A 57,671-nucleotide genomic window follows, 5' to 3' on the forward strand; every position below is an offset into this window, starting at 1 on the left:
GCTCACGCTAAAAGAAAGCTTGGGTTCCACAAAAAATAAATCAAAACTTAGCACACTCAAAAGCGCGGCAAATATTCCTGGGGCGCGGCCAAAGCGCACGGAGATAAACACGATAACTAATAAATAGAGCATCACCACATTGGCCAAATCAAACCAACGCGTCAGGGCGACTAGGCTAACGGTGACAAGCGTACAGCCCAACATCGCTATCAGATAGCCCGTACGATTGTCTGTAGAAGATAAGTCGGAGAGGTTCCAAAAAGGGGGTTGGCGCTCGGCTGTCAGCTTATTTTTCTGTTTGGTTTGATTGACCAGTATCAAGTCTAAATTCAAATCTTGCTCTGAGATTTGCTTAACCAATGAGCCGTTAAAATAAGAAGCACCTTGGTTTTGTCCGATAATAATACGTCCAATATTAAATTGATGCGCATAACTGACCAAGCCCTCAGCCACGGTAATGGCACTGATAATCTCTGTCTTTGCGCCCAATTCATCTGCTAAGCGTAGGGCATTTAATACGTTTTGTTTATTTTTGGCGCGTTTATAAGGGCTTCTAGGCGTCTCCACATAAATAACATACCACTGAGAATGTAAGCTGCTGGCAAGTCTTGCAGCATGACGGATAAGGCGTTCGCTATGCTCGCGAGTACTGATGCCGACCAAGAGCTGATCTGCCGTATTCCAAATAGAAGATATGCGAGATTGATTGCGATAATCGCGCATATCAGCATCGACCAGATCCGCCGTTCGACGTAAGGCAAGCTCACGAAGGGCGATTAGATTGCCTTTTCTAAAGAAGTTTTTTATGGCGTGTTTTGCTTGGCTGGGAATGTAGACCTTGCCTTCATGCAGTCGTGCTAGTAGCTCATCGGCTGGCAAGTCGACCAATACCACTTCGTTTGCTTGATCAAAGAACCAGTCGGGGATGGTTTCTTGTACCACGACGCCTGTGATTTGATTCACCACATCGTTTAGGCTCTCTAAATGTTGGACATTAACCGTGGTATAAACACTGATACCCGCTTTTAAGAGCTCATTGACATCATGCCAACGTTTTGGGTGCCGAGATCCTGGCACATTGCTATGGGCCAGCTCATCCACCAACAAGATATCAGGAGCACGCGCCAACGCCTCATCAATGTCGAACTCTAATAAGGTTTGCGCCCGATACTCAATCTGATGTAATGGCAGTATTGGTAGTCCCTTTAGCAGCGCCGCTGTCTCACTACGGCCATGCGTTTCTACGATACCGACTAAGACATCGAGTCCATGCGCTTGATCTCTTTGAGCGGCCGAGAGCATATCGTAAGTTTTTCCCACGCCTGCCGAAGATCCAAAGAAGATTTTTAGTTTGCCTCTACTCAGCGTGTCTTCTTGCTGCTTTATTTGCTGCAATAAATCTTCTGGATTGGGTCGCTGATCACTCATGTCTATGTTCGTCATTAAGGCACTCACTTATCATGGCGCTCGTCTATTATGGTACTCACTTATTATGGCGCTCATTTATTATCGCACCTACTTATCACTGTGCGCACTGCTTGTTGCTTAGTGTAAATCAATTGACACGAGACATCTCATCTAATGCTAAGTTGACAGCCAATACGTTCACGCGAGGCTCGCCCAGCCAATGAAGCTGGCGACCTTCTGTATGAGCATCAATCATTTTTTGTACTTGCTCGCTACTGATGCCTCGTATGCGTGCCACTCTATTTACTTGCCACTCGGCAGCAGCAGGGGAGATATGTGGATCTAATCCACTACCTGACATGGTGACCAAGTCAAGAGGAATGGGCGTGGTGTTTTGTGGATCGGCTGCTTTAAGTTTTTGTACTTGCGTCTCTACATTGGTGACCAACTCAGGGTTTAGTGGACCTAAGTTGCTGCCCGATGATTGCGCTGCATCGTAGCCATCTCCAGCGGCTGATGGGCGAGTCCACAGGTATTCTGGTTGATCAAATGTCTGGCCAATGAGCGTAGAGCCAACCAAGCTGCCGTTTTGCTCTATCATGCTGCCGTTGGCTTTGTTCGGCATGGTTACTTGCGCGACGCCTGTCATTAATAAGGGATAGCATAAACCTAAAGTGATGGCTAAGACGATAAATAACGACAATGCGGGTTTGAGCATGGGCATGCGAGTGGCCGTCTGATCAAGTTTTGCGCTTTCGTTGTCTTTACCATTGTCATTATCGTTAATATGTGAGTGTTCAGCGTTCATAGGAGAAGCAGGTTGCGTCGCGTTACTAGAAGGCATGGGATAGTTAGGTTGCATAGTCGTTATCATCCGTATTGTGGTTATACCAAGTGCAGTGCGTTAATAATAAGGTCAATCAGTTTGATGCCGACGAAGGGTAAAAGTAGCCCGCCCAAGCCGTATATCATTAAGTTGCGACGTAATAGATTGATGGCAGAATCAGGTCTATAAGTGACGCCGCGCAGCGCTAAGGGAATAAGAAACACAATAATTAACGCGTTAAAAATAATGGCGGACAAAATGGCGCTTTTGGGACTGCCCAACTGCATAATGTCGAGCACCCCAAGCGCTGGGTAGGTACTGGCAAAGGCGGCTGGGATAATCGCAAAATACTTGGCGATATCGTTTGCAAGACTGAACGTCGTCAAAGCACCGCGAGTCATCAACATCTGCTTACCCGTTTGTACCACTTCAATGAGCTTGGTCGGATTTGAGTCCAAATCAACCATGTTGGCCGCTTCTTTGGCGGCTTGAGTCCCGCTGTTCATAGCGACAGCCACGTCGGCTTGAGCCAAAGCAGGCGCGTCATTGGTACCATCGCCAGTCATAGCGACCAGTTTGCCTTGACGTTGATAACTGCGTATTCTCTCCAGTTTTTGTTCTGGCGTGGCTTCTGCCATAAAGTCATCCACGCCCGCTTCAGCGGCAATAGCGGCAGCAGTTAGGGGATTGTCACCAGTGATCATAACGGTGGTAATACCCATCTTACGCAGTTCAGCAAAGCGCTCTTTTATGCCCGATTTGACCACGTCTTTTAGCTCTATGATGCCAAGTAGCTGTCCGCTGTCGGCCACAAGCAGTGGCGTACTACCGCGGCGAGCGACTTCTGCGACTTGTTGATCTAGATTATTGGGCAGCTTGCCGCCTTGGGCTTCAACCCACTTTATGATTGCATCAAAAGCGCCTTTACGAATATGGCGACCATCAATATCTGTGCCACTCATACGCGTTTGTGCGGTAAATTCAATCGTGTCAAACGAACGCGCTTTCCATACCTTATCGTCGATATCAAAACGACTTTGCGCAAGCTTGACGATACTTCGGCCTTCTGGCGTCTCATCGGTTAAAGAGCTGATGAGAGCTACCTCGGCAAGCTGGCTTTCTGTTACGCCTTGGGCAGGAACAAATAGCGCCGCTTGGCGATTGCCATAAGTGATGGTGCCCGTTTTGTCGAGTAGTAAGACGTCAACATCACCTGCCGCTTCTACCGCGCGTCCAGAAGTCGCGATGACGTTGGCTTGCATCATGCGGCTCATACCGGCAACGCCAATGGCTGATAATAAACCGCCAATGGTGGTCGGTATCAAACATACCAATAATGCCACCAATACTACGATAGATATCGGCTCGCCATTGCCTGAAGACAGCACGGCAAATTGTGAAAAAGGCAATAACGTGACACACACCATCAAAAAGATCAGGGTCAATGCGACTAATAAAATGGTCAAGGCGATCTCATTGGGTGTCTTGGTACGTTTTGCCCCTTCTACCAACGAAATCATACGATCCAAAAACCCTTGTCCTGGGGCTTGCGTGATACGAATCATGAGCCAATCGGACAATACTTTGGTGCCGCCCGTCACCGCATTAAAATCACCACCACTTTCACGAATGACAGGGGCTGACTCGCCCGTGATCGCCGATTCGTCTACTGAGGCTAGGCCTTCTATGACCTCGCCATCAGCAGGAATGATTTCGCCTGCATTGACCAACACGATGTCATCTTGATTTAGCGCCGTCGCTTGAATCATCGTTGAAGTTGAGCGTCTATCAGCATTCGTCAGTTTGCGAGCTTGGACATCTTGGCGTGCCTGTTTAAGGCTGGCGGCTTGGGCTTTACTGCGACCTTCTGCCAAGGCCTCAGCGAAGTTTGCAAACAACAGCGTAAACCACAGCCAAAAAGTAATGGCTAGCGTAAAACCAACACCTGATTGGGACTGAGTCAGCATGGTGATGGCCAAAATGCTGGTCAGCAATGAGCCGATATAAACCACGAACATCACGGGATTGCGCCATTGGACTCTTGGATCAAGTTTAAGTAACGCGGCTTTTAACGCTGGCTTGATCAAAGCAGGATCAAGTAGTCCTTGTGTAGGTTTTTTGGGCGCGCCTGACTGATTGGGATCTTGTTGTGACTGCAAATGGGGGGACTGCTCGTTAGGATCTGATATAACCTTCATGTTGGTATTCCTCACATAATCATAAAAATGGGTCGATTCATTGTTGGGGTATAGAGTCAATCTGTAGTCAATCCAAAACAAAAGTGGTACATATCGTCATCCAGTTCTACTGGATGCAATTTTTCTCACTGGCTGTTCGCAAGCGTGACAGAGGCTTCGAAAAATGCACCCCAGCAGAACGGTACTTTTTTTAAAATGGATCAGTAAAATGATGAATAAGATGACTCAGTGCTAGCCGATATAAAACGGCTAGCCTCCCAGCATCCAAATCTGCTCTATGATGGGCCCAAGTGCTAAAGCTGGGACAAAGGTTAAGGCGCCAATCATAAGGACAGTGCCGACCAAAAGCCCAACAAACAACGGCGTGGTGGTGGGTAGGGTCCCGCTATTAACTTCGAGTCTAGGCTTTTGCACCAACGAGCCTGCCAGAGCCAATACAGGAATAATCACACCAAAGCGTCCAACCAACATAGAAAGACCAAGCATCAAGTTATAAAACAAGGAGTTCGCGCCTAAGCCGGCAAACGCGGAGCCGTTATTATTGGCAGCTGAGCTAAAGGCATAGAGCACTTCACTAAAACCATGAGCACTTGGGTTAAAAATACCTGCTTGACCAGAAGGCGTCATCACGCTGATTGCAGTGCCGAGCAATACCATAAGGGGCGCAGCTAATAGTGCCAATACCACCATTTTCATCTCAAAAGGTTCGATTTTTTTACCAAGATATTCAGGCGTACGGCCAATCATAAGGCCTGAGACAAACACTGCTAAAATAGCGAAGAGCAACATACCGTAAAGACCTGCACCCACACCGCCGAACACGACTTCACCCAATTGCATCTGTAGCATGGTGCTAAGACCACCGAGCGGCGTGAATGAATCGTGCATTGCGTTTACTGCCCCGCATGACGCTGCCGTCGTGATAGTGGCAAACAGCGATGAGGCCACAATACCGAAGCGTATCTCTTTGCCTTCCATGTTGCCGCTCACACTGGCATCGGTAAGGCCGGAAACTTGTGCCGCTAGCCAAGGATTACCAGCAAGCTCACTACTCACCGTCAATGAATACATGCCCACGAACAAGACAGTCATCGCGCCCAAAATCGCCAAGCCTTGCTTTAGGTTGCCACTTATTTTGCCAAGACAAAAACAAAGCGCGGTTGGAATCAAAAAGATAGCCAACATTTGAATAAAGTTAGAAAGCGGCGTGGGGTTCTCAAACGGGTGAGCGGAGTTGGTATTAAAGAATCCGCCGCCATTGGTGCCCAGCATTTTGATGGCTTCTTGTGAGGCAACAGGGCCCAAAGCGATGGTCTGCGTGTCGCCTTGTAAGGTTTGTACATCCATATACGTCGATAGCGTTTGGATAACGCCTTGACTCATCAACAGCACAGCGATGATTGCAGCAATGGGCAGTAGGATATAAATATTACACCGCCATAAGTCTATCCACGCATTGCCTAGATGAGCGCTTTGCTTGAGCACCAAACCCCGCATCAACGCAAAAGCCACCACGATACCGGTAGCAGCGGACAAGAAGTTTTGTAGAGATAAGCCCATCATTTGCGTCAGATAGCTCATGCTACTCTCGCCGCCATAGGCTTGCCAGTTAGTATTGGTCATGAAACTGATGGCGGTATTCATTGCCAAGTCCCACGTAACACCTGTCATGTTGGCTGGGTTGAGCGGTAAGCGTCCTTGCGCCAATTGCAAAACAAACAACGCCAAAAATCCAATAACGTTAAACAGAACAATGGCTAACGCATATTGTTTCCAATTCATACCAAAAGCACGATTGCCCTTATTGTCTTGACCGATCATACCAAGCACGCTAAAGAGGCGCGACTCAAGGGCAGAGACAGGTGCTTGCATACGCTTTAGCATGTAGCCTGATAGGAAGTATCCCAAAACAAACAAAATAAGCAGGTATATAACCAGCTGTGATAAGGCATACATTGTCATTAGAATGCCTCCGGCTTAACCAAAACATACAGCAAATAGAGAAATAAGCCGAAGGCAAGAAGTCCTGCAAAAACGTCCATAACACGCTCCAAAAGTAATAATGAAGGTCCGCTATGAGTCGTTGGTCAGTAGTAAATATGGGGTATAAATGGAGGGCTTAGCACGACGTTCACGAGTAGGATGTGAGGGTCATCGCTTGGTTGTATCTCGATCTATATCACTGACAACGCATTCATTGACGGCTCGTTTATTAATGGAAACAGTATGCCAAGCGAGGTATAAAAGTGTTGTCAAGATAACAAGGCGGGGTATAAAGAAAGTATAAAGATGAGAGGCGGGTTAACGTTTTTGAGTATCTGATAATGTGAGTTTGGTCGGCTGAAATTGGCTGTTTTTATTTTCATCAAAACGCTTGAAAAAAATATGTGCCAATGCGCAAGCAATGGTCAGTGACAGCAGCATCGAGACCAAAGTATGACTAAAGAAGTGGTCGCCAAACAGCATTTTATACAGCCCCATTGTCCATCCTAAGACTGTGACTGTGGTAAATATTTGATAGCGATACTTTTTTAACGTCGGCAAAAAGGCCAATCCATATAAAGAAAAACCTGCGCTGGCATGAGCCGCTGGGAAGCATCTGGCGGGCGTAGCTGCTACGATATTTTGCCACAGGTTAAGGTAGGGCAGATCACCGTTAAAAATAACCAAGTCATTCGGGCAGCTCACATGGGTGACGCCTTTGAGCGTGGCAATGCTAGCCGGTACAATCGCGATTATAATCAGTAGATAGCCGATCTCTCGAATTGGTAACGGAAGCAAAAATCTATCAAATTTATGGCGATGCTGCGAGGCAGCGTCAGGCAAAGATTGTCGGTACTTTATGATTAACACTGCTATGAGGTAGACCGCCAGTAGGATCAGTAGGGCTTTGGGCAAATCATAAAAGATAAACGCATAAGGCTGCGCGCCCTTTTCTAGTAGCCAGTGTCCATTGCTATAAAAAAGCTCACTGATGCGTATGTCCAACTGGCTATGCTCAAAAACCAAGGTGGCAATGATGGTCACGCACAGTAATTTTAGCCAGCCCCAAGCCATTGAGTGGTTTTCTAAAGTCATGATACACCTGATAATGTATATTAAGTGATGATAGCTTCCAGCGTGCTGCTATAAAAAGACAGACAACTATAAAAAGACAGACAGCGCCATTAACCATAAGACGGTTAAAAGAAACAACGACAAAAATTGTGCAGCGGAGCCGACATCTTTTGCTATCTTGGCGAGTGGATGCTTGGCGGTTGAGGTATGATCGACGCAAGCTTCGATACCGGTATTGATCAGCTCAACAATCAAAGATAAAAAAGAAGCGATGACTAGCATCATTTTTATGCTCATTACAAAAGGCATAAAAGCGATAGCCATAAACAGGGCAAAGTTGAACCACACGACTTGTCTAAAAGCTGCCTCAAATTTATAAGCTGCCTTAAATCCGTCCATTGAATAGCCAGCAGCTTTTATAATGCGGTAAAAGCCCGTTTTACCTTTTGCGCTCTCTGCAAAGTTATCAGGCGTGAATGCACTATGATGTGCTGCCTGATTGATAGAGCTGTGACTGGCTGTCTTGTTTTCAAGATTAATAGGAGTGATTTTATTCATATAGAATTCTTAATGGTCTATTAATATCAAGGTGCGCGCTCGGCTTTGCACGACCAAAAAAGCAGCCAAGCAAAATCGATATAGCCTAAGTATAAAACGGGTGAGATTAAGAAAATGTTAAGAGCGTAAGCAGAAAGGAGAATAAAGAATAATTTGGACAAATGGCATCGCCCGCCAGTTCAGTGGGCAATGATTAAATGAAAATTGTGGTGATAGTAGGCGAAGTACGGTTATTTATAATAAATACTAAAAGTGCTGCCACCTGAATGATTGGCTTGATGGGTCAGCTGCCAGCCCATATGAGACATGATGCGTTGTACGATACTTAGTCCCAAACCTGAGCCTTCAACCTTGTGATTGATATCATGCTCTGGTGACAAGGCTGTGCCGGTACCCTCGTCTTGATAGTCATGAGTCAATCGCTCAAATCGTTCATATAGCAGCGGCATCATCGCCTCAGGAATACCAAGACCAGTATCAGTGACCATGATTTTTTCGTCATCGATAGTGATAATGACTTCGCCATCATCCGTGTACTGAAACGCATTTTTTATCAAATTGCCCAATGCCATTTTTAATAGTTCAGGACGAACACAGGCGCTATATTCTTGCTCAGCGATTATCTGACACGTCACGGTCTTATAGCGCAGCAAATAGGTCAGTCGCTGCACTTCGGCTAAGGCAATACTATTAATGGATGTTTGCGGCGCATCGAGTTTTTCAGGTGCGCGCGAGAGCAAGAGCAGGGCGGTGATAATCTCGGAGGTCTCACGGGCTGTATTACTGATACGATTGGTAAATTCGTTCAGATAGCTGTCTGCTGCTAACTGTGATGCCAATACCTCAGAAGCACCCATGATGATGGTTAAGGGCGTGCGCAGCTCATGGCTGACATCACCGGTGAACAGTTGCTCGCGCTTGAGATACTGCTCTAGCTTATGGTTTTTTTCATCGATAGCTCGCGCCAACACCCCAACTTCAGATGGCATGTGTGTGAGTTCCGTTAGGTTTTTATGATCCGTTTCGACTGCTTGTTTTAAATCGAGTAAAGGCTTGATGATTTGTTTGGAGGACAAATGAGAGAATATGGCGGCAATAAGCAAACTCAAAATGACCGCCACTTTTAGTGTATCCGCAAATATATCTTCTAAGTTTTCAAAGATTTCTAAAACAGGGTAGTGACTCATCACCATTTCAACCCCTTCCAAGTACGTCAAAATGTAAGTCTGATTGCCTTGTTGATAGGCGAAAAAATGAAGGTTGCCGTGGGTTTTGCCAGACTCACCGTCTATAGTGACAGACTTCTCTTGCACCGTTGCCGTTGCTGTTGTTTGCAGGTTGGCAGGTGCATTGTCGTAGCGGTAAATTGTGATACCTGGATTAGCGGTATAAATAGAGCGATCGCCATACTTCTCTTGGCTGATATCAAGCTGCTGCAACAGCCGACCCTTAACCAACTCTTGTTCTATTCTGCTCTCCGCGTATAGAAAAATACTGACAAAAGCTCCGCATAGCAACAGCGCGAATATAAAGTAGGACAATCGAAACTTATTGGCTATCGAGTCTATATTAAACATAATATGGAGGTGCTTAATCGAAGGAGGTAATTGATATAGTGAGCGATGGTAGATCGTATGAGGTGCCATCCATTGAGTCATACTACCGCGTTTTCTGATTTATTGGGATCGATGATTTGGTAACCAACACCAGGCACTGTCACTATCATGATTTTGTCAAAGGGCTTGTCGACCTGCGCCCGTACGCTATGCATATGAGTGCGTAGCGCATCACTGCTCGGTATATCTAGACCCCATACTTTTTCTTCAAGTTCAGTTTTGCTGACGACTCGCGGTGCGGCGCTCATTAGGATATGTAGTATCTTAAATCCAGTTGGGGTGAGCTTAATCGACTTTCCTTCACGCATAATAGTATGCTCGCTGTTGTTCAACGATAGCGCTCCCACAGCGATACTGTGTACAAAATGATCGTCCTCATGACGACGTATGAGTGCTTTGATACGGCACTCTAACTCAATCAATGAAAAAGGCTTGACCAAATAATCATCAGCGCCGCTATCAAAGCCTGCCACTTTATCCAAAATCGTATCGCGAGCAGTGAGCATGAGGACAGGCGTTTTGTCGTGCAATTCTTCTCTGAGTTTTTTGCACAGCTTGGTGCCATCCATACCTGGTAGCATCACATCGAGCAATATCACGTCATAATGATTGCTTGCGGCGAGCGTTAGCCCACTGTAGCCATTATGTGCGTTGTCCAGCTCAAAGCCTTTTGGCTCAAAAAACGCGTAAATATTGGCCACGATATCGGGGTTGTCTTCAATAACAAGTATTTTATACATGATGCTGACCTAAAAAATAGTGGTTGCCTAAAGGATGGTGATGGCCTAAAGGTTGGAGCAATATAAAAAAAGATTTAGTTATTTACTTTAAAAAAGGTTGGCGCCCCTTTGACTTCGTCAGTCGTAATGCCAAAAAAGCTCAGCAACGTCGGCGTAATAAAATCGTGTGACACCGGCTGACTGCTCATATTAGAGAGACTGTCCGCATCGATGTTATTACTATCCGGTGACCAAATGACTGCGGGCACGTGCTTTTGAGTATCTGGGGCAAATTTATAGGGCAGACCATGCAAGTAAATATTATTTTCACCCAAACTCTCGCCATGATCGCTCATATAAACCATGACTACATCATAATCTTGTTCGTAAGTCTTTAGGGTATCAATCACGTTATCCAAAAAGTAATCGGTGTACAGAATCGCATTATCATAGCCATTGATCACAGACTGGGCGTCACATTTGGATAGCTCGTTAGTCATACAGACAGGTTTGTACGTCTCAAATTCTTTAGGATAGCGCTGGTAATAAGCGGGGCCATGATTACCCATTTGGTGTAACAAAATAAGCGTGTCTTTAGGCATCTCTTTCTCTGAGCTGCCTGACTTAACCAGTTTGTCAAAACCATCAAGCATGCCAATATCTCGGCATTCAACATCGCAGTTCGGATTGGTATCAGCCGTTTTGAAGTCCTCAAAAGTGACACGATCAGCCACGCCTTTAGAGCTAGAGTTGTTGTCTCGCCAAACGACATTGACCCCTTGCTTGCTGAGCGTATCGAGTACGTTTTCATTGTACTTGGCAGTATCGATATCATAATTCTCCCGATTGGCATAACTGAACATGCAGGGCACTGAGTAAGCAGTGGAGGTGCCACAAGAGACGGCATCTTTAAAACTATAAAGGTTGGACTGTTTCGAGAGTAGCGGCGTGGTATTACGCGCATAGCCATTTAAACCAAAGTGATCCGCTCGAGCCGTTTCACCAACGACGAACACCATTAGCTTGGGTTTTGTAGTGCTACTGGTAGGGGCCACGCGCTTTGCATCTGTCGCATGTAGCGTGAAAGTATCAGGACGGCGAAGCTCATTGACATAATTTTCGCCAAGTTTGATCGTAGAGTAAATAGGTGTGATCGGATTGGCATAAGAGCGCACCTCTTTATGCTGACGAAAGAAGCTCGCGTACTGGTCACCAAAGGGTAAAAGACACGCCGCAATCAATGCGATAGACAATATCAAGGTGGCTGTCTTTTGTAGAATGCTGCGTTGCCAAGTAAAGCGTTTTAGACGAATTTTGCTAATAATAAATGCTGGTAACACGCCCAGTAGCAGCACCCGAATGACCATGCTAGGGGCAAACAATCCCATCGCCTCTGCTTGATCGGTCTCTAGACTATTGATCAGCATATTGGTGTCAAATATCGTCCCGTAAGCATCGGTAAAATAACCGCAGATGGCGGCAGTGATCAGCAGCGCAATCAGCACTGGTTTGGCAATCGGACGATAGCAAAGCAGCTGTAATACTAGCCACATCAGTCCAAACAACAAGCCAGTAATAGACAGTATAAAACCGACGTTTTTGCTAAATGGATAGACGTTTAGCACCTGTTCAAAAAAGCCAATATTGGCAGTCGCCACCAAATATAAGGCAACGATGATAATAAGATAACTGAGATTTATCTCACGATGGTAGAACTTACTCAGATAGCTGTTTTTTTTATTGGCTTTAGGCGTGTCGATTTTGGCGGTTTGAGATATTGACATATAAATACTTCTCAACAGAATGATAGGAAACGTCATTCCTTACCATACCAAGTGTGCCGTTAAGAAGATGTTAAGGTGAGTCGGTTTCTTCATGTTTAAAGCCAGCTTAATCACAAGAGGGCATTTCTGCCTTTAAAAACTCAATGAACGAGCTGACCCGTTCTGATAGCTTTCTGTTTTTGTAATAGACAAGGTTGATAGGTTGCTGCATTTTTATCGTACTAGAAGCCAAGATTTGCACCAGACGCCCTTCTTGAATATCTCGCTGTGTCATAAAGTCTGACAAACAAACGATACCTGTTCCGCATAATGCAAGTTGTCTTAGCGTCTCGCCACTGTCGGTTTTTATGTTTGTATCGACATGAAATAAATTATTAAAGGCGTCATAAATGGGCCAATCGTTTAGTTTTTCTAGCGAGCTAAAACCGAGTAGTTGATGTTGTGTCAATTCTTCTAGGTTTTGAGGTGTACCATGTGTTTTTAGATAGGCAGGGCTGGCCAGTATTCGAATCTGGCTTAACCCGAGTGGGGTTGCGCTCAATGTAGAATCTTTTAATTCGCCGATACGCACAGCGATGTCTGTTCGCTGCTCTAGCAAATCGACCAAGTTTTCATTACTTATCAGCTCGATGTCGATTTGTGGGTAAGCGCTGCTGTACTTATCAATTAAGGGGGCAATCACGTGCAGCATAAAAGGGGTGGCTGCATCGATTCGTAGTTTACCAGAGGGGACTTTTTTATTCATGATCAGCATATTTTCGGCTGCTTCTAACTCTTCTAAAATGCTGCGTACCCGCACGAGATACTTTTCACCTTCTTGCGTCAGCTCCAAGCGCCTTGTGGTACGCCTAAAAAGGGCTGTATTTAGCTTTTTTTCTAATCGTGATAATGCTCTACTGACGGCCGACACCGTGACATCTAAATGCTCAGCTGCCTGACTGATGGTGCCTTCGTCGACAATACTAATGAAAGTAACCAGCTCATTAATCGTGACTTTCATTATTGACTCCTACGCAAAAGTATTTTGAATGTTTGTGCCTTCTTATCAATTATCAGTTTATATATACTTTCTGCCAATCACAATTGATAAACCCATTCGCTTTCATCGGAAAATTTGTAAAAGGCAATTTATAATGAAGAATATATTGATATTAAACGGCAGTAAGCGTTTTGCTCATTCAACAGGCGAGCTTAATGACACCATGACGACAGTCGCTGAGCAGCAATTGCTTGAGTTGGGACATGACGTAAAAGTAACCAATATTGATGCAGGTTATGAGGTGGAAGAGGAGATTACGAAGTGGTTATGGGCAGACGTGGTTATCCAGCAGACACCTGCTTGGTGGATGGGCGTGCCATGGATTGTTAAAAAATATATTGATGAGATTTTTACGATTGGACATGGTCGGCTCTATGAAAGTGATGGACGCTCTCGTCACAACTCAGAAAATAAGTATGGCTCTGGTGGCTTGTTACAAGGTAAGCAGTATATGCTGTCAGTGACGTGGAATGCACCTGAAGCAGCCTTCACCGATCCAAACCAGTTTTTTGAAGGCGTGGGCGTAGATGGGGTATATCTTGCTACTCATAAGGCGTATCAGTTTTTGGGTATGCAGCCGCTGACCACCTTTATGAGTAATGACGTGATCAAAAACCCAACTATTGATAGCGATATTGCAAGGTATCAAAAACATTTGCATGGCTTGTTTGCAATCTAGCGATGGCTACGCTGTGCTTAAGTTAGCGATGCGGTGAGCGCTACGTGCGCTTGGTATCAATTTTCCTGACATGCTGCTAATAAAGAGACTGCGAAAAAGTCATCGCAGTCGCACTGTTCCGTTTTTAACGTCAATCGACTATATCTATGACGCATAAAAAAGGTAGTGGTCCTTCATCTATCAGATGAGTTACCACTACCTTGATTAAGATTGACAAACACCAGCCAACGCTAGTCTCTTTCTAATACCACTCTATAGCGAGCATTGCCACTTTCTAATCTCTCAAACGCTTCGTTTATCTCAGACATTTTATAGGTTTCAGTGACTGGTTGGATATGATGTCGAGCAGCAAAATCCAGCATTTTTCGCAGGGTTGATGGTGAACCCACTGGCGAACCTGACAGGCTTTTTTGAGCCATAATCATGGGTGCCGTTGCTATCTCTAGCGGTGCTTCTAGTATACCAACGAAATGTAGTTTGCCCTTTGGCTTCAAGGTCTTGATCACCAGATCCCAGTTCATATCGACGTTCACGGTTGATATGATTAAATCAAAAGAGTTTGCTGCTTTTTCGATTTCACTATCTTTTCTTGAATTTAGTGAATGATGAGCACCTAGCTCTTTTGCTTCTTCCATCTTTGAGCTGCTGGTAAAAGCAGTGACTTCACATCCCCATGCATTCGCAAACTGAAGCGCCAGATGTCCTAAACCACCAATACCGATAACCGCCACTCTAGAGGTGGGTTTGATATCGTATTGCATGAGTGGGTTAAACACAGTAACACCGCCACATAGTAGAGGCCCAACAGCGTTGAAATCAAGACCTTCAGGGATTTTTATGACACTGGTGTCCTTTGCGCGTACTTTGTCTGCAAAGCCGCCATGGTTACCAATGATAGTGCCTTCTTGTTCAGGGCATAGGTTTTGATCTCCACCGATACATAGGTCGCAAACGTTGCAATACCCTTTATGCCAGCCAAGGCCAACCTTATCGCCCAGCTCAAGATGCTTTACGTGTTTACCTTTTGCCAGTACTTTTCCTGCCACTTCATGTCCACCGACAAAGGGGTATTGAGTCATGCCCCATTCGTTTTGCCACATGGACAGATCACTGTGACAAATACCGCAGCTATGCACTTCGATTTCTACTTCGTGATCACCTAAAGGGCTAGGTTCGTATTGGTAGGGCGCAAACTTGCCACCTTTTTCTGTTGCTGCGTAGGCGTTAATCATCGTTATTCCTTATTTTCTATTATTGGTGGAAAGGCGTTATAAATATCTAATGAACATATTAGCTAACAAATCCGTTCTTAGCGTCTTGCGGAATGTATTAATAACGGTCTGTTTAAAGAGAGTGGGATAGTGCAATTAACTTCTACCAATTTTGGTTAAAAAATGGCAACCAGTTTTAAAAGGTAAAATATTTAGGCATCAACTGATTTTAGAGATAAGAAAAGAGAAAGTTGATGACCTTGTTTATGAAGTAAAAATAATAAATGGAGAGGTATTAAACACCAATATGATATAGCAGACACAAAAAAACCTCAAGTAAACTAATACTTGAGGCGAAACCTGCTTAAACTTAACAGTTTAAATTTGTTTTCTGCTTACTACAGAATATGGCGCAGCGGACGGGACTCGAACCCGCGACCCCCGGCGTGACAGGCCGGTATTCTAACCAACTGAACTACCGCTGCTTAGGTCGTTTTAGCTTCTTTAACCACTTGCTAATAAGTGGTGGGTGATGACGGATTCGAACCGCCGACATTCTGCGTGTAAGGCAGACGCTCTACCAACTGAGCTAATCACCCTGAGAACCGTTAAAAAATTGCACTGCAATTTTAGGTTCGTAAGAGAATTTTCCTTAAAGGAAAAATTCTAGAAACTTCATACCTTTAATTGGTTTGAAAAGTTTCTTTAAAATCTAGCCAATTAAGATTGTCACCTCTTAATCAACTTTCACAGAAGCTAACTTAATTAAGTCCCCTTGCTGTGGGTGTGTATTATATAGAATTACGCATGGCTGTCAAACACTATTTTAAATATTTTCGCAAATAATTGAAGAAATTTACCTAATAGTAATATTTACAATGACTTAAATTGGTAGTGCATAGGGTAGTTGTTCTGACATTTATGAATGTCATCTATTGTTCGGTAGCCAAAAGCTACTATACTATGAATGTTTTATTATTCACACTGTACTTTTACCTTGTTAAGCGGAGGCAGACATAGACACTTTTACTACATGGTCGTTGGGAGACGTTGCTGGACTAGGTCTGGTATTGCATATCATTCTGATGATAGTAATGACGCTAAGGATTGTGACAGTGCAGCGCAACATTGGCGTGTCAATTGCTTGGGTTGCTGTGCTCTATACCCTGCCTCTTTTTGGCTTTATTGCTTATCTCTTGCTGGGTGAGCCCATGATTGGGCGGCGCTATCGTGAGCGAGTGGATCAAGCAGGGATGATGATGAATGATATGGCAAAGCGTGAGCATCTGGTGTTTGATCAAGGGCAGGAGCTGCTACCAGCCAATTATCGCGGCGTGAGTCAAATAGGCACACGTTGGACAGGACTTGGTGTCTTCCCTGAACACAAAATGCAGTTACTGACTGATCCCAACTCTATTTTTCAAAGATTGATTGACGATATCAATGCCGCGCAGCGTATTATTCTGATGGAGTTTTATATTGTTTATCCTAAAGGGCAGACATTAGATGTGATAGCGGCGTTGTCAGCGGCCGCCCAACGCGGCGTCGAATGTCATGTATTGGCGGATAGTGTAGGCAGCTTTAGCTTCTTCAATAGCAAAGAACATCGCATGCTAGAAAAGGCAGGGGTTTTTGTCTACCAATCGCTACCAGTCGGTTTGTTTAAGACATTATTTAAGCGGTCTGATTTGCGCAATCATCGCAAAATCGTGGTTATCGATGAATACATCGGTTATATCGGTAGCTTTAACTTGGTCGATCCCAGGTTTTTTAAACAAAACAAAAAAGTCGGACAGTGGATTGATGTGGCAATACGTACGACCAGTCGTCAAGCTATGAGCATTACAACTGCAATGGCAAAATTGGTGGCAACAGATATTGGTGCCGAAAACAAGGATAATTTAGATGCACTGCATCACCGAGTAAATAATTATACGCGTAAGCTATACGTGATGGATCCGACTATTAACGATTTGAACAGTCGGGTAAAAGTGCTGGGTAATAATGCGGCGTCTCATGAGCAGACAGAGAATGGCTCAAAATTAGTGGCCATACCTCAAATGCCTATCGTGGAGGGCGTTTTAGCACAGCTCATACCGTCAGCACCTCGGGTGACGGCCCATGTGATTTATAACACATTGGTCACAGTGATTCATCGTGCTAATAAAAGCATTTGCATTACTACCCCTTATTTTGTGCCAGATGAAGCGTTATCAGGCGCGCTTACAACAGCAGCAAAGCGTGGCGTGAAGGTCACGCTGATTGTTCCTGAAAAGGTGGACTCCTTCCTTGTGCAACACGCATCGCAAGCGTATTATCAAGAATTGCTTGAAGCTGGCGTCATTATTGCGCTATTCAAAGGCGGTTTATTGCATGCCAAAACAGTGGTCGTCGATGACGACTATTGTCTGTTTGGTACGGTGAATATCGACATGCGCAGCTTTTATTTAAATATGGAAGTCAGCTTGGCCATTTATACACCAGAAATGGTGGCTCAGGTAGCAAGTTGCCAAGAAGTCTATTTGCAACATTGCCGATTTTTGGGCTTAGAAGAATGGCAACAGCGTCATGGTTCTGCGCGTTTGTTTGATAATGTGGTTCGCCTGTTCAGTCCTTTATTGTAGCGCTTTTACTTTTAGGTTAAGGTAATCTATCGCTATTGATGATGCTTATTATTTTAGTCATACCACATTTCATTTTTGGTAAAAAGGACGCGCTTGTTTATGTCTGCATTGCTTTTGACACCACTTGACTATACCGCAGCAGGCTATTGGCAGGATTTTTTAGCTGAGCGTCCCATCGCTGGGGGTATTGTTTATGAAACGGAGCTGCGCGACTGTGTATTGGATGAGTCACTAGCAAGTTTGCAGCGTGTAGATACGTTATTGACGCAAATACGCCGTGATATGATCAAAGCGGGTCAATGGCACGAAGAGACAGTGTTAGTCGATGAGCGTTATCGTAACTTTATGGTGTTTCTGGCGTTTTATGCAGGACGAGTCTTAGCCCAGCAGTGGCAACACACACCGCATTGGTATGGTCAATTTGAGCTACGCAAACGCTATCCTAACGTACCGTTAACAGGCGATGATTTTTATCAGCACATGGCGGTTGTCTATCGTGAAGCTGCCGAACACAGCACCTTAACTAATGGCAGTATGTCTGTCTTTTTTGCCTTAGAGCCAATAGGACTGCGTTTGTTCGGTCATATCGATCGTCCATTTGAGGCAGTACAAGGTGGGCAAGTAGCAAGCGGTTTATATCAAGCAGTCAGTGCACGATTACAGAATGCCAGCGAAACGCCGATTGTCAAAGCGACTGTATCCGATGCTGTTTATACTATCGATACACATAAAACGGCTGAGCCTTATTTAGACACCGTACCAGATTTAGACACTGCATCAGCGCTGCCTCAAAACCCTCGTCAGTCGTCAGATAGCCTATCAGCTAAAATAGAAACCAGCCCGATATCAGCTAATAATGCCCCGTCTACAACAGACTATCAACCATCGCCAGATCTAAGCCGAGCTGAGACATTAGCAGTTGATACGGCATCAGACACACTTATATCATCCAAACTTGCTTCCGTCTCAAAAACGCCTCCAACGCCAGAGATGTTTACGCAGCTTCTTATAGAGTTAAATGAGATTGAGGTGGTACAAAGTGCTGATAATATGGCGTACCAACAAGCTTGTCATGTGTTGGATCAGTTTGAGGAGCACATTGCCAAACAAAACAAACCCCGTGCGCACGTTGTTTTTTCAGAGAGTCATTTAAAAGCAAAAAAACAAGCGTTGTTGAAGTTGCAAGCGGCGGCTAATGCTGGCAATACGGCAGCTATGTTGCGTTTGGCAATGTATGAATTATTGGGTGAAGGTTTGGCGGTGGATCAGTCTGCGGGAGTAGCAACAGGAGCAGAGTGGGTCAAACAAGCCGCCAGCAAAGACGACAGTCGGGCCCAGCGACTCCTTAGTAAAATGTATTACCAAGGCATAGGAGTCGCGCAAGACATAGAAAATGGTCAGTATTGGCTCACTCAAGCTGCTAAAAATGGTCATGCTGAAGCTGCTGACTTGGTCGTTCATTGGCAGCAGGCCCAAGATTTGATCAGTACGCAAAAGCGAGAGCAGCACAGTATCAAGCGGTATCAAATCTTGCTTGGGGCAGTGGCGGTGGTAGCGATATTAATCTTAATTATTCTCTAGCTTATTTTCTGCTAGAGCGCGCTTAAAAGCTTATGGTTACGCGCCAAATTCAGGTAGAATTGGCGCATTTTTTATCATTAGCTTTCTGTTCATCAATCCATTACTACTCTGGGCAGCTTCATGTCATCTCCTCATATCACCCCTGATTGTCCTTCGAAGTCGCCTGATAGTGCTTCTTTACCCCTTCATTCTGTGCACACGCCGCCTTTTTATTATCAATTTGGTATCGGATTACTCAAGCCATTATATCGACTACAGGTATGGCGACGCTCACATAAGCGTGACAATTATCAGCAAGAAGTGGCGCAGCGGTTTGGTAAACACTATCCCGCTCGTCCAACAATAGAGTCTGCTATTGATGAGAATACATCCCGTGCAAATAAAGGCGTGATTTGGTGTCATGCGGTGTCATTGGGGGAGACCAATACGGTTGCACCTTTATTGGATGCTTTATTGGCTCAGGGCTACAAGATATGGTTGACCAATACCACTCAGACAGGGTTTGCTCGCGGTGCCAGCCGTTTTGCTGACGACATCACTCAAGGTGATATGAGCCATAGCTATGTACCGGTTGACAGTCCAGCAGTCATTGAAGCGTTTTTGGCACATGTAAACCCTGTAGCAGCTTTGTTTGTAGAAACGGAGCTGTGGGCAAACATTTTAACCAAACTCTCTGAGCATCAGATTCCTAGTATCTTGGTCAATGGCCGTCTATCAGCGTCCTCTTTTAAAAGCTATCAAAAGATTGGTGCCGTCAGTACCAGTATGATGAAAAATCTGACACTCATCATTGCGCAAGACAATGAGTCAGCAAAACGCTTTCGGCAATTGGGGGCGCACAGTGCGCAAATCCGTGTAGCAGGCTCCTTAAAGTGGGTGATTAACACCCCTAAAGCGACCGATAAGACGGCTCATGCAGACAATACGCAAGACTACGACGCTAGTTATTTGCCAACACAAAAGAGCACGCTGGCAGAAGCGTTGGGCGTTGCAGGTCGGCCGATCTGGGTGGCGGCAAGCACACATAGCGGTGAAGAACAAACCGCGCTGTCATTACACCAGCAACTCTTGTCCAATTCAGCACTGGCTGATGCGCTATTGATTATCGTACCCAGACACCCTGAACGTTTTGATGAAGTCGCAGAGCTGATTCAAAACACAGCACTAAAAATGGCGCGGCGTAGTACAGACGAGACGATAGAAGCAGACACACAAGTCTATTTGGCTGATAGTATGGGTGAGCTGATGACGTGGTACACGCTAGCGGACGTCGCACTAGTGGGCGGATCGTTGGTGGATATTGGTGGGCACAATCCAGTGGAGCCGGCAAGTGTGGCCACGCCTGTGATCATGGGACGCTACACGCAATCTTGTCAAAGTGTGGTAGATGCCCTATCTGAAGCAGGGGCGTTATATCAGCCGAATAATACGTTTTATCGTCCTGCTACTAGAGAAAAGGTTGCGCTAAATAACGCTAGCAAATATGAGCAAACCACCCTACAAAATGTCGCAAATATGATGCAAAAACCTTCGCGTAAGGCATCTCATAATGAGGATGAGACAATACTGATTTATCAACAGCTGGTGTCTTGGTTGGACAATTTGGCATTGGCAAAACTGGCTGGGCAGGCAGGGTCACACATGACGATGCAGCAGCAAGCGGTATTGCCTCGTCAACTCACCATGATTACGGATATCATAGAGAAGCATGCAGGTTCAAAGGCGTTATGAACTGTATATTACTCCCAGCCGAAAACATCGTACATGAGACTGCTCAGATTAACGCCGTATCGCAAGTACGTCATGTGACTCAAGTATTAGGTGCCAAAGTAGGTGAATCCCTAAAGATAGGGGAGATCGGCAGTCAGCTTGGCACGGCAAGCATTGAGTCTATCACACAAGATTGTATTCAGTTATGTGATGTCCAGCTCACAACTGCGCCACCACCTAAGCTCGAGCTGACAGTGATACTGGCGCTGCCCCGACCAAAAGTGCTGCGACGCCTAATCATGGATATGACGGCGCTTGGCGTGCGCGATATCATCCTTATCAATAGTTATCGTACCCAAAAAAGCTATTGGCAAAGTCCGATGCTAGAGCGTTTAGATGAGTTTGTATTAGAAGGGCTGCAACAAGGTGTGGATACGATAGCACCAAGCATTTATCTAAAAAAACGCTTCAAACCCTTCGTGGAAGATGAATTGGCGCATCTGGTCACCAATGGGGCTATTGTGGCCCATCCTTATAGCACACAGTCATTTGCTCACTATATAAAGAAACGGTCTTTGGACAGCCTGTCTCCAGCCCAACCAGATTTACACATGCAGTCTGTTTATGGCTTGCCAAGCTTGGTGTGTATCGGCGCTGAAGGTGGTTGGATTGATTATGAGATAGCGTTGTTGGCTGCTCAAGGTTGCACGCCTGTACATATAGGGCCTCGGATTTTGCGTACTGAAGCGGCGGTTAACGCGCTATTGGGACAGTGGTTGCTATAAAAAGAAGCCGTTTCTTGCCGGTAGTGATTTAGAAAAAATTATATTCACCAAGCTTTTGTAGTGGTAATTTTTTTGTTCCATTGACTGTACAGAAATCAACGTTATTGAGTTTAGGGTGGCGATTTATATACGGCTAGAGAGCAAGTTATCAGAGGATTCATGGGAGAAAATGTATTGATAATTACTCTCATTTACATTAGTATATCGTTTCTAGATATTGTAGCCTTGATCATTTTTATCAGTGGTTGACACAATAAATGGTCACACAGATTTTTTCACCAGCCTTTCCAACATTTGATCACACTATCTTTTATAACACCATTGTGGAGAAACCATGTCACTGAATGCCATCACTACCATTTCGAGTTTTAGTAAGCTGACCTTACCTGTTGCTGTATTTGGCATGATGTTAGGGCTTACCGCTTGTAGCGATTCTTCTACGACAGAGGGTAGCGGAGATACAGAAGCGCCTGCTAGTACAGAAGCAGACGTTGCGACCAGTGATGCTAAAGCCGATACTGAAAACCATACTGTGACTATCTATTCTTCACGTAACGAGCAGCTTATTAAGCCGTTGCTTGACCGTTATACTGAAAAGACAGGGGTGAAGGTTGAGTTGGTCACAGATAGTATCGGACCATTGCTTGCGCGTTTAAAAGCAGAAGGCCAAAATACGCCAGCAGATATGCTTTTGACCGTTGATGCAGGCAATTTATGGCAAGCTTCGCAGGAAGGTTTGCTCCAGCCAGTGGCCTCTGATATTTTAGAAGCGAATGTCCCTGCAAAATACCGTGATCCAAAAGGTCAGTGGACAGGTCTGTCATTACGCGCGCGTACTATCTTTTATGACCCAAGCAAAGTCAACGCTGACCAATTATCGACGTATGCAGATTTGGCCGATCCAAAGTGGAAAGGCAAGCTATGTCTACGTAGTTCTAAGAAGGTTTATAATCAGTCACTTGTAGCAAGTATGATTGACCATTTAGGCCCAGAAAAAACTGAAACCATTATCCGTGGTTGGGTCGATAATTTGGCCACTGATATATTCAGTGACGACACAGCACTGTTAGAAGCGATTGCTGCTGGTCAGTGTGAAGTCGGTATCGCCAACAGCTACTACTATGGTCGTCTACTCGATGAAAAGCCTGATTTCCCTGTGAAGCTATTTTGGGCAAACCAAGGCACAACTGGTACGCACACAAATATCTCAGGTGCAGGTGTGGTCGCCAGCTCAGACAATCCAGACGACGCGCTTAAACTGATAGAATGGTTGTCCTCTGATGAAGCACAAGGTATCTATGCCAGCTCAGACAAAGAGTTCCCAGTGAAAGAAGGGGTTGATGAGTCAGAAATGCTCAGATCGTGGGGTCAGTTTAAGAAAGACGATATCAATGTGCAAAAATTTGGTGAGCTACAAACGCAAGCCATCCAAATAATGGATAAAGCAGGTTATAAATAACGACTTTTAGTCATGGTGATTGATGATGGCTTTTATACCAATCTTTAAATATCGCTTGTAAGCTTGGGGTTGGTATAACGCCGTTATACGTATGACAGGACATTAAAGCATGGTAATCACGATATGAGCACAACGCCAAACGCGTCTGTTCGTCAAGCTGGTACAGTTGAGGGTCGTCTTAGTCAGCAGCAGCTTGCCAGTCAAGACCATACACTCTTTAAACGTTTTCTCTCCAAATCAGTCTTAGGACTGATTTCGTTGTTTATGCTCATCCCAATTTTAATCGTATTACTGTCATGGACGCAGCCAGTCGCTGATATCTGGTCGCACATGGCAGAGTATGTGCTGCCACAAGTACTCAAAAATACGGCAATTTTATTGTCGATGGTGATAGCCATTTCTGGCATTATTGGCACCACGCTTGCTTGGATCACCAGCATGTACCGCTTCCCTGGGCAGCGGTTTTTTTCATGGGCATTGATGTTGCCATTAGCCATCCCCGCGTATGTATTGGCGTTTGTGACAATAGGTATTGTTGATTTTAGTGGGCCATTACAGACTGGTTTGCGAGATGTTGGCATTGAGACGGCGATTCCATCAGTACGCAATGTCTGGGGCGCAGGTCTGGTATTATCGTTGGCTTTCTATCCTTATGTTTATTTATTAGCGCGCCAAGCTTTTTTATCGCAAGGTCGGCGTGCGATTGAAGCAGGACAGATGCTTGGCCTGAGCCGAGGGCAGGTATTTTTTAAACTGGCGTTGCCGCAAGCGCTGCCATGGATCGTTGGTGGATTATTGCTGGCAAGTATGGAAACGTTGGCAGACTTTGGCGCAGTATCGATATTTAACGTCGATACCTTTACCACAGCAATCTATAAAGCGTGGTTTGGGTTTTTTAGTTTAACGACAGCAGCACAGTTAGCGGCCTTGCTCATTGGAGTGGTCTTTATCGTGGTTTTGTTTGAGCAGTATTGGCAAGCAAAGCGCGGACGTTCGATGATGCAAGGCAGTAGTCAACGTTTTGAAACCAGTACGCCTGCCAAATGGGGCATGACGCTACTGTGTCTGCTCGTATTTGCGGTGGCATTTTTCGTCCCATTTTTACAGCTGATTTATTGGACAGCATTGAATTTTAGGCAAGATTTTGATGCACGTTATATCGATTTTGTGACCAACAGCTTTATGATAGCGAGTATGACCACGCTTTTTATTGCTGTTTTGGCGATTATAATGGCGTGGATTAAACGGCAGTATCCTGATAAATTGACCAAGCTTATGACCACGCTGGCCAATTTGGGTTACGTGGTGCCGGGCACAGTATTGGCAGTGGGCATATTTATTCCGATTGCTTGGCTAGACAATCAAATGATTGCCTCTGGCATCATCTCAAAACAAGTGCTGTCGGGCAGTGTGATTGTGATGTTACTGGCCTTATCCACACGCTTTATGACTGTCAGCTTTCAGCCAGTGGACCGGCAATTACAACGCTTGACAGTCAATCAAGAAGCGGCGGCTAAGTTACTTAGTGATAGCCCGTATCAGCGCTGGCGACAAGTGGTGTTACCCGTGCTGAGCCCAGGAGTGTTGACAGCATTGCTAATGGGCTTTGTTGAGGTCATGAAAGAGATGCCGATTACACTCATGACGCGGCGACAAGGCTGGGACACATTGGCCGTTCGCGTGTTTGAAATGACCAGTGAAGGCATGTGGGGGCGTGCGGCATTACCCAGCCTATTGATTGTGCTGGTTGGGCTGTTACCCGTTTGGATATTGCTGCGTCAAAGCGACAAGCAGCATTAAAGGCGGGCGCTAAAATACATGAAAAGCAAGCGATAGCTTTTTGTCGTTATGATGGTTTTACTGTTTTATCCGAAAGTTTTTATCTAATATTATTTAACGAGTATCTTGCATGCACACTGATTCGATGAAAGATTCAATTGATCTCAAATCAATACAAGCCAGCTCAGTAAGTGACACTAAGCCATATTTTAGCGTGCAGGACTTGGTGGTTGGCTATGAGGATACGATTGTCGTCAATGGGTTGTCTTTTGTTTTGCAACAAGGCGAGATTGGCTGTTTTTTAGGATACAGCGGATGCGGCAAAACCACGGCATTACGGGCCATTGCAGGGTTGGAACCGAGTCGCGGCGGTAGCATTTATCTAAGCAATCAATGTTTAACGGACCAAACGGCTCGCAATACACTAACCGTTGCACCAGCCAAACGTGGCATGGGCATGGTATTTCAGGATTATGCGCTTTTTGGTCATCTCAGCGTCGCAAAAAACATCGCTTTTGGGCTTAATAAATGGTCTGCGGCTGATAAAAAAGCGCGTGTGACTGAGATGCTAAGCTTAGTCGAATTAACCGAACATGCTGACAAACGTCCTCATGAGCTTTCAGGTGGACAGCAGCAGCGTGTAGCTTTAGCGCGAGCATTGGCACCCAAGCCTAAGCTATTGTTATTAGATGAGCCATTCTCGAATTTGGATGTGGTGTTGCGTGAGTCGTTGGCAATGAGTGTCCGTGATATCCTCAAACGCACCAATACCACTGCTATCTTGGTGACTCATGATCAAAATGAAGCCTTTGCGCTGGCAGATAAAGTTGGGGTGATGGATAAAGGCAAGCTTGTGCAATGGGCAACCCCAAGTGAGTTGTACCATGAGCCAATCAGTCCTTTTGTTGCCGAGTTCGTCGGCGAAGGCGCGATGATAGATGGCATCATAAAAGACGGCCGTATCGAAACTGCCTTGGGGGATATTTATCGACGCATGGAAGTTTATGATGAATTAGGACAGCCGCAATATTGCGCGTATGATTACCCAAACGGCACGCCGATTAAGGTGCTGGTGCGTCCTGATGATATCATTCATGATGATGAGAGTGCGCGAACCGCATTGGTGATTGGGCGCGTGTTTCGCGGTGCCAACTACTTGTATCGCTTACAGCTCGATGATGGTCAGACGGTATTGTCTTTGGTCGCAAGTCACCATAACCATGAGATAGGCTCACACATTGGCATCTTGCCCTTGTTAGAGCATGTCGTGGTATTTGACGAAAAAGAAATCAATGCCACAACATGGTCAGAATCTGATAAATCAGAAAGAGTAGAAGAGATTCGATAAGACAAAACGGTTTGCTGGTAACTTTAGACTGGCTATCATGATTGAAAGATTTACCGAGTTGCCATCACATGCAAATACCGTCCCAGCCATTTATAAGGCTCTAGTTGTGAGTAACGCAGCTCCATTCGTATGACGGCATCTGGATGATTATGACCACCACGTTTGAGGGGCGCATAATCATGAAATACGCGCAAGCCACTGGTCAGAACGGTTTGATAATGATGGGCTGCCAACCAAGCATCGACTTCTGCTTTGGCAACGGGATGATTGGGCGTTAAGCTTTTTTTGTTGTCGGCCTTATAGTCGGTATTATCGAGTAAGTTAAAATTACCCATGATGAGGTTACGATAATCGAAGCTGGCGGGATTATAGAAGCATAACGATATCGCCCCATGATTGGCTAATTGTCGATCAAAAAAATCCATAACCATGGCAGGTTCTGCTAACCATTCTAGCAACGCGTGTGACAGTATCAAATCAAACTTAGCGCCATCCGAATTTGTATCATTATGCTGAGAGTCGTTATTGAGCTTGTCTTCAAGATCTTGATACGGGCAGACATACCAGGTTATATCCAACGCTTTATCTATTTGTACCGCGCTCGCTTTTGCCTTTTCAAGCATATTGGCTGAGATGTCATTGATGACTAGGCTATGACCTCGCGCAGCAAGCTCAATCGAAATCTGTGCCAGACCTGCGCCCACATCGAGAATACGTAAGGGTCGCCCAAGCTTTTCGCTCATCTTTGCACTATAGTCAAAAATATCACGACGTAACACAGCCAATCGAATCTCACCTTTTAGACCACCATAGACTTTTTTTTCAAAATGATCAGCGATGGCATCGAAATTGCGATCCGTCCGTGCGTCTTGTGGTTCCAATACTTGCGGCGTCGATGCAGTTGCTGATTCTAACAATGGGGTATCAGCGTTTTTTGTGTCTTGAGGTATTGTTTGCATAAAGAATAGGTCTGTATCGAGGTGATATTTTGCAACATCGTACAATAAAGAAGAGAGCGATGCTAGGATTGGTTTGATAGCTTAGAATATTGTTTTTTAGTGTCAAAAAAGAAGCAAAGGTCATGCTTTGCAGTAGCTTTTGATAATATTTTACGGTATAAATAGTAAGGTTTAAGAAACAATTTTAGTCATGTAAGTTTTTAAGAAAGGGTTTAAGACCGAGCACTGATTAGAATCGCTTCCACACTCAAATTATCTACTGCCATGGACTATCGGCAATTTATTGACTTGCCTTTGATAAGGCCATCACTACTAAGGATAGTAACGATGATAAAATCCAAATCTGCCACCCGCCTCACACCAGCTGTCAACACTCAACGCGCAACTGCCGTTATTACCAATCAACCAAAAACGTCACGCTGTTTGCTGTCGGTCGCTATTGCTAGCAGCTTACTACTGGTGGGCTGCGGGGATGATGACAACGATAGAGTCGTCTCTAATGACACAACCGTTGAAACCATCAGTGCCTTTACTACCAGTCAAATTGATAATGGATTTGGTCTAGGCAATACCGCAACGCCTGATGCCAAATGTGATATTAAAATCGAAAAAATCAATTATCCAACGGTAGGGGCAGCGGGCGAGCGTACCAATGCGACGGCTGCATTGATGTTACCAAGTGGTGATAGCGCAGACTGTCAAGGCGATCGACCCATACTGCTTTATGCACATGGCACCACCACCGATAAAGACTATGACTTTAGTCAAGTGGCGAATACTCAAAACCCAGCAGCTGAGGAAGCCACATCGATAGCCGCGAATTTTGCTGCCCAAGGTTACATTGTGGTAGCACCAAACTATGCCGGTTATGATGATTCTAATCTAGATTATCATCCGTATCTGGTGGCAGAGCAGCAAGCTACTGACATGGCAGATGCGTTAGAGGGTGCGCGTACGATTATTGATAGACAACAACGCGTCAATGATACGGATTACACCAGTATTGATGACTCTGGCAAACTGTTTATTAGCGGATACTCACAAGGTGGGCACGTTGCCATGGCAACCGCCCGTCTTCTAGAACAACAAAACAAGCCTGTGACGGCGATTGCGCCTTCATCAGGCCCTTATGCATTGGCCGCATTTGGCGATTTTATATTTAGAGGAAATGTAAATATTGGCGCAACACGCTTTGCACCGTTATTGGCAGTGGGTTTGGATAAAAAGTACAAAAATATCTATAGCAATACATCCGATATTTTCTCAGCGCAGTATGCCAATACTCAGCTACCAAGTACGCAAACCTTTGCTCAGTTAGTGAACGCTGGCAAGTTACCTGATAACGCGCTTTTCCAGTCAAAACCTACCAATAATGCTATCCTCGATCAACTCCCAACCAGCAATTTGCCTTTTGCTTTCTTAGGGTTCGACGATGATAAATATCTGATAAAAACAGATTTCCGTGCCGCTTACGTCGCTGATGCCTTGCAAAATCCAGACAGCCTAGTCGCTAGCACAGGAGTATTACCAGCTGCTAATCCACAAAACAATTTGCGCAAAGCGCTAAAAGACAATGACCTTCGCGGTTATGTGCCTAAAATGCCAGCGCTATTGTGCGGTGGTAACCAAGACCCAACCGTTTATTATGATATAAACACAGGATCAATGACGGCCATCATACAACAAGCAGGAGCAGCGTCAGGTGCCAATCTGAATGTCACAGTATTGGATGTTGATACCAGAGGCAATCGCGGCGCAGTCACATCGATTGGTAGTGCCATGAGCAATCCATGGATGTCCACGTCCATCATTGACAATGTCCAAGGCAGATTTTCTGCAACTTTGACAGCCGTTCAAAACAAAGCCATCGCAGATGCTCAAGCGGGAGGAGTAACGGATCCGACATTATTGGCCCAAGCAGCAGGCGCTGCTGTATTGGCTAGCTACCACGGCGGCTTAGTCAGCGCAGCCTGTACCCAAGCGACACGCGAATTCTTTGATCAGGAATTCACAGCCAGTTAAGCGCATTCAGACTTTCTCATAACCACTATTTCACCATCAAAAACTGTATCTGCTAGATGCAGTTTTTTGATAACTGTCTGCCAATAATTGAAGAGAGAAAAATATGAAATCAATACTATTGTCACTATTCACAATTATCTTTGTTGTTGCGCCTATTAGCCAAGCACAAGCAAAAAACACCCCATGTTCAGGTAAGATGGGCGGGGTGTCTCACTGCTCAGCAGATGGTAAATTTGTGTGTAACAATGGCAAAATTAGCCAATCCAAAAAAACTTGTCGCTGATATAGATCAAGAGGGAGTTCAGTTATTAAAATATCGCTGCTAATAAGCTGTTTTCCTTGATGTTAATGACAGTCAGAACCCCCTAAATCAGCAATTTTGTGCTAAAATAGCTTCTTTTATTAAACATTAAAACGATCGTCGTTTTCTTATTGTTTTGCACGTTTAATAGCGTTTTTCTGATCACTATTTTGAGAGTAGCTGCGCATTGATGCAGCTATTTTTTGTAGAGTGTATCAGTATCTTAAAAAGTGTCTGCATTAGAAAAAACGAGAGTGAAGGAGTGTATATGAGCGAATCGGTCAGTCCTATTGGCATTGTGGATGAACTAAAACAATCCTATTTGGATTATGCGATGAGCGTGATCGTCTCGCGTGCACTACCTGATGTGCGTGATGGGTTCAAACCTGTACATCGCCGCGTCATGTACGCCATGCATGTGCTATCTAACGATTACAACAAACCTTATAAAAAATCTGCACGTGTGGTTGGTGATGTTATTGGTAAATACCACCCACATGGCGATAGCGCGGTATATGATGCCATCGTACGTATGGCACAGGACTTTAGCTTGCGTTATCCGATGGTCGATGGTCAAGGTAACTTTGGTTCAATCGATGATGATCCACCGGCAGCGATGCGTTATACCGAAGTACGTATGACCAAGCTGACTCACCAAATGCTGGCTGATTTGGACAAAGACACGGTTGATTGGGAAGACAACTACGACGGATCTGAGCGCATGCCAAGCGTGATGCCAGCACGTATTCCCAACCTATTGGTGAATGGTGCGACGGGTATTGCTGTTGGTATGGCCACCAACATGGCACCGCATAATTTGACCGAAGTCATCAATGCATGTTTGGCCTATGCCCAAAATCCACAAGTCTCAGCTGAAGAGCTGATGTCACATATCTCAGGCCCTGATTTTCCGACAGGCGGTATTATCTATGGCCGCGCGGGCATTTTAGATGCTTATCGTACGGGTAAAGGTCGTCTGCACATACGTGGTCGTTATCATATTGAACCGATGAGTGATACGGGTGTTAACCGCGATCGTGAGCGTATTGTCTTCACGGAAGTGCCTTATCAAGCCAATAAAGCCAAGCTGATTGAGCGTATTGCTGAATTGGTTCGCGATAAAAAAATCGAAGGCATCAGTGAGATTCGTGATGAATCTGATAAAGACGGCATGCGTATCGCTATTGACTTGCGCCGTGGTGAGACAGCAGAAGTTATCGTTAATAACTTATTCTTGCAAACCCCGCTTGAATCTAGCTTCAGTATCAATATGGTGGCACTGGATAATGGTCAGCCAAAAGTATTGACCTTGCGCCAATTGATTGCGGCATTTGTGCGCCATCGTCAAGAAGTCGTCACGCGCCGTACCATTTACGAGTTAAACAAAGCACGTGTACGTGGTCACCTGCTCGAAGGTTTGACAGTTGCACTGGCAAATATCGATGAGATTATTGCAACCATCAAAGCGTCTGCAAACCGTGGCCTAGCACGTGAAAGCTTATTGAATAACACGTGGGGCTCAGGCAGCGTTGTTGCGATGCTGACTGCTGCGGGTAGTCAATCAGTGCGTCCTGATTTCATTGAAGGCGAAGATCCTAAAGCGCCATTCGGTTTGATCGATGATGAAACTGGCGGTGAGCAGCGCTATCGCTTATCCCTTGAGCAGGTCAATGCCATTTTAGACATGCAACTGCATCGCTTGACGGGTCTTGAGCAAGATAAGTTGACCGAAGAATATCAAGACTTACTGCGTGAAATTGCGCATTTAGAGTCTATTTTGGGTGATTTTGACAAGCTGATGACCATTATCTCTAATGAGATGATTGAGATTCGTGACAATTTTGGCGATGAGCGTCGTACCGACATTATCGACTCACGTACTGATTTTAACCGTGAAGACCTGATTCCTGAACAAACCGTGGTCATGACTGTTTCTCGTACGGGCTATGCAAAAACTCAGCCGATTGATGATTATGTGGCACAAAAACGTGGCGGCAAAGGCAAGTCTGCAACTGCGATGAAAGAAGACGATGTGATTGATCATTTGGTTGTAACATCTACGCATGCGACGGTATTGTGCTTTACGGATAGTGGGCGCGTCTTTAGCTTGCGGGGCTTTGAAGTACCGATTGCCAGTCGCGGCGCTCGTGGTCGTCCATTAGTCAACTTGATTGGGTTAAATGGTGATGAGACGGTGACGACTATATTGCCTATTCCAAAAACAATAGAAGATGTTTCTGCAAAAGGTAATATTTCCTTAACGGATGATGAGTCATTAGAAGATACTAATGAAGCAGAGCCTCCTTTTGTCTTCTTTGCAACGGCGAATGGTACAGTTAAGCGGGTTGAGCTTAAGCAGTTTGCTAATATCCGTTCGAACGGCCTGATTGCTGTTGGTTTAGAGGACGGCGATAAATTGGTCAGTGCTCGCATCACCAATGGTAGCCAAGAAGTTATGCTGTTTGCCTCAAGTGGTAAAGCCATTCGCTTTGATGAGAATGATGCTCGTGCAATGGGTCGTACTGCAAAAGGCGTACGTGGTATGCGTTTGGCAGATGATGAGTTTATCAAATCATTGGTTGTCATCGAAGATGATGTGCGCGAGATCTTGATTGCTTGTGAAAATGGCTTTGGTAAGCGTACCTTTATCGATGAGTTCAATACCCAAAATCGTGGTGGCGGCGGTGTTATCGCGATCAAAACCAGTGAGCGCAATGGTGCACTAGTTCGTGCGACCAAAGTCGAGCCTGAAGATGATATTATCTTAATCTCAGACAAAGGCACGTTAGTACGTACGCCTGTTGAGCATGTGGCCAGTTCTGGACGCAATACTCAAGGTGTGACACTGATTCGCTTATCAAAAGATGAGAAACTGGTTGCCATGGCGCGAGTAGAAAATGAAGAAAACGCTGATGAGTTAATCGATGCCATGAGAGAAGATGGTACGTTTGAGGTTGACGGTCAAGAACAACAAGATATTAATAAAGTCGCTGAAGAATCAGCAACTGCGGATGTCAATGATACGATTGATATGGCCAATGACTATTCATTGGATGATGACTCGGCAGACAATGACCAATAAACGTCTTGGCAGTTAGTTTTTTAGTTTAGTTTTTCGCACTGCTCTAAAAAAGCCTCTAACGCTATCGTTGGAGGCTTTTGTTTTTCTAGCATTTTGTCTCTTTTATGGTCTGCTTTCAAGTTTTGATAGCATCAATAATTGAAAAAAATGTTCATCACGTTATATTTTAAAGGCCGTAGTTATGCTCACCACCAATCAAACCTTTCAAGGAACTGTCGCCTCGGTCTCATCGAGCGTTTTGTTTTCGATGATGTTTTTGTTTGGACTGTTTATGCTGCCCCTGACAGGCACGCAGGTGGCGTCATGGCGCGTGCTAATGATGCTGCTCAGTTTGGTCATATTGCTCAGTTTAACCAAACAGTGGCAGCATGTTTTTGATTATATAAAGACGCTAAAGACAGCAAAAGAATGGCTCATATTTATATTACCGGCACCAATTTTGGGTGGGCAAATTTGGTTATTTATGTGGGCACCTGTGAATGGTTTTGGTCTCGATGTTACTTTGGGATATTTTCTGTTGCCACTCATGATGATAGTGATCGGTCGCTTTTTTTATCAAGAGTATATGAGCGCATTGCAGTGGATAGCGGCACTATGTGCAGCCTTAGGCATTGGTTATGACATTGTTCAATATGGGTCGGTATCTTGGGTAACTTTGTTTGTGTGCTTGGGATATCCGCCTTATTATCTCTTGCGGCGCACGCTTTCTGTGCCGCCCATTACTGGTCTGCTGTTTGATTTGACATTATTGACGCCAGTGGTACTCGCCATGCTTTATATGAGTGGTGGTTTTAGTGTAGCGGCGCAAAACATGAAGTTTTGGTATCTATTGCCACTCTTGGGCGCTTTTAGTGCGCTTGCCATGTCTTTGACAATGATGGCGAGTAATAAGCTGCCGGTTTCATTATTTGGGGCACTGAGCTACATAGAGCCGATGCTGTTATTTGTGTTCTCCATTACTATTCTGAGTCAAAGCCTTGATGAAGGCGGATCGCTCTTTATGTATGGCATGATTACGCTTGCGCTTTTGGTGATGATAATTGATAGTGTGATAGGATATCTGGTTCGTCGCCGTGACAACCATTTACATGGCTATAGAGAGCCACAGGTAGGCGGATTTCCGCCGCGTCGTCACTATATCAATCAGCGTATCGATGGCGCACTAAAAGCGCATCGTTTTCGCAAAATTCGTCGTTATCGAAAGAAGATAAATAAGATACAGAAAAAACTGGATAATTCTTTTTAAAATAAGTACTTAGGTGTATTAAATTTACTCAAGGTAGAAGTTAACACACTAGATGAACAGTAGCATTGCTTATCTATGCTGACTTTGACATAATGCCGCCCATGATGTAAGCACAATACATTACAAGCGTTGATTTTAGATGGCGCGACGACCTTATATGCAAAAGCCTCAGACGTTCTCGTCTGAGGCTTTTGTTTTTTTTTAAAATTGCCAAGGATGTGCCCCAATCTTTAAAGGCTGTTGTGATGCTGACTACTAACCAAACCTCGCAGGGTACCATCACTGCTGTGGCTGCAAACTTTTTATACTCTTTGCTGTTCCTATTTGGTTTGCTATTGCAACCATTATCAGGCACGCAAGTGGCTTCTTGGCGCGTATTGACGATGTTTTTTAGTCTGGTACTACTGATCAGTGTGCTCAAACAATGGCAGCATATTTTTGATTATCTAAAAACATTGAAGGGCGCAAAAGAATGGTTCTTATTTATATTACCCACACCAATTTTGGGCGCCCAAATTTGGATATTTATGTGGGCACCTGTCAATGATTTGGGGCTTGAGGTGACGTTGGGTTACTTCCTATATCCGATGATCATGATCGTTATTGGTCGGTTCTTTTATAATGAAAAAATGAGTCTATTGCAATGGGCGGCCATCATATGTGCAGGTTTTGGTATTGCTTATGATATTTTCCAATATGGCGCTATCTCTTGGGCGACTTTGTTCGTTTGCTTGGGGTATCCGCCGTACTACTTGCTGCGTCGTAAGCTGGCCGTGCCGCCAATCACAGGCTTGATTTCTGATCTTGTGTTGTTATTACCCGTTGTGTTGATTGCGCTGTATTTTAACGGCGGTTTTGAAATAGCCATCGCAAGCGACAAGCTTTGGTATCTATTGCCATTATTGGGCGTTATCAGTACCGCTGCGATGTCATTGACCATGGTAGCAAGCCAAAAGTTGCCAGTCTCGTTGTTTGGGACGTTGTGTTATCTGGAACCGATATTTTTGTTTATATTTTCAATTGCGATTTTGGATCGTAATTTGCACGATGGCGGCTCCATGCTGATGTATAGCATGATCTTTATCGCACTGCTTATTATGATTGCTGATAGCGCCCTCGGTTATCTGGCACGCAAACGTGATGATCGCCTACATGGGTACAATGAGCCACAAGTTGGCAGTTTTCCGCCGCGTCGCCGTCTCAAAAATCGCCGTATCAAAGGCGTGCTAATCGCGCATCGATTCCGAAAAATAAAAAAATATCAGCAAAAAATAGACAAGATGACCCGCAAAATTGAAGCGTTACATTTAGAATAATATGGAGTAGATAGTGTCATAAAGTTGACTTAGTAGACATAATTTTTCGTGATTGTTCTACATAGCGCCTATGTTAAAGGTGAATCAATTACGCTATTATCGATGTTAATGTTGTCACGCGTAATAGAATATGCGGCATCATCTATGGATATTATTATTTACTTATACTACAACTAGGACGGTCTATGTTAAATCTGCATCATTTAAATAACTCGCGCTCATTTCGTATTTTATGGTTATTAGAAGAGCTTGAGCTTGATTATAAGCTAACCAGCTATGAGCGCACCAAATCTTATCTGGCACCTGAAAGCTTAAAAAAGGTACATCCGCTTGGTCATACCCCAGTGCTTGAAGTGGATGGTCGAGCGTTGGCTGAGTCAGGTTTTATTATTGAATATCTGCTTAGACATTATGATACCGACCATCAGTTCAAACCTGCGGATGACAATGAAACAGCGTGGGAAAACTATACTTTTTGGATGCACTTTGCTGAAGCTTCTGCGATGCCGCCTTTAGTCATGCGTTTGGTATTTAGCAAAGTGGTTGAGAGATCGCCGATGCTTATCAAGCCCATCAGTAAAGGCATTCGCAAACAAGTAGAAGATGGCATGATCGATAATAATATCATGAACAACTTAAATTTGATGGAGCATCATCTGCAAGACAATCATTGGTTTGCAGGAGAGACTTTTAGCGCCGCTGATATTCAGATGTATATTGTCGTTGCAGCGTCTAATGCGCGTGCAGGGATGGACAGAGTCAGATTTGCCAATCTACTAAACTGGCTTAAGCGTTGCCAAGAGCGTCCAGCCTTTAAACGTGCTGAAGAAAAAGGCGGCACACCGAAGTTTTAAAGATATAATATGCTATTGCGAGGATTTTTAATTCTTATTTAACCATAGTATATATAAAAGGTAGTAGCATGAGCGACCAGAATAAACTGGCTAAAGATACAGTGAATGCCGATAGTAGCGATACTCGCCGTCAAGAAATTCGTGCACAGCAAGTCTCTATCAAGTCATGGACTCAAAAGATATTGGTCGTGCTGCTATGTTTGGCCAGCTTTTATGGCGGTTGGAAGTCTTATGAGTCCAATATGGTCAGCGAATGCCGAGCCAATGGTGGACAAATGGTAGAAAATCAAAAAACCATGCTATGTCAGTTGTCATAGTCAATGGATAAATAAATGACTGGTATTAGTCAGAGAAGCCGCCCATGCTCAAGTTAACCTTTCTTGGCACATCAGCTGGTGTGCCAACCAAGCAGCGCAATGTGACCGCATTGGCGATAGAATGCTTGAATCTTCATACTTCTGGTTCATCGCAAGGCAACCGGCCTCATAGTAACAGTCAAAATAAAAAGTCGCGCCCGTGGCTGCTCATCGATTGCGGCGAAGGCACACAGCAGCAATTGCTACATACCAAGCTCTCCTTACATCAATTGACGGCTATTTGTATTACGCACGTCCATGGTGATCACTGTTATGGCCTGCCAGGGCTGCTTGCGAGTGCTGCGATGTCAGGTCGCCGTGAGCCACTGACGCTGATTGCACCAAAAGCCATCTCGGCGCTGCTTGATGGCTTTATCCTACATACTGAACTATATCTGCCATTTATCCTCAACTTTGTGTCTATAGAAGATCTGTTGTCGCAAGAAGATAATAAAATAAAAATCGACTTGGATAATCAACATCAGCTGATGATAGAGGTTTATCCGTTATCACATCGTGTGCCATCTCATGGGTTTGGTATCACTCAGACCATCAGCCGTCGCACGCTTAACACGGACAAGCTCATAGCAAATGGTATCCCAGCAAGTGCGCTGTGGGGAAAGCTACAACAAGGCGAAAACGTCACCACGGAGGATGGTCAGCACTTGCATTCAGCAGACTATGTTCATGATGATGTGCAGCGGACAAAAGTAGTAATAGCAGGGGACAATGACACGCCAGAATGTCTGAGTACAGCGGTTATGGATGCGGATTTATTGGTGCACGAGGCCACTTATACGCACGAGGTCATGATGGCTATTCAAGCCCGCAACCCTGACTTTGATCCCATGCATAGCAGCGCGCACATAGTGGGTACATTCGCACAAAAAATGAACCTAAAAAACATCATTTTGACCCACTTTAGCGCTCGTTATCAGGGCTTTGATAATCCAGATAGCGAAACGCCAAATATGGCCTATATTCGCTTAGATGCGCAAAGTGTTTACCAAGGCAATCTATGGCTGGCAGAAGATTTTGCTCAATATACCGTTAATGGGGCTACCGACTTGGCAGACACTCAAGAAGGCAGTCAAAAGGAGAGTCGCGTGCAGTATATAGGCTCTGCACGCGATCATGAGAAATAGTTCAACGTTTGCTGTCTTCGATAGCCAGCTGTGTCTTGCCGCTCCAATAACGACTGAATTGATAAGCCACTCGTCCTGAGCGCCCGCCGCGTTCGGATGCCCAGCGTAGCGCATCTGCTCTAATTGCGTCAGGCAAACTGCCGTCTTCTGAGCTAACTTCAATAGTTGTGTCGGCACTGGTCAAGATTTTCTGTTGTTCCAACATCAGATAATGCTGAATAATTTGTAGATAGGTTTGCTGATCCATGGGGTGAAAGGTGAGTGACAAACCAAATCGATCCGATAACGACACGGTCTCATCAATGGTCTCATAAGGATTGACCTCATCCGTCTGACCATTATAAATATCAAGATTGTCCTTCATCATCTGCGGTAATAGACGACGGCGGTTACTGGTGGCGTAGACCAGTAGCTTGTCTTGTTCAGAATCCAGCGCACCATCGAGTACGCTTTTTAGAGCGCGATAGCTTTCATCTTGACCATTAAATGCCAAGTCATCGCAGTACACTATGTAACGGCAGCCACAGTCTACGGGCAACGCCTTAATGGCCGCGCGTATTTTATCCAATACTTGCAAATCATCACGAGCAATCTCAATAATGCGCAGCCCTTCACTATGATAAGCTTGTAATAAAGCACGAATTAGTGAGGATTTACCTGCACCACGTGTCCCTGTCATCAAGACATGATTGGCTGGATAGCCTTTTAAAAACTGACGCGTATTTTGTATGAGCTTTGATTTTTGTCGCTCAATACCTTGCAAGTCGTCTAAACTTAAAAACAGATTGACTGCGAGCGGCGCTAGATGACCATTATGACCGCCGACCCAGCGGTAGGCAAGCTGCTCAGAATCAATGTCAATCGCTGGCGTGACCTGCTCTTGCAAATATTGAGTCAGCAAATCCAGTAGCGGCTTGGGCAGGGTATAATGAGTAGTAGGGTTAGACGAGTGGGTAGGTTGCGACATAATAGCTCTGACTGTTGAGGTGGGATTTGAGAGGTGTCATCGTGGTTTTTTCAGGACGTCACTATATGATGAGAGTTTGCCATGAAAAACCAGACCATGCAAAATAGTGCCAGTAATCCGCTGATTATACAAGCACTGCAAACGCAGGCTCAGCGGCTATTGCCTCTTATCACTCAAACACTATGCGCACGACAATATAGCGAAATAGTGCACCAGCGTATTGCTCAGCAACACGATCTGCAAACACGAAGCGCTGAAACAACAACCATAGCAACAGATTGTTATCAAGGTTTGACGCGCGCAAAGCATCCGCAATTTGGTAGTGTTATGATTAAGTGGCAGCTAAATGCTTCTGATAGTCATAATTTATCCGGTTTGACTCATGAATGTGATGTGCTGAAATCTTTGAACGCATTATCACAAAATCAGAGCGGCCAAAAATCGTTTGTTCCTTCTGTATTCGCTTTTGACACAATAAGTATTCAAGCAATGGGGCAGAGTCAGCGATTAATGGCACTTGTCATGCCTTATTATCCAAATGGAAATTTAGCAAAGCAGCTTACTAGTCAAAACCGTCCGTTATTAACCGATAATTACAAGCATCATTTTATTCAGCAAGCGGCTTATCTTGTAGCCAAGTTACATCATGCTGGCTGGCTACACAATGATATTAAACCCAGTAATATTTTGCTTAATACGGCTTTAGAAGATGATGGGCATAATATTAGCGAAACGTCTGATCTAGTCATGATTGATTTTGCATTAGCAGAGATGATTCATCAACCTATTCACTCAAGTTCTGCTGGAACGCCTGCCTATCTTGCACCTGAGCGCTGGCAGGGAGAGAGAGCAACGATACAAAGCGATATTTACGCGTTTGGTATCATGATCGTTGAAATACTTACGGGCGAACGACCGTTTAAGATTGCTGCTGAGAGTATTGATGAAATGAGTGATTGGGCAATTCAGCATTGCCAGCAGCCTATTCCAAGACAGCCGTTATCATATAGTCGTTATCAATCTATCGTAGATAGCGCATTGGCGAAGCGAGTAGAGAAGCGGTATCAAAGTATGGATGAAATACTGTTAGATTTAGAGAAAGTGTGAACCTACGATTGAAATCCAGACACAAAAAAACCTGCTAAAAGTGGATTCAATTTTAAATCTAGTATTAGCTAAAATTATAAAAGAGAGTTCAATATGATATTGTCAATGTGTATACCAACAGATCTTAGAATAAATGAACTTATTAAAAGAGAAGATATACCTTGTTTCTGTAAGATTGACGCTAAGTTTATACTAACTTTTGATTTCGCTCCATTTTCGCTAATAGGTGAGATAGTGGAATTGGATACAGAACGATTGAGTTTATTGTATCCTAGTGGAGTTGGAGGTAAATACACCTATTATAATCATGCCATGGTGTCTATAGATAAAGTATCAGAAAACCAATATAGAGTAACAAGTCTAAAGTTTTTTGAAGTATACCTTGGTTGGTGTTCCATAATAGTTGATGGAAATTACGCTCCTGAACGAGAATATGATGAAGATTTTTGATATATAAGGTGAAAAATTTATCATGTACGCAATGCTTAATGGCTAATATTGCATGAGGTTAGCTTTGGTAAAATGCTAATGTCACACATTTTAAAATTGGTATATGGTTTCCAATCAACATTGTCTCTAACTCGAAATAGTTTCGATATTAAATTGCAGACACAAAAAAACCTGCTAAAAAGCAGGCTTTAATATTTGGTCTAAGATGTACTATCCGAAAATGGTGGGGCTGGAGAGACTCGAAACCTCCTTACAATTAAATCACTGCAGCGATACGATAGCTAATACCTTGTTATATATATGTTTTATATAAATCGTAATGCTATATGAGCAGTAAATGCTATCCCATGCTAATCCCATACTTTAGATAGTCAAAGACTGAGACAGTATGGGTCAGGTGGGGAATTAGACGTTTTTAAAATTTTAGGGGTGGACTGCAAACTAGGTAATTGATGTAATCATATTGATTTTATTGGATTTTTTTGTAATTTGAAGGTAATTATTAAGTAATTGAATACACAGCTAAAAGGTATTAATTAAGAGACTATAAAAACTATATATATCATATGCTTAACTAATATATGTAATTATAATTACTTTTTATTACCATATTAAGGTATTTTTAAATAACAATTATATCAATGACTTAGGTCTTGTTTATCGAGCTATTACTACAATTACCTATTATCGCTACCCATATGGTATTTAATTACCTGAACTGATGATATAGGAATAAAAAAGCCCTAAATTTAGGGCTGATTGTGATGATTGTTTAAGGCGTTTGCTAGGTTGCGAATGATGTGTCGGCTATCACTGGGGATGAATTTGCCGTAGTGTTTGTGGATCATTTCTGTGTTGACGTGGCCTAGCTGATTGGCTAACCACTCAGCGCTGATGATGCCTGTCGATAGCACTTGGCTCGCGTAAGTATGGCGACCGTTATTCAAAGCGCGATAGGGAATGTCGCAGCTGTCTAGGTGACGTTTCCAGCGCTTCTCTAATTGCGGATAGGTATAGTGGCTGCCAGTGCGAGGGTTAAGCCAAAGCCAAGTAAGCTGCTGCTGCTCATAGGTGTGATTGTCTCGCTCTAAGACTTTGATGGTTTGCGCTTTATGATTCGCTACCAATTCTGCTTGATTGGCCAATGCGTCTACGACGATGGGCAGCAGTTCTATTTGGCGTTTACGTCTACGGTTTTTGGTGGCTTTATGAATGCCTTTGACAAAGCCGCGCTTGATATGAGCTGTGGACTCTGCAAAGTTGATATCTTCTGTGGCTAATGGCAACAGCTCATGACTGGATAAGCCAGACCACAGCATGACCGTCCAAAGGTTGCGAAACGTGGTGTCAGTTTCGGTACCAATAATAATATCTATCTCAGCGCGAGTAAAAGGATCGATGTCTTTTGGATCTTTGGCGTTGAGCTTGATGTACTGGCTAGGATCGTTAAAGTTCTTTTGATGACGGGCCCAGTAGCTCCAAATCGAGCGCCATAATCCTAGTATATCGACTATGGTCTTGGGCGACAGCTCAGCTCTCAATACTTTATAAACCCAATATTCCACATCTTCAGCACTAATCTTACTGATCTGCTTACTTTGCCAATAGGGCGTTATATGATTGGCCACTTTACCAATATATGTGTCCCATGACGTAGGAGAGACTTTGCTTTGTTCGGCATTTTGCCAAATCGGGATATAGTAGCCAAAGTACGAGGCTTGCCGCTTTGGTGACGCTGGGAATACGGCATCACGGTCAAATATGCCCATTTGTATTTGCTGCTCTACCATATCCGCTATTTTTTGAGCATTGGCTTTGTTTACAGCAGTGGGCGGTGTGTTTAGCAGTGTTTCGCTGTCTTTTTCGCCGTTCATATACCAAATAATGCGAATACTGGTCTTGAGTGGTTCGATACTGGCCACTTGGTGTTCTCCTGTGCGTAAAAATGTATGTGTGAAAACCTTAAGGTATTAATATAACTAGCTTTTATGCCAAATTGACGCTATAATAAAAATCTGGTTTGGTAACTAATGAGCCACTAAAAAGCTCTTGGTTTGGGCTTTTGGCTCAAATTATCTGTTAAAACAGTCCTCATTACGGTGAGGGCTGTTTTTTTATGCCTAAGTGGAATCGTTATTTGATAGGCCTGCTATTAATGATGATTGAAAATGGGATATCTATACCGTAGAGCTTGTTGTTATGTAAGATAAAACTAATGTCTATCATCTTCTTTCACTAGGGATTTTCTACCCATGCGGTCATGGTTTAGATGCTCATCGACAGTCCTCTGTTTTACTTGCCATATCAATAATCATGTTTTTTGCATTACTTATCAGCTCAAGGAATACATCTTCTTGTTCGTTACCAAGATAGCCAACGTTATTGATAAATTCTTTCATAGAAGGAGATGATTCGTGTTCACGTTGGACTGGTGGAATGGTTCAGGTAAAGGTAAAGCCAATAGTTCAAAAGTGGCGTTGTGCTGTAGCTTTGAGGCTTCTTGCTGCTGCTGATGTTCTATCGCCATTTGCACTAATTTGTTTAAGTTCATTAGTTATTTTCCTTTATCCGATTCGGCGCGACTGGCTTTAAGGCTTGCAAATATTTCATCGCCATTGATAAACCAGTTATGAATCTCAAACGGTGGATTCGGTCTGCAATCGATATTCATTATCGTGATGCAAGCCGCATATAATCCGCCATCTAGATTGCGTAAGCCGTTCATATTGAATGGGTAAGCGTGACCGTTATATAACGACAATAGAAAATCACGACAGACACGACTGCCACCGCAATCATCCAATGCCATTTTTAATACCTTGGTAAGCGCTTCTTTAAGCTGTTTGCTTTTAGCAGCTCGCTCACGCGCATACTCTTCTTCAGTCTGTATTCCTGCTAGTAATAGATTCATGGTTTGGGTTCCTTTTGATTAAGTGAAGCTTAGGTTTTTAGGTATTTCAAACACCCAGCAACGAATGCTACGGCCTGTTATTTGAGACGCTACCGTCTTGTTTGCTGCCACAAACTTGAACTGTCTAGACTGGCGCAGCGCGTGATGCATGTCGGATTGTGGCGGTAGGTCATAGCGGTACTCATTCGCAAGCTGGTAGATCTCTGGCATGCTGATTGCCAATAGATTTGGGTTTTTGCTGTGATTGATGTGCAAACGGCGGATATGATGCGCTGCACCTTCGATTGCGTTGGGTGCCGCATTCAATCGTTCGAGTACATCAAAGAACTGAATATTCAGCGGATGCTCAGTGTTTAGCGTCTGATCACGTTCTGTTGCCATTTCAAATATGGCTTGCTTGAATGCGCCGTCCAATCTCACCAAATCCGGCAGTAACAGCTTCATTGCGTCAAACAAGGCAAGCAGCTGCGCGTGACAATGGGCGACACGAAACGCCTTGACACCGCTGTCTTTTAGCCAGTTCTCATGTGCCATTTTGGTATCAAAAAAGGTCTGTAAAAACTTGACTTCCATCTTTAACACATCAACCAAAAAATGGCTGACATCCTCAGACTGTAGCGCTTCGATGCGACGCGCCGCCGCCTCGCTATCGCGGGTCTGACGCTCAACGGTAAAAAATAGATGACAGATACGGCTTAGTACGGCCTTGGAGGCGACCACGGGTAGATTTTGACTGATGACAATCGTGCCGCGAAAGGGTGGTTCATAGACTTCGTTGCCTGCGGATTTGACGCCGCGTGTGCCAATGGTGCCGCCGTCGTATAGGTTTTTTAATTCGTCCCAGTTGAATTGAGAATTGCGGCCTGTCCCTGCGCCGTCACGGTCGGACTCGATAAGGACGGATGGCATGTTTGATGTCTGCGAGAGTGAGCGCATACGGCCAGCTTTAGTGGTTTTGTTGGGGTCGATACCCTCATAAGATTCACGGCCGATAAGGCGCCAAAAAAAGCTAAGCAGTGTCGATTTACCCGTCCCAGGTTCGCCGACAATCTCTAAAAAAGGGAATGACTTTTGACGATCACGGATTTGCTGGGCAAATAAGCTGCCCATAAAACCGACTAAACTGATGACGCCCTGCACGCCCCAACCGCTGATGATGTCCGCTATCCAGTTGACCGGCTGACTGGGACGGCTGCCAATGTTGATGCTTGGACTGGCCGCCAATGTCTTGAGGCTTTTATTATTGGGCAGGTCAAAATAGTCGTCTTTATTGAGCGCGTAGGTCTGGCCATGACGAATGGCGGTATCATTGAAAATATAGGTCTGGTGGTCTTTGCTGTAGCCAATAAAGTCGATGGTCTCTACGGTTTTGATACCGTTAATCATGCGGCCCAGCATGATGTCGAGCTGCTTGGAGTTGCCCTGATAGATGACACCAGGGGCGACGGACAGTAGGCGCTTTTTAAACTCACCGGCGGCTGATAACTGACTGCCTGTAAAGGTGTTTTTGGTGTCGCCTTGGGGGGTACGAATGCGAAAGAAGTACCAGCTTTCATCTGTCACCAGATTTGACTGATAATACAGCGCTTGCGGCTGACAGTTCATGATCTGCGTGACCGTCATGCAGGACTGCATCAGGTCGTCATGCCACAGCTGCAGGGCTTCTTTGAGTTCTTCCTCAGTGTTGAATAGGTCTTCGGTCGGTTCGCTGTCTGCGTCTTGCTGCTTGGCTTTATCAAAGCTCTCTGTATCGACTTTTACCCAATAGGTGCAATGATTGAAAAACATATAAAAGCTGGTGCTGCCCCATTGGTTGTAGGTGAGCAGGGCTTTGTCCTTGGCGGTATCAGCAATAAGCAGATCACCATAAAAGCGATAGCGCTCAAGGTCGGTCTTGGTGAGTTTTCCGGCCTTATGTAAGTCGTTCCAGTCCGCGCCGTCACCGTATTCGCTGGATTGCGCGGCGGCGACATCCCAGCCGTTCTGTCTGGCTTGTGCGACAAGTCTATCTGTCGCTTTGCGTCCGGCAGTGTCGCTATCTAGTGCGATGATAAGCTTGGGCTGTGGCTTGCCAAGCTCGTCCATGCGCGCTTTGATTTGTGCTAGGGTGTGCGCTGGGAAGTTGCCAGCGGTGATGTTACTGATCGCGTGCAGACCGTTCTCAGTCAGCGCCATGGCATCAAAGATGCCCTCAACTATCCACAATTCTTTGACATATGACCAGACCCCTTGTATTAGATGTAGCTTTGGCGGTAGCCACGCGTGACCTTTGAATTTAAAGCCAGTCTGTACTTTTGCTTTAGCAATACCTTGTGCTGGCTCTATCAAGCGTTCCCAATAGCCGATCGTTTGACCATTGCTGGTAAGGTTAAAGCGCACGGTGGGGCAGGTGAAGCCTGACTGATAGTCTTTATAGACTTCTTGGCTGTAACTGCGTTGCCACTTGACGACATCAAAGCCGCGCCCAGACTGAAGATAAGCATCGGCGGTGGCATTTGGGTTGCTGGGTGTTGGTGGGTTTTTCTTCGTCCAATTGGCGAATATGTCTGGGTAAATATCGCGAGTAGATGCTTGGTAATTGCATTTATTAGCGCGGCCACACTGGATCGTCCACGGCGCATCAGCACCGGTGAATAACTCCTTTTTTCCGCATGACGGGCAGCGGCCATAACGCAAAAACTGACGGTCGCTGGAGAATTTGAGACCATAATCTTGTACGAGGCGAGTGATTAGCTCGCTACGGGTATCATCTTGCATGGTTTGCATAATAGTGCTCGTTTGGTTTGGTAAGTGGTTTGGTTTATGCCTACGATGGATTGACTGTTTTCATGTCTAGTAGTGATGAAACTACTGATCTGATAAGCGCTGATCTAAAGGGGTCGGGTGAATACGAATATTGTTGGATATGGCTGATAATTTCTGAAGTACTGACCGGTACTTCCCTCATCGCCCAAAAATGACACTGTCATCTCGACTGTGTTTGCGATGGCAGTGTCAATATATTAGGTTGGTTGCTTTGACTGCTCTAATTGCAGACCAGCTTGGTAGCGCCGTAATGCGATAAATCCCATAGAACGAATCTCAGTAGCTGCAGTTTTTTTAAGTTCAGCGTGTTGTTCTGGCAGAAGTCGAATAGGTATGGCTTTACGATTGGATTTATGTAACTGTCCTTTGTTCGTAGCTTGTAATGTGCTCACTTTCATTTTGGTGGTATCCTATTATGATAGAATATATTATTCTAAAACGTTTCACTCAATTGAGTGTATAATAATACTAACATTTGAGTGTATGTCAATATTTTGTTTACATGAGAGTGTATTTTTGAGGGGGTTAGATGAATCCTGAAGATATGGGTAAGCGATTGGAATTAGAACGTGAGCGTCTAAATTTGAAAGCAGTTGATGTCTACAACCAGTTAGGCGTTCATCAAAATACCTATAAAAATTATGAAACAGGCAAGCGAGATATGCCATCATCATTAGTCGTTAAGCTCTGGAATATAGGGTTTGATGTGATGTATATACTTTTGGGTATAAGATTGGAAACACTAGCGAGTGATGCCATAGTTAATGATATCGATACACCAACACGCTATGCTCGACGTTTGATCTACTTACCTGAAATTATGGATATACACAACCCTTCTGATGCTTTACTAGTAGCTATGTACCATGCTGAAGAAGCATTCATCCAAGCTGGTGCGGAGGTAAATAATGATTATGACTACAAAACATTAGCTAATATCGGGGTAGGATTAATCAATAGGGTCAAATGAGCGTATTCAGAGACAGTTTGATGTTATATTTCAATACGTATTCATTTCAGATATATGAAGAGGTAGCTTTGATAATATTTTGATTATCATCAGTGCATATTTATTTGCTAATGATTTTCTTATGTAGCAGAAACGATTTATCATACATGGGTTTGTGTTGATAAAAACGTAACACAGTGCTATTGTTTCAACTATAAGAGTCGGCTTAAAGTGAGGAATAGTGATGAGTAAGTTAAAAGGTTTTATAGATACGTCCTGCGCTTTTATTGAGTACGGCGTGAGAGGTTGGCTCACATATAGTTTCATAGTTATTACTATGTCTACTTTATATTTTTTAGGTATGATTTCAGAGGGTACTTTTGCCCTTGTGTCTCTCATAGGATTGGGGCTGTTAACCGCGCTATGGTCACGTGATCAAGCTCAGGGATACGTACCGGCATGGTGGTTGAAACTTGGACGAGGGAAAATAGGTATCAAAGCTAAGTTAATCTAGGGCGTGTTGAACATTCATAATTTGAGCCAGATATAAGCACAAGCAAGAGCGACCGTATTTTCATAACTCTGCTTGAGCTTATCAAATCTGGTGGCAACCGCCCTATACTGTTTTAGCTTAGCGAAAGCGTTTTCTACTAGATGTCTGGCTTTATATAAGTCCCAGTCCATATGGTCGTTAGAAGACTGAGTGTTTCGTTTTCGAGGGATGTTATTATGCGTCCCTGCTTGTTCAATATGGGCTCGTAGTGCATCAGAATCATAGCCTTTATCGGCACATAAAACCTCTGTATTACTCAAGTCAACCTTGTCTATTAAATCAGGTGCGACTTTGACATCGTGGGTTGTGCCCTCTGATAAAATAAAGGTAATCGGATTGCCATGAGCATCAACTGCTAAGTGAATCTTGGTCGCGCGGCCTGCCACACTTTTGCTAATGGATTGTAGGTTCTCATTGCCACTACTGCTGTGCTGATGCGCTTTAATATGAGTGCCATCGATAAAGACCCACTCAAGGTCTGCGTCTTTGATCAGTAACGTAAATAATGCCATTAGCTTATTACTGCGAAACCAGCGCTGGTAAGCTTTATAGATGGTATTAGGCTTGCCAAAATACTCGGGTAAGTCGCGCCAAGGACAGCCAGCACGCATGCGATAAAGCACGCCCTAACCGTTCGCTATTTTTTTTGCCATTAATTTGTCGCCAATGTTCAACACGCCCTAATACGATCATCAAACATAATCATAAAGCGATTCAAAGCAGACGTCCAGTGTTGACTCGGCATCGACCACTTTTTGGATGCCTGCTGGGTGGCTAAATACACCACTTTAAACGCCGCTTGATCAGAGGGGAATACTTTACGCTTATTCACCGCTGTCCGAATCACACTGTTTAAAGGCTCTATCGCATTGGTGGTATAAATCACTTTTCTGATGTCTTTAGGGTAGCCAAAGAACACCGTTAAGCCCTCCCAGTTATTACGCCAAGAGGTAACCACATGCGGGTACTTATCACCCCATGTTGCGTTGAAGGATTCAAGATTGGCCTCTGCTATCTCAAGCGTATCAGCGCCGTAGATAACCTTTAAATCAGCCGCTACGGCTTTCTTATCAGTCCACGGTACGAACTTCATTGAATAGCGTACCATATGCACGATACACAGCTGAACCTGAGCGTTGGGGTAGACGGTGTTGAGGGCATCAGGGAAGCCTTTTAAGCCGTCAACACAGGCAATGAGAATATCTTGTACCCCGCGGTTTTGTAGTTCAGTGAGAATACCCAGTCAGAACTTAGCGCCTTCATGCTCTGAGAGCCACATACCAAGCAGCTCTTTTCTGCCATCAAGTCCCACGCCTAGTGCCAGATAGATAGCCTTGTTGATGATCTGCTTGTCTTGACGTATCTTCACGACGATGCAGTCCAAATAGACGATAGGATAGACACTGCTCAGCGGACGGTTCTGCCAAGCGGTGATGTCCTCTAATATGTTGTCAGTGACTTTTGAAACTAAGCTACTGGAGATATCGACATCGTAGAGCTCTTTAATGCTCTCTACAATCTCGGTGGTGGTTTGACCCTTGGCGTATGAGCGAGGATAAGCAAGTGTGTGGGGCACACTTGCCCGAAGCGCAAGACGGAAGGCTATGCCTGTAGTGACGATATGATTTTATCATCGAGACCTGAGATACGGGTTTGATGCTTACTGACCAGCACAGGCTCAAAGCTGCTATTGCGGTCTCTTGGAGCGGATATCTCAAGATCGCCTGTGTCACTGCGGACGGTCTTTTTAGTATGCCCATTGCGTTTATTTGGCTTATCTGCCTTTTCATGCTTAGGATAGCCGAGATGGTCTTCCATCTCAGCTTCAAGGGCAGTGTCGATAAAGGATTGCATGAGCTGCTTCTGGAGGTCTTTGATGTCATCGAAGCTTTTCATGCTACCAGCCATTTGTTCAGCTAGTTTCTTAATGCCAGATTGAGTTGTCATTGCTTATTCTCCGGTTAGTGGATTATAAGCAGTTACACAAAGTTTGGGAAACTCTCTGAACGTAGAATGCTTTTGCTGTTTTCTCAGTATCCGTTAATCTATATATTTTACCTTTCTCTATTATTTTCTTTAAGTGTACCTTAGCGTCTATTAAATTATGTTCTGTAAGGTCTTCGAACGAAAGGTTTAGTGCTTCTAGTTTTTTGTAAAAGTGAACTGTACCGGGTTTGTCTGAGACCTTTTTATTTAAGTTAAGCCACTTGACCTAACAGGTTAAGCTTATCATAGTACATTGCTTTAAACTCAAAAGGCGATACATAGCCCAATGCACTGTGTATACGCTTTTTATTGAACCAATCTACTCAATTCAATGTCGCAAGTTGTACATTCGCTAAACTTTGCCAACCTGCTTTTAAATATTCAATCACCTCTGTTTTGTATAACCTCTATGCCCTGTTTCATCCAAAGCATTATCAAGGCTTGGTTATATATTTTTTCTTATGTTATCAAGCCAAGCTCGCATACTTGGTGTAAGCAAGCGATGACGACGCCAAGCCATGACAAGCTCCCATTTTAACTGAGGTTGGGTTAGTGGCAAGCAGACTAATCCTGTCAAATCCAACTTTTGAGTATAATATTGAGGCAAAAGAGTCACACCCATATCCTGTTTTACCATATCAAGAAGCAAGTGCCACTGATTGGTTTGGCAAATAATATTAGGTTCAAAACCTAGTGATTGACAGTTTTCTATAATCATTGGAGTAAATGATGAATTCGAGGTAAATAAAATTAGGGGTGCATTTGATAGTGATTTAAGTGTTACCTTGGTTTTTCGCTTACCCATACGGTTTTTATTTGCTACGACCACCACTGGATAGCAACATATCGACGAGTAGTCAAAATCATCGTCAATCGGCTTCATCAATGTTGCCACATCAAGTTGCCCCTCTAGAAGGGCCTGCTTAAGTGACTCAGCACCATCTTCGATAAGTGAGGTTTCTATACTAGGATGCATTTGGTAAAAGTTAAAAATAGCTTTGCTTAGTATTTCACTGCCTAACGGTGAAATCCCCAGACGCAACTTACCACCTATTAATTGCTGATAATCTACTACTGTTTGTTCAAGATTATCTGCCTTTTGTAAGATATCCACTGCTTGAATATAGAGGTGTTCGCCAATTTCCGTTAAATTAACTAGCCGCTTTTTTCTATGAGTCAACGGCTTATCAAACAGAGCTACGCCTAAATATTCTTCAAGGTTACTGATGGATTTGGTAACGGTGGGTTGGGTTAGATTGAGTTGAATACTGGCTTGAAGAAACCCACCTGTTTTTACGACTGTCACAAAGCAGCGTAATTGTTTCAAAGTTATCATGAATAATAAACCATGGTTAGGAAGGATAATGAAATTTATTATAGAAATTGGGAATAAAAATAAAAATATAATTCATAATTTATGACTAGGGTATTTTTATAATAAGTAGTCTCTAATCAACAAACAACAATTATTATGCGTAATCCTAATATTCACTTATCCCTATCCTTTGTAGCTGAAAAAAAACTTAGACTTCAACAGTTCTGTCGCCAATCATGGCTTCATGTCCTTATGCAATGCGCTATTATCGCAGCTGTCTGGTATTGTGCTGCGATATTGGTTGAGTTATTGCATTTACCCGTATCCTCAGGCGTCTTAGGGGTATTTTTAATGCTGATCTTATTAATGAGTGGTGCTATCAAGGTTAACTGGGTCAGACTGGGGGCAAAATTTGTTTTGGGTGAATTAGTATTAATGTTTATCCCACTTATGATGTCAATACTTCAATACAAGGCGCTATTTATCAGTAAGGGCTGGCAATTAATGCTGACAATTATCTTAAGTACCGCGATGGTGATGTTAAGCTCAGCATTCACTTTTATTATGGTGCACCGTTTGCAACGTAGATTGCATCGACATCAGATTCATAAAGCCCAATTAAACCTAAAAAATAATGGTAATGCGTGAGGATTTACAATGAATGTCTGGTCAATCCTTTGTCTCATTTGGACATTAGCTGCTTATTATATGGCTAAAGTAATCTATGTGCGCTATCGAAAATCTTGGCTAAACCCAGCTATCACGGTTCCAGTAATAACGCTTTCATTAATGATTATCTTTAATATCTCTTATGATACTTATTGGAAGGATACAGCTTGGATTGTGCAGTTACTTGCCCCCGCAACGGTTGCGTTTGCTATACCTATTTATGAATATCGTCGTTTAATACGTCAACATGCTTTGGCTTTGACCGCTTCTATAACTGTTGGGATGGTGGTGGGAGTCTTAAGCATATACCTATTCACTGGTTTGTTCCACTTTGATAAGACCTTGACCTATAGCTTGATGGCCCGTTCAATATCGACACCATTTGCGTTAGACTTATCTGAAAAAATTCACGGCTCTTCCTCTTTAGTCTCATTGTTTACTTTGATTACAGGGATGGTGGGAATGATTTTAGGGGATATGATTTTGACTTTTTTTCGTATTCGCTCACATCTTGCAAATGGAATCGCATTTGGTAATGCATCACACGGTTTTGGTACAGCCCGGGCAAGTCAGCGCAATGAGGACGAGGGCGTTATAGCTAGTTTAACAATGATTTTAGCGGGATTGTTTATGGTATTCTTAGGCCCTTCATTAATACATGGCGTAATGTTATTTGGGCAAGTTTAAACAAATATAGTCAATCCAACTTAAAGTTGTAACAGCAGACATTGCTGAATAAATGATTTAGATTATTCTCACCCCAGCCCTGCCTGAGCGTTTTTACTTCAGCCCACTTCTTCTCAATAGGATTTAGATCAGGGCTGTAAGGCGGTAGCCAGAGTATGCGATGACCATGTCGGTTTAATAGTTTTTTGATACGTTTGTTCTTATGAAATCTGGTACTCGAGCATAGCTCTCCCCTTACACTCGGGCAAAGCAGTGCTTTGCTTTATCCTCGCTTTCATGGCAGCTTCTACGCCGGATTTACTACAGCCCAAACGAGCAGCTCTTTCATAGTAGTAAGCGTCAGGATAGTCAGTAATGTCTTGTTTTAGGGCATCATTAGATATTTTGCGCGGTGCTCTAACGATGGGCTTGATACTGATGTCTTTTTTCCAGTTAATAATGGTGGTGGGACTCATATCATAAAGCTTGGCTGCGGTGCGCACGCTCATACCTTGTTCAAGAGACTGTAGTACCTTTTTACGAAGGGTAATGGGGTATGTCATGGTAATTAGCGAGCTGGAATTTAGAATTATCGTAACAGTTCTTGGTAGGGTTTACTATACTTTGAATTATCACAGGTAAAGACAAGGTATTAGCTGATTTGAAATTCTAAAGAGATTTTTGCAACTATAAATAGGAGTTATATGATGAGCGAAGCTATTAATCCACAAGACATTGATCCACAAGACATACAACACAAATTTGAGCGTTGGTCTGCTCTACAGTCAAAATTATTACAGGCGCAGCAAGATTGGAGAGAGGCAGAAGCGCTACTGTCTGAGGTACAAGAGTATTATTTAAGTCCGCAGTGGATACAAGATCGTGAGGCTGATGTCACGATTAAGCACTCTGGTGAGGCTCATTCTATCTTTAGCGAAGACGGTATTTGGAATGCGATGACAGAGCATCAAGAGCAGGCGATTACTTGGATGCGCTTAGGGTTGGACGCTATCGACAAGTAAATCAAGGCGTTAGCACTTAGTGATTATCGGCCTGCGCGTTTGTTAGTGTTTATCAGATAAACGCCGCTTTACAAACCAACCAATAATAATGACAACGATAAGGATGCCAATACCTGTCGAGTAAGGGGCGAGCGTCGATTCAATAACCTCGTAGTTTTGGCCCATATAGTAACCCGCGAACGTCAGACCTGTCGTCCAAATGCTTGCACCAAGTGCGGAGAGCCCCAAAAACGGTAGCATCGGCATATTATTCATACCGGCAGGAATCGAGATGAACGAGCGGATACCAGGCACCATACGACCAAAGAATACCGCTTTTTTACCGTGCTTATCGAACCACTCATTGGTAGCTTTGATATCGTCAGGTTTTACAAAAACAAATTTGCCATATTTTTTGGTTAAGGCTATCAAGCGCTCTTCATTAAACACGCGGCCTAAATAGTACAGCGGTAACGCACCAAGTACCGCGCCAAGCGTCCCTGCTAGTATGGCAAGTATGAGATTAAGCTCACCATTTGAGGCGGCAAACCCAGCAGCAGGCATAATAACCTCGGAGGGAATAGGCGGAAAGACGTTTTCGGCAAACATGGCAAAGATAATGCCAAAGTAGCCAAACTTCGCCGTGATAGAGAGTACCCAGTCACTGATTTGACCCATAAAAAACCTTTATAATAGAATGAACAATATTGCTGCTAAGCCGAATCTTTAGGCAAAAGATACTAGCTCATCAGTGGTTTTTCAATTTAGAAGGTTTTACGCGCTGTGCAAGTTTCGTTAACGTATATCTAAATCATCAGCGTAGGCAAATAGCGCCGGCGCGCCTCCGGTATGCCAAAATAAGATGTTATCGGTTGCTTTGATTTGCTCGGTGGGTATCATTACATTGGGATTCTAGCCATTCGCTTAATTTAATAATATCATCCTGATTATTCCTTAATTCCTTGCAAACGAAGTAAAAGTTATCCCCTGTTAGAAATTCATGCATTGGAACTCTAACGATATTTTGTTTATAAGCATCATCCTGCATCATATAATTATTGGTAAGAGTAATACCCAGATTGTACCGTGCGGCTTCTATCGCTAATAGTACATGACTAAAATGATTTATCTTTATATCGCTTGGTAATTCAAATCCGCCTGCCTTACACCATCGCAGCCAATCCTCCGCTGTATTCTCGCTCGTATCTGCATATCTCACAGACAATATTGGATGCCGCCACAATGCGTCAGGAAGGGGTTTATCTCTTATTTTCTCCCAAAGCTTTTGACCACAAACAGGATATAAAGTTTCAGCAAATAAAAACTTACTGATGAAAGCATGTGGAGGAGGATCGACGGTGATATAACAATCGGCCCTTTGCTCATTATAATCAGAGGGATGATTAACCATATCTAAAGTAAGTTCTATTTCTGGATACTGTCTATAGAAGTCTTCTAGTCGAGGAATCAACCAATTCACTGCGACTGAACTGTACAGAGCTAAGCGTATACGCCCAGGTTTTCCATGTTTAATAATCTGACTACTATCTGAAAGTAGACCCAATGCGCCACTCACATCTGTGAAATAACGCTCACCAACCTCTGTCAACGAAAAGGTCCGGCCTTGCCTGTAAAACATTGCTTCCCCAAGATACTCTTCAAGGATGCGTATTTGGTGACTCACGGCACTTTGTGTCACATTGAGGCTTTCTGCTGCTTTTGAAAAGCTGTTAAGCCGTGCAACGGACTCGAAGCACTGTATTGCACGCAGCGGTGGTAAATCCATTATTACCTCAGGTAATACTAAATATGTTTTATATCATTATACATCATACTCTTACTTGAATATACTGCCTGACAGATCGTTAAATCAGCATGAACCCATTGGGGTTTTAACAGTTTCTGAATTCTGAATAGGGCGGGGAGGCTAAAAATGCCAAAGATGAGTGTTGCATTTGCCATGACGCTATTGGTACTAGGAAATATCATTGCGGTCTTCTCAGACGCCTTGATAAAGGCCTTGCCCTCTGAGACGGCGGTATATCAATTTATCCTGTTTCGTCAATGCACAGCGGTTTTAATGCTGTTGCCATTTTGCTTAATTAATAAAAAGAACAAGTTATTCAGTAATATAAAATGGCACTTTGTTCGTAGTCACGTGTGGTTATTGGGTGTGATATTTATGGTACTGTCTCTTCAAGCACTGCCTCTTGCGACTGCGAATGCTATTTTTTATGGCGCCCCTTTATTTGTATTACCACTGGGTTTTTTATTTTATAAAGACAGATTAAACTTTCCGACTATCGCAGCCTCTATATTAGGTTTTGCTGGTATCCTCGTTATTGTACAACCGAAACAGATCAATTTAGGGGCGGTGTTTGCCCTTATAGTGGCGGTAACCATGGCGCTAAACAATCTGTTAGTTCGTAAACTTCCACAACATCATACTGTCTATCAAACGCTACTTTTGACCAATTTATTAGGAATCCCATTCGCGCTTGGTTTGGCTATTTGGGAAGGACAGCCATTTGATTGGCGCTCATTGATTACGGCCGCCAGTTCAAATGTATTCATTTTGATTTATGCAGGTATATGCGTACAGGTGTATCGACACATTGAAGCGTACAAAGTCTCTAGTGCGGAATACTCAGGTTTAATAGGGGCGGTGGTGGTTGGAATCATATGGTTTAATGAAGTACCAAATATGACTTTGTTAGTAGGGTCTGCGCTGATTATCCTACCTTTGATATGGCTAGCTACTCTCGAATCTATGAGGTTTAGACAAAAAACTGGGTAGGATAATAGCTTTTAAAACCTAATCAATCTGATGTGTCATAAATAATAAGAAATAATAAAAGTTATGAATAAGACTAAAATGTTATTTAACGTTTACATCGGTTCATGCTTGACGAAACTGTAGATTACTTGTTAAACACTATAATAAGTCGGTTGCGCTGAATTCTGTGTAACTACCCTCTGACTTGTATTACTAATCTCTATTCCTGTATCAATGACTTTTAAACCGTTATTAATGCTTCTTAAATCATCGCCAGATAACTTCTCAGCGTAATCAGTAGTAAATCTACCTAAACTGTCTCCAAGCTCTCTAACGTGCTTCTGGACGCTATCATGGTTCATTAAAGTATCCAGTCCTTTGTAAGCAACCTCGTATTGCTTAGCTGTCAATCTAATAGTCCGATTGATATGTTGTTCTGCTAATGCTCTGTTCTCATCTGTTTTTTCACTATTATTTGCATATTTAGTCAGTGCAACTAGATAAGGTTGAGCTGTCATTATCGTTGCAGTCACTCTGCTAGTATCATTTCTACCTAATCTTGTTTGATACTGTTGTACCTGTTCAGCTCTTTGTTTGTCTACCTTAGCGATAAAATCATAAAAGTCTGCTGTAACGGTTTGATTGTGAGATCTTTCTTTTTGGTTATCTACTAATATGTTTATAGCAGCTAGGTTGTTTTGCATGACCTCAAGACTAAGCATATCAACGACTAGCTCGTGTTTCTCTAGATACTCTTTCTCAATCGTGTGAATACCTAGAGAGTGAGCAAATTCATTAAGTATGGCAATTTGTCGATAATCGAACTTCTCTGGGTAATGTTCCGATTTGTCGTTACGTCCTTTACGCAACCTCTTACTGTCGTGATTGCGCGTGAGGAGTCGGTAAGCTAGAACCTTTTTCTTGTCTAACGTATCAGCTTTGATTCTTCTAGTATTTTGTTCTGCTTCACTAGCGTATCGAGCTGCGTCTCTAGTTTTTTGATCAATTTGTCTTTTTCGCTCATGAAAGGCTCTTTCGTATTCGTTGTCGAAGGGGCTTGGGGCTGGTTTTGCTCGCTCTGTAATGCCTTGATTGATTTCCGCAGCAATATGTTCGCTTCTTCCAGCTCTTTTTGCGTTTGCAGTAACCCATTGTTTTGAGTGAGCAGCTCGCTTTGGTAGGTTTTCACATTTTTTAGCTGCCCACTCAAGGTTTGGTTCTGTGTCTTTAATGCGCTGTTCTGTGTCTCTAATAAGCTTTGGGAGGCTTTCAGTGTGGTCAGTTGCCCATTTAATGCCGTCGTCTGCTGATTTGATTCTGTTATTAACTGTGTTAATGCCGTTTGGTATTTTTTGGCAGCGCTCAGTTGCCCAAGTAATTCCTGATGTTGTGTCGATAATTCGTCGTTGCGTGCTGTCAGCTCGCTGTTTTGTATCTCCAATGAAGATTGGTAATCTTGTGTTTGTCTGAGTTGTCCAAGCAAGTCCGCGTCTAAGGGAGGTCGTTCGTTGCTCATGTTCTACTCCTTGTTGATGGTTTTTCTCAGCTACCATTTTGTTGCGTGCAATGATGGCCCGATTGATATTACCTTTCTCTGTAGTGATACCTAGGCGTTCCATGGCGGTTGCTTCAACGCCCATCTTAATCGTCGGTTGCTGGTCTAACTCCTGATCTTTATAGCTGCGAGCATCCATTAGGGGTAGGTTCTTCTCTGCCAAAATCACATTAGCGGTATCTACCCACATCTTACGAATACGTTTGATTTCTTTCATTGACGAGGGCAGATCGTGCGCCAAACGTTTTTTATTCGACCACTCAAAAGGGATTTTGAGCTTTGGGTCAAATGCCAAGGTTT

49 protein-coding genes, 2 tRNA genes and 3 pseudogenes (2 of these 54 running past the window's edge) are annotated in these 57,671 nt (G+C 43.8%); 24 read left to right on the top strand and 30 right to left on the bottom strand.

Going from position 1 to position 57,671, the window contains the following annotated elements; genetic code table 11:
- The 11 genes from CZ794_RS07810 to CZ794_RS07860 all read right to left on the bottom strand — a co-directional run.
- On the bottom strand, nt 1–1,443 hold the 5' portion of the coding sequence (locus CZ794_RS07810) for a DUF4118 domain-containing protein (protein WP_256958916.1). Its footprint begins 1,380 nt before the window's first position; the window shows 1,443 of its 2,823 coding nt (coding positions 1–1,443); its start codon is at nt 1,441–1,443; its stop codon lies beyond the left edge, outside the window.
- 112 nt (nt 1,444–1,555) lie between these two features.
- The gene (gene kdpC, locus CZ794_RS07815; protein WP_256958917.1) at nt 1,556–2,269 is read right to left on the bottom strand and encodes a potassium-transporting ATPase subunit KdpC; all 714 of its coding nucleotides are present in this window, start codon (nt 2,267–2,269) and stop codon (nt 1,556–1,558) included.
- Between the two features lie 23 nt (nt 2,270–2,292).
- Nucleotides 2,293–4,431 carry a potassium-transporting ATPase subunit KdpB gene (kdpB, locus tag CZ794_RS07820; protein WP_256958918.1) on the bottom strand — a complete coding sequence of 713 codons (2,139 nt, stop codon included), beginning with the start codon at nt 4,429–4,431 and terminating at the stop codon, nt 2,293–2,295.
- 249 nt (nt 4,432–4,680) lie between these two features.
- Nucleotides 4,681–6,393, bottom strand: coding sequence for a potassium-transporting ATPase subunit KdpA (gene kdpA, locus CZ794_RS07825; protein WP_087041069.1), 1,713 nt, complete (start codon nt 6,391–6,393; stop codon nt 4,681–4,683).
- Nucleotides 6,393–6,473 (bottom strand): K(+)-transporting ATPase subunit F, encoded by an 81-nt coding sequence (gene kdpF, locus CZ794_RS14285; protein WP_087041070.1) that lies wholly within the window; start codon nt 6,471–6,473, stop codon nt 6,393–6,395. The genes kdpA and kdpF overlap by 1 nt, the downstream gene beginning before the upstream one ends.
- 259 nt (nt 6,474–6,732) lie before the next feature.
- Nucleotides 6,733–7,509, bottom strand: coding sequence for a PAP2 family lipid A phosphatase (locus tag CZ794_RS07835; RefSeq protein ID WP_087041071.1), 777 nt, complete (start codon nt 7,507–7,509; stop codon nt 6,733–6,735).
- Nucleotides 7,510–7,575: 66 nt separating this feature from the next.
- The gene (locus tag CZ794_RS07840) at nt 7,576–8,046 is read right to left on the bottom strand and encodes a diacylglycerol kinase (protein WP_087041072.1); all 471 of its coding nucleotides are present in this window, start codon (nt 8,044–8,046) and stop codon (nt 7,576–7,578) included.
- Nucleotides 8,047–8,276: 230 nt separating this feature from the next.
- The gene (locus CZ794_RS07845; RefSeq protein ID WP_087041649.1) at nt 8,277–9,623 is read right to left on the bottom strand and encodes a HAMP domain-containing sensor histidine kinase; all 1,347 of its coding nucleotides are present in this window, start codon (nt 9,621–9,623) and stop codon (nt 8,277–8,279) included.
- Nucleotides 9,624–9,700: 77 nt separating this feature from the next.
- Nucleotides 9,701–10,402, bottom strand: coding sequence for a response regulator transcription factor (locus CZ794_RS07850; protein WP_087041073.1), 702 nt, complete (start codon nt 10,400–10,402; stop codon nt 9,701–9,703).
- A 74-nt stretch (nt 10,403–10,476) separates the two neighbouring features.
- Nucleotides 10,477–12,165 carry a phosphoethanolamine transferase gene (locus CZ794_RS07855; RefSeq protein WP_256958919.1) on the bottom strand — a complete coding sequence of 563 codons (1,689 nt, stop codon included), beginning with the start codon at nt 12,163–12,165 and terminating at the stop codon, nt 10,477–10,479.
- 106 nt (nt 12,166–12,271) lie between these two features.
- Nucleotides 12,272–13,165 carry a LysR family transcriptional regulator gene (locus CZ794_RS07860; RefSeq protein ID WP_087041075.1) on the bottom strand — a complete coding sequence of 298 codons (894 nt, stop codon included), beginning with the start codon at nt 13,163–13,165 and terminating at the stop codon, nt 12,272–12,274.
- Between the two features lie 133 nt (nt 13,166–13,298).
- On the opposite strand from CZ794_RS07860, the gene CZ794_RS07865 reads away from it, so the two are divergent.
- On the top strand, nt 13,299–13,883 hold the full coding sequence (locus CZ794_RS07865) for an NAD(P)H-dependent oxidoreductase (RefSeq protein WP_087041076.1): 585 nt from the start codon (nt 13,299–13,301) through the stop codon (nt 13,881–13,883).
- Nucleotides 13,884–14,113: 230 nt separating this feature from the next.
- Here the strand turns inward: CZ794_RS07865 and CZ794_RS07870 are convergent, their stop codons facing one another.
- The 3 genes from CZ794_RS07870 to CZ794_RS07880 form a co-directional block, all read right to left on the bottom strand.
- Nucleotides 14,114–15,115 carry an NAD(P)-dependent alcohol dehydrogenase gene (locus tag CZ794_RS07870; protein WP_087041077.1) on the bottom strand — a complete coding sequence of 334 codons (1,002 nt, stop codon included), beginning with the start codon at nt 15,113–15,115 and terminating at the stop codon, nt 14,114–14,116.
- A 387-nt stretch (nt 15,116–15,502) separates the two neighbouring features.
- Nucleotides 15,503–15,579 (bottom strand) — tRNA-Asp (locus tag CZ794_RS07875).
- Between the two features lie 38 nt (nt 15,580–15,617).
- Nucleotides 15,618–15,693 (bottom strand) — tRNA-Val (locus CZ794_RS07880).
- 441 nt (nt 15,694–16,134) lie between these two features.
- Here CZ794_RS07880 and CZ794_RS07885 point away from each other — a divergent pair.
- From CZ794_RS07885 to CZ794_RS07915, 7 genes are all read left to right on the top strand, one after another.
- Nucleotides 16,135–17,718 carry a cardiolipin synthase gene (locus CZ794_RS07885; protein ID WP_256958920.1) on the top strand — a complete coding sequence of 528 codons (1,584 nt, stop codon included), beginning with the start codon at nt 16,135–16,137 and terminating at the stop codon, nt 17,716–17,718.
- 99 nt (nt 17,719–17,817) lie between these two features.
- Nucleotides 17,818–19,299, top strand: a complete 1,482-nt coding sequence (locus tag CZ794_RS07890; RefSeq protein ID WP_087041078.1) for a tetratricopeptide repeat protein — start codon at nt 17,818–17,820, stop codon at nt 19,297–19,299.
- A 120-nt stretch (nt 19,300–19,419) separates the two neighbouring features.
- Nucleotides 19,420–21,030, top strand: coding sequence for a 3-deoxy-D-manno-octulosonic acid transferase (locus tag CZ794_RS07895; RefSeq protein ID WP_087041079.1), 1,611 nt, complete (start codon nt 19,420–19,422; stop codon nt 21,028–21,030).
- Nucleotides 21,027–21,794 (top strand): 16S rRNA (uracil(1498)-N(3))-methyltransferase, encoded by a 768-nt coding sequence (locus tag CZ794_RS07900; protein WP_087041080.1) that lies wholly within the window; start codon nt 21,027–21,029, stop codon nt 21,792–21,794. Before CZ794_RS07895 ends, CZ794_RS07900 begins: the two co-directional genes overlap by 4 nt.
- A gap of 334 nt (nt 21,795–22,128) precedes the next feature.
- Nucleotides 22,129–23,253 carry a Fe(3+) ABC transporter substrate-binding protein gene (locus CZ794_RS07905; RefSeq protein ID WP_087041081.1) on the top strand — a complete coding sequence of 375 codons (1,125 nt, stop codon included), beginning with the start codon at nt 22,129–22,131 and terminating at the stop codon, nt 23,251–23,253.
- A gap of 123 nt (nt 23,254–23,376) precedes the next feature.
- A complete protein-coding gene (locus tag CZ794_RS07910; protein WP_087041082.1) occupies nt 23,377–25,053 on the top strand; it encodes an iron ABC transporter permease in 1,677 nt (558 codons plus the stop codon).
- 124 nt (nt 25,054–25,177) lie between these two features.
- Nucleotides 25,178–26,380: an ABC transporter ATP-binding protein gene (locus CZ794_RS07915; protein ID WP_373407914.1), complete on the top strand. Its 1,203-nt coding sequence runs from the start codon at nt 25,178–25,180 to the stop codon at nt 26,378–26,380.
- Nucleotides 26,381–26,430: 50 nt separating this feature from the next.
- On the opposite strand, the gene CZ794_RS07920 is transcribed toward CZ794_RS07915, so the two are convergent.
- Entirely contained in the window at nt 26,431–27,339 is a 909-nt protein-coding gene (locus CZ794_RS07920) for a methyltransferase domain-containing protein (protein ID WP_087041084.1), read from the bottom strand.
- Between the two features lie 327 nt (nt 27,340–27,666).
- Between CZ794_RS07920 and CZ794_RS07925 the strand changes: the two genes are divergently transcribed.
- The 8 genes from CZ794_RS07925 (at nt 27,667) to CZ794_RS07960 (ending at nt 37,661) form a co-directional block, all read left to right on the top strand.
- Nucleotides 27,667–29,361 (top strand): S9 family peptidase, encoded by a 1,695-nt coding sequence (locus tag CZ794_RS07925; RefSeq protein ID WP_087041085.1) that lies wholly within the window; start codon nt 27,667–27,669, stop codon nt 29,359–29,361.
- 103 nt (nt 29,362–29,464) lie between these two features.
- Entirely contained in the window at nt 29,465–29,644 is a 180-nt protein-coding gene (locus CZ794_RS07930; RefSeq protein ID WP_087041086.1) for a hypothetical protein, read from the top strand.
- Nucleotides 29,645–29,930: 286 nt separating this feature from the next.
- Nucleotides 29,931–32,744, top strand: a complete 2,814-nt coding sequence (gyrA, locus tag CZ794_RS07935; protein WP_087041087.1) for a DNA gyrase subunit A — start codon at nt 29,931–29,933, stop codon at nt 32,742–32,744.
- A gap of 181 nt (nt 32,745–32,925) precedes the next feature.
- Nucleotides 32,926–33,990, top strand: a complete 1,065-nt coding sequence (gene rarD, locus CZ794_RS07940; protein ID WP_087041088.1) for an EamA family transporter RarD — start codon at nt 32,926–32,928, stop codon at nt 33,988–33,990.
- Between the two features lie 245 nt (nt 33,991–34,235).
- Complete coding sequence (gene rarD / locus CZ794_RS07945) at nt 34,236–35,306, top strand: EamA family transporter RarD (protein WP_087041089.1); 1,071 nt, start codon at nt 34,236–34,238, stop codon at nt 35,304–35,306.
- Between the two features lie 185 nt (nt 35,307–35,491).
- Entirely contained in the window at nt 35,492–36,160 is a 669-nt protein-coding gene (locus CZ794_RS07950) for a glutathione S-transferase (protein ID WP_087041090.1), read from the top strand.
- A 68-nt stretch (nt 36,161–36,228) separates the two neighbouring features.
- Nucleotides 36,229–36,477 (top strand): hypothetical protein, encoded by a 249-nt coding sequence (locus tag CZ794_RS07955; RefSeq protein ID WP_087041091.1) that lies wholly within the window; start codon nt 36,229–36,231, stop codon nt 36,475–36,477.
- A 44-nt stretch (nt 36,478–36,521) separates the two neighbouring features.
- Nucleotides 36,522–37,661 carry a ribonuclease Z gene (locus CZ794_RS07960; protein WP_087041092.1) on the top strand — a complete coding sequence of 380 codons (1,140 nt, stop codon included), beginning with the start codon at nt 36,522–36,524 and terminating at the stop codon, nt 37,659–37,661.
- Nucleotide 37,662: 1 nt separating this feature from the next.
- Here the strand turns inward: CZ794_RS07960 and CZ794_RS07965 are convergent, their stop codons facing one another.
- Nucleotides 37,663–38,628: an ATP-binding protein gene (locus tag CZ794_RS07965; RefSeq protein ID WP_087041093.1), complete on the bottom strand. Its 966-nt coding sequence runs from the start codon at nt 38,626–38,628 to the stop codon at nt 37,663–37,665.
- An 81-nt stretch (nt 38,629–38,709) separates the two neighbouring features.
- On the opposite strand from CZ794_RS07965, the gene CZ794_RS07970 reads away from it, so the two are divergent.
- Both CZ794_RS07970 and CZ794_RS07975 read left to right on the top strand, forming a co-directional pair.
- On the top strand, nt 38,710–39,735 hold the full coding sequence (locus CZ794_RS07970; protein WP_256958921.1) for a protein kinase: 1,026 nt from the start codon (nt 38,710–38,712) through the stop codon (nt 39,733–39,735).
- 93 nt (nt 39,736–39,828) lie between these two features.
- The gene (locus CZ794_RS07975) at nt 39,829–40,185 is read left to right on the top strand and encodes a hypothetical protein (RefSeq protein ID WP_087041094.1); all 357 of its coding nucleotides are present in this window, start codon (nt 39,829–39,831) and stop codon (nt 40,183–40,185) included.
- A 749-nt stretch (nt 40,186–40,934) separates the two neighbouring features.
- Here CZ794_RS07975 and CZ794_RS07980 read toward each other — a convergent pair.
- The 5 genes from CZ794_RS07980 to CZ794_RS07995 all read right to left on the bottom strand — a co-directional run bounded on the left by CZ794_RS07980 (nt 40,935) and on the right by CZ794_RS07995 (nt 46,299).
- Complete coding sequence (locus tag CZ794_RS07980; protein ID WP_256958922.1) at nt 40,935–42,107, bottom strand: Arm DNA-binding domain-containing protein; 1,173 nt, start codon at nt 42,105–42,107, stop codon at nt 40,935–40,937.
- Between the two features lie 351 nt (nt 42,108–42,458).
- Nucleotides 42,459–42,584 carry a hypothetical protein gene (locus CZ794_RS14165; protein ID WP_256958923.1) on the bottom strand — a complete coding sequence of 42 codons (126 nt, stop codon included), beginning with the start codon at nt 42,582–42,584 and terminating at the stop codon, nt 42,459–42,461.
- A gap of 155 nt (nt 42,585–42,739) precedes the next feature.
- On the bottom strand, nt 42,740–43,096 hold the full coding sequence (locus CZ794_RS07985; protein WP_087041095.1) for a hypothetical protein: 357 nt from the start codon (nt 43,094–43,096) through the stop codon (nt 42,740–42,742).
- Between the two features lie 18 nt (nt 43,097–43,114).
- On the bottom strand, nt 43,115–45,862 hold the full coding sequence (locus CZ794_RS07990; RefSeq protein ID WP_087041096.1) for a toprim domain-containing protein: 2,748 nt from the start codon (nt 45,860–45,862) through the stop codon (nt 43,115–43,117).
- Between the two features lie 236 nt (nt 45,863–46,098).
- Complete coding sequence (locus CZ794_RS07995; RefSeq protein WP_087041097.1) at nt 46,099–46,299, bottom strand: hypothetical protein; 201 nt, start codon at nt 46,297–46,299, stop codon at nt 46,099–46,101.
- Nucleotides 46,300–46,430: 131 nt separating this feature from the next.
- Here CZ794_RS07995 and CZ794_RS08000 point away from each other — a divergent pair, with 131 nt between their 5' ends.
- Nucleotides 46,431–46,871, top strand: coding sequence for a helix-turn-helix transcriptional regulator (locus CZ794_RS08000; protein WP_087041098.1), 441 nt, complete (start codon nt 46,431–46,433; stop codon nt 46,869–46,871).
- 223 nt (nt 46,872–47,094) lie between these two features.
- On the top strand, nt 47,095–47,364 hold the full coding sequence (locus CZ794_RS08005; RefSeq protein ID WP_087041099.1) for a hypothetical protein: 270 nt from the start codon (nt 47,095–47,097) through the stop codon (nt 47,362–47,364).
- A gap of 14 nt (nt 47,365–47,378) precedes the next feature.
- On the opposite strand, the pseudogene CZ794_RS08010 reads toward CZ794_RS08005, so the two are convergent.
- From CZ794_RS08010 to CZ794_RS08025, 4 genes and pseudogenes are all read right to left on the bottom strand, one after another.
- Nucleotides 47,379–48,026, bottom strand: a pseudogene (locus CZ794_RS08010) (IS5 family transposase); the annotation flags it as partial.
- Nucleotides 48,027–48,073: 47 nt separating this feature from the next.
- A pseudogene (locus tag CZ794_RS08015) lies at nt 48,074–49,350 on the bottom strand (IS256 family transposase).
- A gap of 251 nt (nt 49,351–49,601) precedes the next feature.
- Nucleotides 49,602–49,831 (bottom strand): annotated as a pseudogene (locus CZ794_RS14115) (IS3 family transposase); the annotation flags it as partial.
- Between the two features lie 3 nt (nt 49,832–49,834).
- Nucleotides 49,835–50,725: a LysR family transcriptional regulator gene (locus CZ794_RS08025; RefSeq protein WP_058025956.1), complete on the bottom strand. Its 891-nt coding sequence runs from the start codon at nt 50,723–50,725 to the stop codon at nt 49,835–49,837.
- Nucleotides 50,726–50,860: 135 nt separating this feature from the next.
- Here CZ794_RS08025 and CZ794_RS08030 point away from each other — a divergent pair, with 135 nt between their 5' ends.
- Entirely contained in the window at nt 50,861–51,352 is a 492-nt protein-coding gene (locus CZ794_RS08030) for a CidA/LrgA family protein (RefSeq protein ID WP_087041100.1), read from the top strand.
- Nucleotides 51,353–51,361: 9 nt separating this feature from the next.
- On the top strand, nt 51,362–52,060 hold the full coding sequence (locus CZ794_RS08035; protein WP_087041101.1) for an LrgB family protein: 699 nt from the start codon (nt 51,362–51,364) through the stop codon (nt 52,058–52,060).
- A gap of 10 nt (nt 52,061–52,070) precedes the next feature.
- On the opposite strand, the gene CZ794_RS14290 is transcribed toward CZ794_RS08035, so the two are convergent.
- Nucleotides 52,071–52,313 (bottom strand): transposase, encoded by a 243-nt coding sequence (locus tag CZ794_RS14290; RefSeq protein WP_143515721.1) that lies wholly within the window; start codon nt 52,311–52,313, stop codon nt 52,071–52,073.
- Nucleotides 52,261–52,602, bottom strand: coding sequence for an IS630 transposase-related protein (locus CZ794_RS08045; protein ID WP_058025959.1), 342 nt, complete (start codon nt 52,600–52,602; stop codon nt 52,261–52,263). The genes CZ794_RS14290 and CZ794_RS08045 overlap by 53 nt, the downstream gene beginning before the upstream one ends.
- 141 nt (nt 52,603–52,743) lie before the next feature.
- Between CZ794_RS08045 and CZ794_RS08050 the strand changes: the two genes are divergently transcribed.
- On the top strand, nt 52,744–53,061 hold the full coding sequence (locus CZ794_RS08050; protein ID WP_226945179.1) for a DUF4298 domain-containing protein: 318 nt from the start codon (nt 52,744–52,746) through the stop codon (nt 53,059–53,061).
- Between the two features lie 42 nt (nt 53,062–53,103).
- On the opposite strand, the gene CZ794_RS08055 is transcribed toward CZ794_RS08050, so the two are convergent.
- Nucleotides 53,104–53,718: a DedA family protein gene (locus CZ794_RS08055; protein ID WP_058025961.1), complete on the bottom strand. Its 615-nt coding sequence runs from the start codon at nt 53,716–53,718 to the stop codon at nt 53,104–53,106.
- A 187-nt stretch (nt 53,719–53,905) separates the two neighbouring features.
- Nucleotides 53,906–54,826, bottom strand: a complete 921-nt coding sequence (locus CZ794_RS08060) for a LysR substrate-binding domain-containing protein (RefSeq protein WP_087041102.1) — start codon at nt 54,824–54,826, stop codon at nt 53,906–53,908.
- Nucleotides 54,827–54,973: 147 nt separating this feature from the next.
- Between CZ794_RS08060 and CZ794_RS08065 the strand changes: the two genes are divergently transcribed.
- On the top strand, nt 54,974–55,837 hold the full coding sequence (locus CZ794_RS08065) for a DMT family transporter (protein WP_087041103.1): 864 nt from the start codon (nt 54,974–54,976) through the stop codon (nt 55,835–55,837).
- A gap of 131 nt (nt 55,838–55,968) precedes the next feature.
- Here the strand turns inward: CZ794_RS08065 and CZ794_RS08070 are convergent, their stop codons facing one another.
- On the bottom strand, nt 55,969–57,671 hold the 3' portion of the coding sequence (locus CZ794_RS08070; RefSeq protein WP_179207275.1) for a MobA/MobL family protein. It continues 523 nt past the right edge of the window; the window shows 1,703 of its 2,226 coding nt (coding positions 524–2,226); its start codon lies beyond the right edge, outside the window; its stop codon occupies nt 55,969–55,971.

The sequence above is a fragment of the Psychrobacter sp. JB385 genome, from assembly GCF_900163785.1.
Taxonomy (GTDB): domain Bacteria; phylum Pseudomonadota; class Gammaproteobacteria; order Pseudomonadales; family Moraxellaceae; genus Psychrobacter.

Bases quoted from the DNA above. Each gene is read 5' to 3' on its own strand.
- CZ794_RS07840 (WP_087041072.1), bottom strand. From the start codon at position 8,046: ATGAATAAAATCACTCCTATTAATCTTGAAAACAAGACAGCCAGTCAC.
- CZ794_RS07960 (WP_087041092.1), top strand. From the start codon at position 36,522: ATGCTCAAGTTAACCTTTCTTGGCACATCAGCTGGTGTGCCAACCAAG.
- CZ794_RS07905 (WP_087041081.1), top strand. From the start codon at position 22,129: ATGTCACTGAATGCCATCACTACCATTTCGAGTTTTAGTAAGCTGACC.
- CZ794_RS08000 (WP_087041098.1), top strand. From the start codon at position 46,431: ATGAATCCTGAAGATATGGGTAAGCGATTGGAATTAGAACGTGAGCGT.
- CZ794_RS07860 (WP_087041075.1), bottom strand. From the start codon at position 13,165: ATGAAAGTCACGATTAATGAGCTGGTTACTTTCATTAGTATTGTCGAC.
- CZ794_RS07970 (WP_256958921.1), top strand. From the start codon at position 38,710: ATGAAAAACCAGACCATGCAAAATAGTGCCAGTAATCCGCTGATTATA.
- CZ794_RS08055 (WP_058025961.1), bottom strand. From the start codon at position 53,718: ATGGGTCAAATCAGTGACTGGGTACTCTCTATCACGGCGAAGTTTGGC.
- CZ794_RS08035 (WP_087041101.1), top strand. From the start codon at position 51,362: ATGAATGTCTGGTCAATCCTTTGTCTCATTTGGACATTAGCTGCTTAT.
- CZ794_RS08005 (WP_087041099.1), top strand. From the start codon at position 47,095: ATGAGTAAGTTAAAAGGTTTTATAGATACGTCCTGCGCTTTTATTGAG.
- CZ794_RS08025 (WP_058025956.1), bottom strand. From the start codon at position 50,725: ATGATAACTTTGAAACAATTACGCTGCTTTGTGACAGTCGTAAAAACA.
- CZ794_RS07995 (WP_087041097.1), bottom strand. From the start codon at position 46,299: ATGAAAGTGAGCACATTACAAGCTACGAACAAAGGACAGTTACATAAA.
- CZ794_RS07965 (WP_087041093.1), bottom strand. From the start codon at position 38,628: ATGTCGCAACCTACCCACTCGTCTAACCCTACTACTCATTATACCCTG.
- CZ794_RS07855 (WP_256958919.1), bottom strand. From the start codon at position 12,165: ATGTCAATATCTCAAACCGCCAAAATCGACACGCCTAAAGCCAATAAA.
- CZ794_RS07915 (WP_373407914.1), top strand. From the start codon at position 25,178: ATGAAAGATTCAATTGATCTCAAATCAATACAAGCCAGCTCAGTAAGT.
- CZ794_RS07950 (WP_087041090.1), top strand. From the start codon at position 35,492: ATGTTAAATCTGCATCATTTAAATAACTCGCGCTCATTTCGTATTTTA.
- CZ794_RS07890 (WP_087041078.1), top strand. From the start codon at position 17,818: ATGTCTGCATTGCTTTTGACACCACTTGACTATACCGCAGCAGGCTAT.
- CZ794_RS07865 (WP_087041076.1), top strand. From the start codon at position 13,299: ATGAAGAATATATTGATATTAAACGGCAGTAAGCGTTTTGCTCATTCA.
- CZ794_RS08030 (WP_087041100.1), top strand. From the start codon at position 50,861: ATGCGTAATCCTAATATTCACTTATCCCTATCCTTTGTAGCTGAAAAA.
- kdpF (WP_087041070.1), bottom strand. From the start codon at position 6,473: ATGGACGTTTTTGCAGGACTTCTTGCCTTCGGCTTATTTCTCTATTTG.
- CZ794_RS08050 (WP_226945179.1), top strand. From the start codon at position 52,744: ATGATGAGCGAAGCTATTAATCCACAAGACATTGATCCACAAGACATA.
- CZ794_RS07900 (WP_087041080.1), top strand. From the start codon at position 21,027: ATGAACTGTATATTACTCCCAGCCGAAAACATCGTACATGAGACTGCT.
- gyrA (WP_087041087.1), top strand. From the start codon at position 29,931: ATGAGCGAATCGGTCAGTCCTATTGGCATTGTGGATGAACTAAAACAA.
- CZ794_RS07975 (WP_087041094.1), top strand. From the start codon at position 39,829: ATGATATTGTCAATGTGTATACCAACAGATCTTAGAATAAATGAACTT.
- CZ794_RS07870 (WP_087041077.1), bottom strand. From the start codon at position 15,115: ATGATTAACGCCTACGCAGCAACAGAAAAAGGTGGCAAGTTTGCGCCC.
- CZ794_RS08065 (WP_087041103.1), top strand. From the start codon at position 54,974: ATGCCAAAGATGAGTGTTGCATTTGCCATGACGCTATTGGTACTAGGA.
- CZ794_RS08045 (WP_058025959.1), bottom strand. From the start codon at position 52,602: ATGACATACCCCATTACCCTTCGTAAAAAGGTACTACAGTCTCTTGAA.
- CZ794_RS07930 (WP_087041086.1), top strand. From the start codon at position 29,465: ATGAAATCAATACTATTGTCACTATTCACAATTATCTTTGTTGTTGCG.
- rarD (WP_087041089.1), top strand. From the start codon at position 34,236: ATGCTGACTACTAACCAAACCTCGCAGGGTACCATCACTGCTGTGGCT.
- CZ794_RS07990 (WP_087041096.1), bottom strand. From the start codon at position 45,862: ATGCAAACCATGCAAGATGATACCCGTAGCGAGCTAATCACTCGCCTC.
- CZ794_RS07845 (WP_087041649.1), bottom strand. From the start codon at position 9,623: ATGTTTAATATAGACTCGATAGCCAATAAGTTTCGATTGTCCTACTTT.
- kdpB (WP_256958918.1), bottom strand. From the start codon at position 4,431: ATGAAGGTTATATCAGATCCTAACGAGCAGTCCCCCCATTTGCAGTCA.
- CZ794_RS07895 (WP_087041079.1), top strand. From the start codon at position 19,420: ATGTCATCTCCTCATATCACCCCTGATTGTCCTTCGAAGTCGCCTGAT.
- CZ794_RS07910 (WP_087041082.1), top strand. From the start codon at position 23,377: ATGAGCACAACGCCAAACGCGTCTGTTCGTCAAGCTGGTACAGTTGAG.
- CZ794_RS07920 (WP_087041084.1), bottom strand. From the start codon at position 27,339: ATGCAAACAATACCTCAAGACACAAAAAACGCTGATACCCCATTGTTA.
- kdpA (WP_087041069.1), bottom strand. From the start codon at position 6,393: ATGACAATGTATGCCTTATCACAGCTGGTTATATACCTGCTTATTTTG.
- CZ794_RS07955 (WP_087041091.1), top strand. From the start codon at position 36,229: ATGAGCGACCAGAATAAACTGGCTAAAGATACAGTGAATGCCGATAGT.
- CZ794_RS07925 (WP_087041085.1), top strand. From the start codon at position 27,667: ATGATAAAATCCAAATCTGCCACCCGCCTCACACCAGCTGTCAACACT.
- CZ794_RS07985 (WP_087041095.1), bottom strand. From the start codon at position 43,096: ATGAATCTATTACTAGCAGGAATACAGACTGAAGAAGAGTATGCGCGT.
- kdpC (WP_256958917.1), bottom strand. From the start codon at position 2,269: ATGCAACCTAACTATCCCATGCCTTCTAGTAACGCGACGCAACCTGCT.
- CZ794_RS08060 (WP_087041102.1), bottom strand. From the start codon at position 54,826: ATGGATTTACCACCGCTGCGTGCAATACAGTGCTTCGAGTCCGTTGCA.
- CZ794_RS07850 (WP_087041073.1), bottom strand. From the start codon at position 10,402: ATGTATAAAATACTTGTTATTGAAGACAACCCCGATATCGTGGCCAAT.
- rarD (WP_087041088.1), top strand. From the start codon at position 32,926: ATGCTCACCACCAATCAAACCTTTCAAGGAACTGTCGCCTCGGTCTCA.
- CZ794_RS07835 (WP_087041071.1), bottom strand. From the start codon at position 7,509: ATGACTTTAGAAAACCACTCAATGGCTTGGGGCTGGCTAAAATTACTG.
- CZ794_RS14165 (WP_256958923.1), bottom strand. From the start codon at position 42,584: ATGAAAGAATTTATCAATAACGTTGGCTATCTTGGTAACGAACAAGAA.